This window comes from Roseivirga sp., assembly GCF_034669765.1.
Taxonomy (GTDB): Bacteria; Bacteroidota; Bacteroidia; order Cytophagales; family Cyclobacteriaceae; genus Roseivirga.
In genome coordinates, this window is sequence record NZ_JAXMOQ010000003.1 from 1 (window position 1) to 57,671 (window position 57,671).

At 38.9% G+C, this 57,671-nt stretch carries 45 protein-coding genes and 2 tRNA genes (1 of these 47 running past the window's edge); 15 read left to right on the top strand and 32 right to left on the bottom strand.

Annotated elements, in window-relative coordinates:
• Window positions 1-540: 540 nt before the first annotated feature.
• Window positions 541-1,413, top strand: coding sequence for an SH3 domain-containing protein (locus VOI17_RS06065; RefSeq protein WP_323756351.1), 873 nt, complete (start codon window positions 541-543; stop codon window positions 1,411-1,413).
• Between the two features lie 228 nt (window positions 1,414-1,641).
• On the opposite strand, the gene VOI17_RS06070 is transcribed toward VOI17_RS06065, so the two are convergent.
• Together VOI17_RS06070 and VOI17_RS06075 are read right to left on the bottom strand one after the other, a co-directional pair.
• Window positions 1,642-2,673 carry a hypothetical protein gene (locus tag VOI17_RS06070; protein WP_323756352.1) on the bottom strand — a complete coding sequence of 344 codons (1,032 nt, stop codon included), beginning with the start codon at window positions 2,671-2,673 and terminating at the stop codon, window positions 1,642-1,644.
• 5 nt (window positions 2,674-2,678) lie between these two features.
• A complete protein-coding gene (locus VOI17_RS06075) occupies window positions 2,679-4,532 on the bottom strand; it encodes a hypothetical protein (protein ID WP_323756353.1) in 1,854 nt (617 codons plus the stop codon).
• Window positions 4,533-5,249: 717 nt separating this feature from the next.
• Here VOI17_RS06075 and VOI17_RS06080 point away from each other — a divergent pair.
• Both VOI17_RS06080 and VOI17_RS06085 read left to right on the top strand, forming a co-directional pair.
• Entirely contained in the window at window positions 5,250-6,941 is a 1,692-nt protein-coding gene (locus VOI17_RS06080; RefSeq protein ID WP_323756354.1) for a DUF262 domain-containing protein, read from the top strand.
• Window positions 6,934-8,952: a DUF262 domain-containing protein gene (locus VOI17_RS06085; RefSeq protein ID WP_323756355.1), complete on the top strand. Its 2,019-nt coding sequence runs from the start codon at window positions 6,934-6,936 to the stop codon at window positions 8,950-8,952. The genes VOI17_RS06080 and VOI17_RS06085 overlap by 8 nt, the downstream gene beginning before the upstream one ends.
• Before the next feature lie 74 nt (window positions 8,953-9,026).
• On the opposite strand, the gene VOI17_RS06090 is transcribed toward VOI17_RS06085, so the two are convergent.
• The 3 genes from VOI17_RS06090 to VOI17_RS06100 form a co-directional block, all read right to left on the bottom strand.
• The gene (locus VOI17_RS06090; RefSeq protein ID WP_323756356.1) at window positions 9,027-11,894 is read right to left on the bottom strand and encodes a CHAT domain-containing protein; all 2,868 of its coding nucleotides are present in this window, start codon (window positions 11,892-11,894) and stop codon (window positions 9,027-9,029) included.
• Window positions 11,895-11,932: 38 nt separating this feature from the next.
• Window positions 11,933-12,661, bottom strand: a complete 729-nt coding sequence (locus tag VOI17_RS06095; RefSeq protein ID WP_323756357.1) for a hypothetical protein — start codon at window positions 12,659-12,661, stop codon at window positions 11,933-11,935.
• A 223-nt stretch (window positions 12,662-12,884) separates the two neighbouring features.
• Window positions 12,885-13,034 carry a hypothetical protein gene (locus tag VOI17_RS06100; protein ID WP_323756358.1) on the bottom strand — a complete coding sequence of 50 codons (150 nt, stop codon included), beginning with the start codon at window positions 13,032-13,034 and terminating at the stop codon, window positions 12,885-12,887.
• Between the two features lie 221 nt (window positions 13,035-13,255).
• On the opposite strand from VOI17_RS06100, the gene VOI17_RS06105 reads away from it, so the two are divergent.
• Both VOI17_RS06105 and VOI17_RS06110 read left to right on the top strand, forming a co-directional pair.
• On the top strand, window positions 13,256-13,816 hold the full coding sequence (locus VOI17_RS06105; protein WP_323756359.1) for a helix-turn-helix domain-containing protein: 561 nt from the start codon (window positions 13,256-13,258) through the stop codon (window positions 13,814-13,816).
• A gap of 176 nt (window positions 13,817-13,992) precedes the next feature.
• Window positions 13,993-14,157, top strand: a complete 165-nt coding sequence (locus VOI17_RS06110; protein WP_323756360.1) for a hypothetical protein — start codon at window positions 13,993-13,995, stop codon at window positions 14,155-14,157.
• Between the two features lie 14 nt (window positions 14,158-14,171).
• On the opposite strand, the gene VOI17_RS06115 is transcribed toward VOI17_RS06110, so the two are convergent.
• The 4 genes from VOI17_RS06115 to VOI17_RS06130 form a co-directional block, all read right to left on the bottom strand.
• A complete protein-coding gene (locus VOI17_RS06115; RefSeq protein ID WP_323756361.1) occupies window positions 14,172-15,266 on the bottom strand; it encodes a hypothetical protein in 1,095 nt (364 codons plus the stop codon).
• A gap of 241 nt (window positions 15,267-15,507) precedes the next feature.
• Window positions 15,508-15,580: transfer RNA gene (locus tag VOI17_RS06120), tRNA-Thr, on the bottom strand.
• Window positions 15,581-15,682: 102 nt separating this feature from the next.
• On the bottom strand, window positions 15,683-17,800 hold the full coding sequence (locus VOI17_RS06125; RefSeq protein WP_323756362.1) for a DUF349 domain-containing protein: 2,118 nt from the start codon (window positions 17,798-17,800) through the stop codon (window positions 15,683-15,685).
• 54 nt (window positions 17,801-17,854) lie between these two features.
• On the bottom strand, window positions 17,855-18,442 hold the full coding sequence (locus tag VOI17_RS06130; protein WP_323756363.1) for a YqgE/AlgH family protein: 588 nt from the start codon (window positions 18,440-18,442) through the stop codon (window positions 17,855-17,857).
• Window positions 18,443-18,546: 104 nt separating this feature from the next.
• Between VOI17_RS06130 and pdxH the strand changes: the two genes are divergently transcribed.
• Window positions 18,547-19,188 carry a pyridoxamine 5'-phosphate oxidase gene (gene pdxH, locus VOI17_RS06135; protein WP_323756364.1) on the top strand — a complete coding sequence of 214 codons (642 nt, stop codon included), beginning with the start codon at window positions 18,547-18,549 and terminating at the stop codon, window positions 19,186-19,188.
• Between the two features lie 41 nt (window positions 19,189-19,229).
• Here pdxH and bshB1 read toward each other — a convergent pair whose 3' ends face one another.
• From bshB1 to VOI17_RS06170, 7 genes are all read right to left on the bottom strand, one after another.
• Complete coding sequence (gene bshB1, locus VOI17_RS06140) at window positions 19,230-19,946, bottom strand: bacillithiol biosynthesis deacetylase BshB1 (protein WP_323756365.1); 717 nt, start codon at window positions 19,944-19,946, stop codon at window positions 19,230-19,232.
• Between the two features lie 62 nt (window positions 19,947-20,008).
• Window positions 20,009-20,971, bottom strand: a complete 963-nt coding sequence (gene trxB, locus VOI17_RS06145; protein WP_323756366.1) for a thioredoxin-disulfide reductase — start codon at window positions 20,969-20,971, stop codon at window positions 20,009-20,011.
• Between the two features lie 120 nt (window positions 20,972-21,091).
• On the bottom strand, window positions 21,092-21,955 hold the full coding sequence (locus VOI17_RS06150; protein WP_053224442.1) for a sigma-70 family RNA polymerase sigma factor: 864 nt from the start codon (window positions 21,953-21,955) through the stop codon (window positions 21,092-21,094).
• 98 nt (window positions 21,956-22,053) lie between these two features.
• Entirely contained in the window at window positions 22,054-24,180 is a 2,127-nt protein-coding gene (pnp, locus tag VOI17_RS06155; protein ID WP_323756367.1) for a polyribonucleotide nucleotidyltransferase, read from the bottom strand.
• Between the two features lie 109 nt (window positions 24,181-24,289).
• Entirely contained in the window at window positions 24,290-24,565 is a 276-nt protein-coding gene (gene rpsO, locus VOI17_RS06160; RefSeq protein ID WP_323756368.1) for a 30S ribosomal protein S15, read from the bottom strand.
• A 72-nt stretch (window positions 24,566-24,637) separates the two neighbouring features.
• Complete coding sequence (locus VOI17_RS06165; protein WP_323756369.1) at window positions 24,638-26,305, bottom strand: LptF/LptG family permease; 1,668 nt, start codon at window positions 26,303-26,305, stop codon at window positions 24,638-24,640.
• A gap of 78 nt (window positions 26,306-26,383) precedes the next feature.
• Window positions 26,384-26,779: an START-like domain-containing protein gene (locus tag VOI17_RS06170; RefSeq protein ID WP_323756370.1), complete on the bottom strand. Its 396-nt coding sequence runs from the start codon at window positions 26,777-26,779 to the stop codon at window positions 26,384-26,386.
• A gap of 225 nt (window positions 26,780-27,004) precedes the next feature.
• On the opposite strand from VOI17_RS06170, the gene VOI17_RS06175 reads away from it, so the two are divergent.
• Window positions 27,005-27,078, top strand: a tRNA-Met gene (locus VOI17_RS06175).
• A gap of 151 nt (window positions 27,079-27,229) precedes the next feature.
• On the opposite strand, the gene rplT is transcribed toward VOI17_RS06175, so the two are convergent.
• The 6 genes from rplT to VOI17_RS06205 form a co-directional block, all read right to left on the bottom strand.
• Window positions 27,230-27,574 carry a 50S ribosomal protein L20 gene (gene rplT, locus VOI17_RS06180; RefSeq protein ID WP_068413375.1) on the bottom strand — a complete coding sequence of 115 codons (345 nt, stop codon included), beginning with the start codon at window positions 27,572-27,574 and terminating at the stop codon, window positions 27,230-27,232.
• An 87-nt stretch (window positions 27,575-27,661) separates the two neighbouring features.
• The gene (gene rpmI, locus VOI17_RS06185; protein WP_323756371.1) at window positions 27,662-27,856 is read right to left on the bottom strand and encodes a 50S ribosomal protein L35; all 195 of its coding nucleotides are present in this window, start codon (window positions 27,854-27,856) and stop codon (window positions 27,662-27,664) included.
• A 27-nt stretch (window positions 27,857-27,883) separates the two neighbouring features.
• Window positions 27,884-28,429, bottom strand: a complete 546-nt coding sequence (gene infC / locus VOI17_RS06190) for a translation initiation factor IF-3 (protein ID WP_323756372.1) — start codon at window positions 28,427-28,429, stop codon at window positions 27,884-27,886.
• Window positions 28,430-28,522: 93 nt separating this feature from the next.
• On the bottom strand, window positions 28,523-30,478 hold the full coding sequence (thrS, locus tag VOI17_RS06195; protein WP_323756373.1) for a threonine--tRNA ligase: 1,956 nt from the start codon (window positions 30,476-30,478) through the stop codon (window positions 28,523-28,525).
• A gap of 146 nt (window positions 30,479-30,624) precedes the next feature.
• Window positions 30,625-33,114 carry a DUF5686 and carboxypeptidase-like regulatory domain-containing protein gene (locus VOI17_RS06200; RefSeq protein ID WP_323756374.1) on the bottom strand — a complete coding sequence of 830 codons (2,490 nt, stop codon included), beginning with the start codon at window positions 33,112-33,114 and terminating at the stop codon, window positions 30,625-30,627.
• An 84-nt stretch (window positions 33,115-33,198) separates the two neighbouring features.
• Window positions 33,199-33,882 carry an RNA methyltransferase gene (locus VOI17_RS06205; RefSeq protein WP_323756375.1) on the bottom strand — a complete coding sequence of 228 codons (684 nt, stop codon included), beginning with the start codon at window positions 33,880-33,882 and terminating at the stop codon, window positions 33,199-33,201.
• Window positions 33,883-34,182: 300 nt separating this feature from the next.
• On the opposite strand from VOI17_RS06205, the gene VOI17_RS06210 reads away from it, so the two are divergent.
• A complete protein-coding gene (locus VOI17_RS06210; RefSeq protein WP_323756376.1) occupies window positions 34,183-34,971 on the top strand; it encodes a J domain-containing protein in 789 nt (262 codons plus the stop codon).
• A 48-nt stretch (window positions 34,972-35,019) separates the two neighbouring features.
• Here the strand turns inward: VOI17_RS06210 and VOI17_RS06215 are convergent, their stop codons facing one another.
• The 4 genes from VOI17_RS06215 to VOI17_RS06230 form a co-directional block, all read right to left on the bottom strand.
• Window positions 35,020-37,728, bottom strand: a complete 2,709-nt coding sequence (locus VOI17_RS06215) for a DNA gyrase/topoisomerase IV subunit A (RefSeq protein ID WP_323756377.1) — start codon at window positions 37,726-37,728, stop codon at window positions 35,020-35,022.
• 63 nt (window positions 37,729-37,791) lie between these two features.
• Complete coding sequence (locus VOI17_RS06220; protein WP_323756378.1) at window positions 37,792-38,175, bottom strand: GxxExxY protein; 384 nt, start codon at window positions 38,173-38,175, stop codon at window positions 37,792-37,794.
• Window positions 38,176-38,215: 40 nt separating this feature from the next.
• Complete coding sequence (locus tag VOI17_RS06225; protein WP_323756379.1) at window positions 38,216-40,084, bottom strand: DNA topoisomerase IV subunit B; 1,869 nt, start codon at window positions 40,082-40,084, stop codon at window positions 38,216-38,218.
• Between the two features lie 176 nt (window positions 40,085-40,260).
• Entirely contained in the window at window positions 40,261-40,728 is a 468-nt protein-coding gene (locus VOI17_RS06230) for a hypothetical protein (protein ID WP_323756380.1), read from the bottom strand.
• A gap of 153 nt (window positions 40,729-40,881) precedes the next feature.
• On the opposite strand from VOI17_RS06230, the gene VOI17_RS06235 reads away from it, so the two are divergent.
• Entirely contained in the window at window positions 40,882-41,895 is a 1,014-nt protein-coding gene (locus tag VOI17_RS06235; RefSeq protein WP_323756381.1) for a pirin family protein, read from the top strand.
• A gap of 236 nt (window positions 41,896-42,131) precedes the next feature.
• Window positions 42,132-43,058 carry a bile acid:sodium symporter family protein gene (locus VOI17_RS06240; protein WP_323756382.1) on the top strand — a complete coding sequence of 309 codons (927 nt, stop codon included), beginning with the start codon at window positions 42,132-42,134 and terminating at the stop codon, window positions 43,056-43,058.
• A 29-nt stretch (window positions 43,059-43,087) separates the two neighbouring features.
• On the opposite strand, the gene VOI17_RS06245 is transcribed toward VOI17_RS06240, so the two are convergent.
• The gene (locus tag VOI17_RS06245; RefSeq protein WP_323756383.1) at window positions 43,088-43,681 is read right to left on the bottom strand and encodes a DUF922 domain-containing protein; all 594 of its coding nucleotides are present in this window, start codon (window positions 43,679-43,681) and stop codon (window positions 43,088-43,090) included.
• Window positions 43,682-43,809: 128 nt separating this feature from the next.
• Between VOI17_RS06245 and VOI17_RS06250 the strand changes: the two genes are divergently transcribed.
• From VOI17_RS06250 to VOI17_RS06270, 5 genes are all read left to right on the top strand, one after another.
• Entirely contained in the window at window positions 43,810-44,316 is a 507-nt protein-coding gene (locus tag VOI17_RS06250; protein ID WP_323756384.1) for a GNAT family N-acetyltransferase, read from the top strand.
• A gap of 930 nt (window positions 44,317-45,246) precedes the next feature.
• Complete coding sequence (locus VOI17_RS06255) at window positions 45,247-46,368, top strand: DUF4221 family protein (protein ID WP_323756385.1); 1,122 nt, start codon at window positions 45,247-45,249, stop codon at window positions 46,366-46,368.
• A complete protein-coding gene (locus VOI17_RS06260) occupies window positions 46,355-46,819 on the top strand; it encodes a GNAT family N-acetyltransferase (protein ID WP_323756386.1) in 465 nt (154 codons plus the stop codon). The genes VOI17_RS06255 and VOI17_RS06260 overlap by 14 nt, the downstream gene beginning before the upstream one ends.
• A 44-nt stretch (window positions 46,820-46,863) precedes the next feature.
• The gene (locus VOI17_RS06265) at window positions 46,864-47,445 is read left to right on the top strand and encodes a YdeI family protein (protein WP_323756387.1); all 582 of its coding nucleotides are present in this window, start codon (window positions 46,864-46,866) and stop codon (window positions 47,443-47,445) included.
• 27 nt (window positions 47,446-47,472) lie between these two features.
• Entirely contained in the window at window positions 47,473-48,096 is a 624-nt protein-coding gene (locus VOI17_RS06270; RefSeq protein ID WP_323756388.1) for a YdeI/OmpD-associated family protein, read from the top strand.
• 46 nt (window positions 48,097-48,142) lie between these two features.
• Here the strand turns inward: VOI17_RS06270 and lpxB are convergent, their stop codons facing one another.
• The 5 genes from lpxB to VOI17_RS06295 all read right to left on the bottom strand — a co-directional run.
• A complete protein-coding gene (gene lpxB / locus VOI17_RS06275; protein WP_323756389.1) occupies window positions 48,143-49,270 on the bottom strand; it encodes a lipid-A-disaccharide synthase in 1,128 nt (375 codons plus the stop codon).
• Window positions 49,271-49,810: 540 nt separating this feature from the next.
• A complete protein-coding gene (gene tnpA / locus VOI17_RS06280; RefSeq protein ID WP_323756390.1) occupies window positions 49,811-50,269 on the bottom strand; it encodes an IS200/IS605 family transposase in 459 nt (152 codons plus the stop codon).
• Between the two features lie 675 nt (window positions 50,270-50,944).
• Window positions 50,945-53,794: a pitrilysin family protein gene (locus VOI17_RS06285; RefSeq protein ID WP_323756391.1), complete on the bottom strand. Its 2,850-nt coding sequence runs from the start codon at window positions 53,792-53,794 to the stop codon at window positions 50,945-50,947.
• A 321-nt stretch (window positions 53,795-54,115) separates the two neighbouring features.
• Window positions 54,116-57,271: a WD40/YVTN/BNR-like repeat-containing protein gene (locus VOI17_RS06290; RefSeq protein ID WP_323756392.1), complete on the bottom strand. Its 3,156-nt coding sequence runs from the start codon at window positions 57,269-57,271 to the stop codon at window positions 54,116-54,118.
• Window positions 57,272-57,443: 172 nt separating this feature from the next.
• A protein-coding gene (locus VOI17_RS06295) for a hypothetical protein (protein ID WP_323756393.1) crosses the window boundary here: on the bottom strand, window positions 57,444-57,671 show its 3' portion. It continues 111 nt past the right edge of the window; only the last 228 of its 339 coding nucleotides appear in the window; its start codon lies off the right edge, out of view; its stop codon occupies window positions 57,444-57,446.

Consider the following 57,671-nt stretch of genomic DNA (forward strand, 5'->3'; position numbering starts at 1 on the left):
CCATAGAAGTATTGAGATGTTAACACCTAATGAAGCCCATAAAAAACAAGGCTACTTAGAGAGAAAATGGAAAAACTATAAATCATTTAAATCACTAAATTGAGTCAACCTATTTCAGGACGATACACATGGTTTATAGCCTCAGCTACCGCAAAAACAACCGCACCGTGTCATGCTGAATTTATTTCAGCATCTCTCACGGCCTTACACTTGACTAGGAAAATCGGTGATTGGTCTATTAGTTATTGGTTAATCGGATTTGGAGCTGAAATTCAGGCCTGTGTTAGTAACAATTTGTCGATCGACTAATTGCTACCTACAAACCAACCTTCTCTTGTAATTATTCTTTTAAATTCTTTTCTTCCGAGAAGAAAAACACACATGTATTTTTTAAAACCCTGTGCTTTTCTGAAAATTAAAAAAGTGCACATTATACAGTACCCGTTGGTTGGCTATCGTGCACTTTTCGTAAATTATTGGAAATATATCGTGCATAAAAGTGCACGATAGCTAACGTTAGTGATAATAAACAGCACTCGAATGAAATCTTCAGGTCTATTGATTATTGTTCTTCTCATAATACCAATTTGCGTGATCGGCCAAGAACCAGGCTTTATAAAAGACAAAGATGGTTATACAAACATCAGAAAGGAACAGAGCTCAAAATCTGCAATACTAGGAAGAATTTTAGAGGGCCAAAGGTTTCTTTATTATCCTAATTCAGATAATAGCTGGTGGAAAGTCGAATTTTCAAATAATGAGACTACCGTGATAGGGTACTTAAATAAATTGAGGATCAAACCAGAATATGAAAACGGTGAAAACTCAGGTCTTTCAAATAAAAAACTATACCATGAATTTGAACGGACTGCATCTAGTTTCAGAACATCTAAGCGGAATATTTCACCATCTGAATTGCCTGTACATTATTTCGTTGAGACAATAGACAACAAAGGTCGAGTAATAGACATCAGGTTCATGTATAAAGGAAAAATCATTGATAATCATTTATGTTATTTGGCACCATGGGTGAAGTACGAATATCCAGACCCTTACACAGTAATTTCTTATAACTTAAACTCCGATGGATCGAAATTGAGTGATATAGAGTGCGATTTATGGTACAAAAGCACATACACTCTAAATGCTGAACAAACGAAAATATTGAATACTCATATTGAATACTCAATAGATACAGCTCAACTAATCAAATATGGATGGGAAAAGGAAGAGCTATTTGAAGCACTGAATGACTTAAGAAACAGGGATCAACCAAAACCAATAATGATTAATGACTTTGATAAATCAAGCTCGAAGCTGAATGGAAAATTCCCAATTTCAGATGATTTTAACATCGAAATTTTTAAATACTCTGGACTGGTTTATGAGGAGCTTAAAAGTATTATAAAATAAAATAAACTATCACTAACACAACCTATACGCAATGCTTCTGAAGGTGGTGCCGAGGCTTCTCTGCTTCCACCCCGCCAAAGCTGCGCTTTGCTTTTGAAAATGTATAACTTAAAAACAAATTACAGCTTTGGCTGCCAACCGTGCTCGATTGAAAACTATCGCTTTTCAATCACGCACTGCGCATAGCCAGACCGTTGGGTGCAAGCCGTTCGGACTTAACCATACCCTCTACCTTAAATAAAACTCCTCTTTATCTAGAGTTATCAAACTCAAGTGGTGTTTACCCTGCTTTGGGGCAAAGAGAATGATTTTATCGTCAACAGAAAGCTTATCGTAAAGAATGGTATTTACATTAATAGTGCCTTTGGTGGTCACTAGCCTGTTTACATTGCCCGAACGGTTGGAAGTGAATGTTAACTTATCTTCCACCAAGGCCGTGTGCCCTATTTTGTAGCCGTAGAGTTTGCCATTATTGTACCTCATATAACTCCTTATGATCTTATAAAACTGATAAAGCGGTACAAGCAGGAGCGGAAAAATCACCACAACAAAAGTCCAAATACCATTAGCAATCAATAGCAAATCAAAAATCAGGACTGGTGCCATAAACTGAAAGCGTTTATTCTTCTCAGCAGTATAAATGCTCTTTATGGCCTCCAGGTCACGATCGCTAAGGCGCACCTCTTGGATTCTGCTTTCTAAAAACTTTTTGTTCTCCGTTTCCTGCTCTTCGGCTGCTTTTCGGTCAAAATCTGCAGGCTCTACTTCGGTAAGCTTTAATGTGAGTTTAGATCTTGGCGCCCTGTCTAGCACCACATAAGAGTCAACTTTGGTTCGGCTATAATCTTTATACTCCACGGAACACTCCTCGCCATCAATGTAGAGGAAGTAACTTTTTGTTGTTTTCGTACTAGTCCCTGTAGAGCCTCTTGAACCACCACTGCCTGTAGTGGTTGAGGTATGCACATTCAAACGCTTGTCTGTAACTTTTCCTGTAATTCTATATTTAAAACCTCTTTTAAGGTCAACCGTAGCCGACCAAAGCATATAGCCGATGACACCAAAAAACAAGGCACCAAAAACCACTATCATGATCTTGCCAAAGGTATCACCAGCAAAACTATCGACAAAGTCTTCAAAAATAAAGGAGACGAAAAGGCCAAACATAGCCACCACCATGAATGGAAATATCATCATGGGAATGAGGTGCTTTCTTAGCCTCTTAATGTCTTCAGGCGCTAAAGGAAGTTGTTCTTTCATAGCCATTAGCGTAGACTGCTCGATATATAAATACCTTCCAGGGTGTTGAATACCAATTCATCGTTAGAGCTTAGCGTTGTAGTACGATCATCGAACTGATACATGCTCTGTGTATTAAAACTTGCTTCAATTTCTATTTCTGTACAATCGCCCGTAGAGGTTGTGCATGAATTCAAAAACATCTGTCCGCTGAATTCAAAACGCACTGACAAGAACTTGCCATTACTCATTTCAAATTCACTAGTTTGAAAACCTAAGGGAACAGCCTGACCAGTGGCAGTATTTTCACCATTGACAAACCTCACCCAACTTTCTCCAAAGTCTTCGCTAAAATGAGCAATTGGTATTTTACCCACATTATTGTCTTTAAAGTAAACTGTGCCATCAGAGCTCATAAATCGAGGCCCTGATCCTGAAAGGTTTGTGGCCGATCCGGTTACAAAATCCCAACCGATACCATTGATAGACTCGTAAGCGCGGATATCGACCGAATAGGTTTGCGCTTGAGTGCTTGGCGATATATACACTTGCTGGACTAATGTCAGCGCATGGTATTTTCCATCGGTGCCTTTGGTTACCAAGTTAGGTCTTATAAGATCGGTAGATTCTTCTGTCCAATTTCTATTATTTGAACTGCTGTAAATGCCCTTTGATGTATAAGCCAGCGTTTTTCCTGTGTCATGATAAACGCTTAGAATTTCACCGATAGGCGAAGTGGCATAGGTCTTTGCTGTGATATCATATACTTTATCGCTCACATAGGCATAATTACCCATCACATAAGTTTTTCCAAACATTTGATTGGACTGGAATTCAAATTCGTATTCCAGAGGCAGATAAGATTTGACACCATTGGCCTCTCTAATAATTCCACTTTTAAAACGGCTGTTATTTTCTAAAAAACCTTGGCTATACACCTTATCGCCTACTCGGCAAACCGCAAAGTCATGATCTACCGGTGCTACAGTCGTACCTGAAGCCACATATACTTTTTTCACTCCCCACCTGTCGAAAATATTGACATAAGAATGGTCGCCAAAAAGCTTCATGCCGCCTTCGGTATTTTGCCAAATCTGATAATCCGCTGGATAGTTATAGTACCTTATTTCTTTACTTGGTGTAATAATGATGACTCCGCCCTCTTTAGCATAAGCAAAGTGACCGTAGCTATAGGCAGTTTTCACCTTATTTCTACTGAGGCCATTACCGTAAACTTGAGAATAATCCAGATTGGTTAAAGTAGTTTGGGTGAAGGTTTTTGTAGTTACATCAAACTCGCCAATCACTCTATTATAAGCATCAAAGAAGCCCATTTTCTCACCAGAAGTACCCAAATATAAACTCTCTTCCATGGTTAACCGCACCCCAGTAGTTTCATAGGTGCCGTTATTATCGATAAAGAAGGTTTTACCATTGGCGCCATCATTCTGAATGTAAACCAGTTTTCCGGAATCTGTAACTCCCTTTGCATAATGAATGGCGGCAGAACCCGACCGAATATTGTTCAAGTCATAAACCCCTCCATCGGAGGTTACAAATAAGCCGCTGTTGCTAATATTGGTTTGAATCGGCTTGTCCTTGTCATTTCCATAGATAAACAGCTCCTGAGCGGTTTCTCCTCCATCTTTGGAATAATAATTTTTTACCGAGGTGTTCTCTTGGTACGACAATATCAGGTACTTCTCATTGGGGCTAACGCTGATGTTTTGGGCAGCCGCAAAAGGAGAAAGCTCCATAATTTTCTTAAAAGTGACGTTTTGTGCGGCCTTAACAGTTGGATCAACATCTTCCTTGGGATCACAAGCAAAAATTGAAAATATGGCGATTAAGACAACAAAAACTTTCTTTTCGAAATGCATGAGTGATGGGTTTATGTGCACAACAAAAATACCCTCTTGCCCTAGGCCGTTCAATACGGCAATTGACGTAATCTTCTTTACTGAAGCAGAGATCAGGAAATCAGTTAAACAGGGATCGGGGAATCAGGGATAAGGCATAGGGTTACATGTAATGCTTGGTGCAACAGAGTTCCTAGAGGTATTGAAACGATTCAAAATGGTTAAAACCATTCCTTCAACAGGCTTATACAAATAGCCCGCGGTTTAATTACCAAAGCCCATTCGGAGCGTCATTGCGAACGCTTACGCCTTAGCTTTCACTGCTGGCCGTAGCCTATAGCGAAGGACTCAGCGTTGGCGCAGGAATAAGCGTTGCGATAGCAAAAGCTTATGACGAAGCAATCTTAAGTATTGCTTAACGGGACAGTGAGATTGCTTCACGTATGCACCATCACTCCGAAGAGTTGTAGCAGGTTCGCAATAGCTTTAGCGGCTCCGAAGCAAAGGCGCAATGACGGGTAACGCAGGCCTTCTTAGTTTTTAAGCACTAAGTAGCACCAAGAATATTACTGTTTTATAAGATAATTTCACTAAACTTATAGCAAGTTTAAAAGCTGCGTATAGCACACCATATTTAGGGGCTAACGCTCATTTTTTAAACTATTGGAAATATATCGCTCACATTTGTGAGCGATAGCCAACATTTCAAGTAATACAAAAGGAAGAAAAACGCAAATAATGGAAAATAGACTTGAGCTAAAAACAATCAGTGAATTGAACCAATTTTCGTTCTTCGTTCCTTCTTACCAGAGAGGATACAAATGGACAAAAAAGGAAGTAAATGATTTACTGAATGACATAAACGAATTTAAGCCGAGAGTTATAGACAACTCAGATGAGAAAACCTGGTATTGTCTTCAACCAATTGTTGTAAAGAAACGCAATACGAATCAAAGCTCATTTGAAGTAATCGATGGTCAACAGAGGTTAACAACAATATTTTTAATTCTCCACTATCTCAATCAAGATTTCGTAGAGAGTCGTAGAGAAAAACTATTCCACCTTGATTATCAGACAAGAATGGAAACATCAAAATTTTTAGGGGAATTAGATGAAGATAAACTAAATGATGATAATTCAGACTTCTTTCACATATCTCAAGCCTATCAAACTATTTCAAAATGGTTTGAGGAACGTAGAGTAAACTTTGACAAGCAAGAATTTGGCTCAAAATTCAAATATAATTCAAAGGTAATCTGGTATGAATCAAAAACGGAGAACCCAATTTCAATTTTCACCCGAATCAACATAGGGAAAATTCCATTAACTAATAGTGAGTTGATTAAAGCTCTTTTCTTGAATAGTTCAAACTTTATTCGTTCGAATAAGGAACAATTAAGGTTAAAACAATTAGAGATTGCCACTGAATGGGACAATATTGAGCATGGCTTACAAGACGATAGGTTGTGGTACTTCCTAACAGGAAATAAGTCTCAGACAAACCGAATAGAATTCATCTTCAATCTAATGAATGAAGAGAAAGACGAAAATGATCCATATGCAACGTTTCGGTTTTTCTCTAAGCTATTTAAAAACAGTAGTCAAGAAACTATAGAAGTAAACTGGAAGACCATTAAAGGATATTATCAAAGGTTTAGTGAGTGGTTTGCGAAACGGCAATGGTATCATAAAATAGGATTTTTAGTGACCGTAGACGCAATAACTATTGACAAGCTCTATGAAGAATCAAATAGCTTGTCAAAGATAGAATTTGGTGATTTTCTAGATGACCTGATTTCAGAGTGTATGAAAGGAATAGTACTTGAAAACTTAGGATACCCTGATAAAAAAGAAGTAAGAAAAACACTTCTCCTCTACAACATCCTAACTATGCTAAACAGCCCTAAGGACAATTCATATTTTCCTTTCAATTTATTCAAAACCGAAAGCTGGGATATTGAACACATTACATCAATAAAAGACACCATACCTGATAAGAATCGCAACCATTGGATAGATGATGCAAAAGTATTCATTGATATTTCTCAAAAGGAGGGTAAGCAACTTTACGCTAGATCTGAAAAATGTAATATTAATAATGAGGACGAATTCAAAGAGTTATTTCAAGATATAGTTTCTCATTTTAATTCAGAGCTTGGTGATGATGCAATTAATGATATATCTAACCTTACTCTATTAGACTCTGAAACTAATCGAGGTTATAAAAACGCAGTATTTCCTCTAAAAAGAAAGACAATTATCAATAGGGATAAGTCCGGGGTGTTTATTCCTATTTGCACGAAAAATGTGTTTTTAAAATACTTTAGTGAATACCCACCGAAAATCTCATTCTGGACCGAGGAAGACCGTGAGAATTATGAAGCGGATTTGTTTTCTGTACTCGATAAATACTTGATGTCAAATGATTAACGAAGAAAATTATACTGGACGTATTTTGAACTTTAAAGAATTAATGGATGAATACGAAGTCCAAATACCAATCATTCAAAGAGATTACGCTCAAGGCAGGAAGAGTCAAAAAGAAGTAAGAGACAACTTCTTGGGTGCACTTCATAACTGTCTAAAAGAATCAAGCCCGATAAAACTTGACTTTATATACGGTAGCATAATTGATGAAAAATTTCAACCACTTGATGGGCAACAAAGGCTTACAACCCTGTTCCTACTCCATTGGTATGCTGCAACCAAGGAAGGAAAAATGTCAAATTCAGACGTAAAAACTATACTCAACAGATTCACATATGAAACAAGAATCTCTTCGCGTGAGTTTTGTCAAGCATTAGTTCATGAATCAATTTCTGAAATAAGTCCTGAACATAAGCTAAGTGAATCAATAATCGATAAAAATTGGTTTTTCTTATCGTGGACTAAAGACCCAACTATAGACGCGATGCTCAGAACCATAAATGCTATTCATGAAAAATTTTACGAAATAGATAATCTCTGGGACAAACTTTCTTCCAATCTTATACAGTTTTACTTCGTTGAACTCGAGAATATGGGTTTAACAGATGACTTGTACATAAAGATGAATGCAAGGGGTAAACTATTAACACCTTTTGAAAACTTTAAGGCTGGTTTTCAAAAACGAATTGATGAAGAAACATGGGAAGAAGGAATAGATGTTAAGGAACACTTTGGTGTTAAAATAGATAACGATTGGACAGACTTTTTTTGGGATCACTTCAGAAAAGGCGATACTATCGATGATGCTCAAACTAGACTGACTAGTACTATTGCGATGATCATGCAATCTGTTGAAAGGATTAATTCAACAGAATCAAGGGTTGACTTGATAAATCAATTGCAAGAAGAACCAAGCCAAGTAAGACCCATACATTTTACCAAGAGAGGCTTTGACTATCTCTTATCTACCTTTAATACATACAATGAAAAGGTAGTACTATCCAACTATATAAATGATAGACTCCTATTCCCAATGTGGAGACATACTCCAAAGAGTTCTTTTCTTTCAATGATAGTTTATGAAGACAATTCTACTTCGACTATTCAACGAGATAGTGCCACATACACTCAGAAAGTTTTGTTTTTTGCTGAATCTGTGTTTTACAAAAAAAATGATCAAGCGAACCGAGAAACGTATGAAGATTGGATGCGAGTGGTTCGAAATATTATTTCAAGAGCTGATATTGACAAGGATGGCTCAAGACCAGATATAGTAAGAAGTCCTCAATCATTTGACGGGATAATCAATCTAATCAACGAACTATCGGATGGTTGCCAGAGCATTTATCAGTTCCTTGCAAAGGAACCTAATTTGAAATCACAATACGCAAAGGATCAAATAAATGAAGAAATAGTAAAAGCAAAGTTGATTAACCACAACTCTTCTTTTAAAGAGGTTATTTTTAAGGCTGAAGACAACGAATTACTTCGTGGTAAAATAAGTTTTTTGTTTCACTGCATAGATTATGACTTTGAGCCTACTAATTTCAATATTGCATTATTTGAAGCTGTTTCAGGTGTCATTAATAAATACTTTGATAATGAAAAAAGCCTTAACAATGAGATCAGGCGAGCAATGCTCACTATTGAAGTAGAAGGTATCTACGAATTTTATTCATACTGGTGGTCATATTGGCATATTGGCCAATCGACTAAAAGAAGATTGTTTGATAGGTTTAGAGAGATAGAGTATTGTATCAACCACGATCATTACAGAGAATACTTTAAACATTTCACCCTTAAACTTTTGGATAAAAGTCCATCTCAAATCGCATGTGAATTTGTCGCACCAGAGCCATTCCCAAACTGGAAACTGAGGCTAATTAAAGAGAATAACCTTTTAGATCAATTTAATAAGACTAACCACATAGCAATAGCAGAAGATAACACCCATTGCTATATTTTGAAGAGTAAGAGGCCAAGGGAAATTGAGGGAAACGTAAAAATAATGTAATACCCGCAATCACATAAAGAGCCGTGAGCCATAAGCCCACGGCAAATCCTTAAACGTTAAACCCTAAACCAACTTCAATACCCCGTATAAATAAATGGAGCCCAGAAGTAGGGATGCGTTTGATCTCCGTATGCACCTGCAATAAAATTACGTTTTACTTGGGCCAAAGCGGTTGTGGTGGCCATTTTTTCCTTGAACATTCTGCCGTATAGTTCTACGCTTAAATACATAGTGCCGGTGTCACTCACACTCCATAAAGAAGTAAGACTGCTGTTGACGCCCGCATTAAATAAAGCCTGGTTCAAGCCTTTGATTCCATCCCCTGGCGACTCTACTCCTAGCGCAGTTTGGCAGGCGCTGAGCATTACAAAATCAACTGGAAGGTTTAGCTTTTCCAACTCACCCACCACGAGCATTCCATCTTCTCCATTTACTGGTGCTGATTTTACCGTCATGGCAATGCCACTCAAGTCAAAAACATAAGGATGTACGCTGGCGTGGCTTGACAAATGCACTGCTTTGTATTTCCCTAATTCATTGGCCGTGCTCATGCGTTTGAGTTCATTCTCGGTCATCATCTCGTCTAGGCGGGTTTCGCTGTTGGGAATAATATCTTTAACTATCACCACTTCTTGTCTTCCGCCTTCCAAAAAAACCATAGGTTCTTCTCCCTGAAAAGTAGCGAAGGCATAATCAAGCGGTTGGTTCTTTTGCAAATCTTCGCGCACACGATAACGCAGTTTTTCCAGATCGCCCAATGAGTTCAATGGTGCTTTAGCAACGGAATAATTCTCATAAGTAGCTCCACCAAAGCCCAATATATTCTTCTCATAGGTCTTTTTAGGCTGACTTCTTAGAGTATAAAGCATTGCAGCATTTGGAATGTAGCCAATTTCGAAGCGTTCTGCCAAATAGCGTCCGTTAATGTCGATTAGCGCATCGAAAGGAATGGTACCGATTAAGCCTTCTGGGCTTATCGTCAGCTTGGTAATGCCTTGCAGTTTCTCTTCCAAACCATCGATAAACGTGATATGGAAGCGCTTTAATAAATCAGGCATTTTCTCTTTCTGGAAGAAGACATATTGGTTATCTACCACTTTGGCTTCCATGTGTTTTCTTAGGTATTGGGTCATCAATTTGAATTCCCCGCGCCCGAACATATTGAGCTTTCGGGTTTTCTCACCTGTCAGGTAATCGAGATTTGGGCTTCTAAACTCTTGTTGTGCGAGTTCTTTCTCTAAAACAACAAGTTCAGGATCATTCTCTAATAGGTCTACAAAAGCCCCAGCCGACCTGTTATATCTGGTGAATACCTCATTTTTGGTAACCAAACACATTAAATAGGTGCCTTCGTAGGTTGAGCCTTTAGATACATCGATAAAAGACAGGTAGGCTTCATTTGCTCCAAGCGTGGCTTGTAGGTCCTTTAATGGCAACTGTTTTTGCTTACTCCTTTTATCATTGAGTAATGAATAAGCGCGATTCGATTCAATCACATCATAGATTTTCTCGAACTGCTTGGTTTCGTAATAGGTTGCCGCTAGAAATCCATTGATGCGCTGGAATTTATCCAGGTAACCACGCTGAGCCAAAGGATCTAGCTTTTCCAATGCAGCAATTTCCTCTTCTCGGGCTTTTTCAAATTGCACAACTGCTTCTGCATATTGTTTACCGTCCATCAATCGAATGCCATCATTATAAGGACTTCCAGTGAGTTCCGCGCCTCCTTCTCCTCCAAGAATATTGGCGGTGGTAGAAAGTCCGTTCTTCGCAAAGTTGAAGTATTCGTATTTATCGACTCCTGGAATTTTAAGGAAGTTTTCGGCACGCTGAACTATGGCCTTCCCTTTTTCTACTTCCTTATTGAATGCGTAAGCCCTCAAGATCACATAATAGGCCTCAGCCAAATATTCGGGCGATTTTAGCTTTGGTAAGATATTTACATAGGCATCCGCCATTGCGGAGGCATCTGCCAGCTTTCGCTGCTCGGTAAGCGCCATGGTATGATAAAAGTAGATTTTGGCGAGTACTGCGTTAGAAGGAATATTTCCTTTTAAGTCGGCCAACATAAGGTTACTTGCAGATTCCACCTTATCCCATCGCTTTAAAGATGCTTGAAGGCTCGCCAGTTTCACATAAGCACGGTAGCGCGAAGCAATATTATAATCTACCTGATCAAAAACGATTTTTTCTAAATGTGGCTCTAGCTTCTGACCAAAAGGAAAATTCACCTTTTCGGCCATGCCAGCAATGCTCACAAGGGCATCGTTATATAATGCTCGGGAAATCAAACCTTGTTTTACTACAGCTTCTGCAGCTATCCAATCAGCCAAGGTTTTATCCGCAGTTTCATTATTGGCTATTCCCTCATAAGTAGCGCCAAGCGTTGATGCAAGATTTTCGAAAGTAGCTTTCGCCCTTGCCACACTTTCTTGGCTGAAATTAGTCAGGTAGCCATTGGCCTTCTGCACAGTAGAGGCCAATTGAGGATAAGCTGAAAGCGAGTTTACGTAGGAACTCAGGCTTTCATAATTCCTTTGCATCGTTGTAGCGTCTGCCCCCATCGCTTGCATATTCCTTAAAAAATCATGGGCCATATCTGGCATATTAGCAAAAACAGCATAGATAAAGCCGTAATAGCCATTGGCTGTTTCATAGCTATTATAGGCCACCGACCATTTGGCTAAATCGACTGCATTGGTAGGTTTATTACTGTCATAGAGTGCTGTAGAAGCCAAAATAAATGCTTGAGAGTTTTCTGGATAAACCTCCATCAAGTCAATGGCCGCATTAAGCATGGCGCTCGCGTTATTCGCTTGTTTGGCCTGTTGGTAGGCTGCATAGCTTGGGTGCGACTGTAATTTTGCTGGCGGAACGCTAACCTGAGCAAAAGTGAATTGGCAAAGGCAAATCAAGGTGAAGAATGTGAAATATCTTTTCATAGTGATTGAATTTTAAGCTTTATAAATGACGCAAGGTCTTAAAATGACTTTAATTGAGCTCCGTCCGTGTAGGTTGCCGCCTCATGCTTGTTGTCCGTATTTCTTTTCAAGAAATTTCCGTGCTTCAGACCGTACTTCATCTGAACTATTTCTGCCGAATTGTCGAAATACTTGGTCATTTGAACTCCATTCGCAACCCCTTCGCTGTATTCCGCAAAAATGATTTTGCTTTCAGACATTAAGAATTGCATGGTCATCCCATCCATTTTCCCGTTTTTCCAAGTGCTGTAAACTGCGTCATCTCCGTTAATCGAAACTCCTTTCCCGTTGTCGCAATTCCCCATAACACAGGGTGCGGTGCCAGTTGCTGGCAAAGGGCTGTTACTTACATGGACATCGTTTTTATAGTCCTTGAAATCGTAGCCAGCATTGGTTCGGACGACATGTAAGCCTTCTTTTTTACCTTCAACAAATTGACCAAAGGCATACAAGTTTCCTTCACTTTCATAGCTAAAGAATCCATGCATTTTGTCGTCTTTAAAAGTACCCCAAAACTTACCGAAGTTGCCTGTTTGATTGCCAATACCGTTGAGCTGACCGTTTTCATAAAAGCCTACCTGATAGCCATAATCTTTGCCATCGGCTCCAAGTAGCTTGGCAAAAGAATAACCGTTTTGACAGTTGCCTTTGACGCACTCGGTACTGTTTTGAGCAAAAACGTTAAGATAGAGAAAGAGGATAATAAGCGTGAATTGAAGCCTTTTCATATTGAGCCGAGATTAATTTATCGTACTCAACAAAGCTATGCAGCTAAACAGCATTGCTCAATAGGGCAATTGACGTAAAATTCCAGAAGATTTTGTGAATGAATTCACTGGGAAATAGGGATCCAGTTTGAGAGCACAAAAAATATACGCTCAAAGTCTTTAGAAGCGGAGGTGATTATAAGAAAAGGTATCGAATTAGGTACTTGAAGTTTCTGTACCCAGCTTAATAGGTCTGCAGTTCAGCAAAAAGTAATTCAAGTTCTGACCTCGTTTTTTTGAGTTTCACTGAAAGCTTATCCATCATGCTTTCCTTTTGTCCATCCTCAAATTCGAAATCCGCATCGTTCAGCACAGAAAATCTATTTTTAAGCATGACTCTTTGCTCTCTCCAACTTCTTGTTATTTGCATTTGATATATTATCAGTAAATATTTAAAGCTACCTTAATTGTGAACTTAGAACACTATGTAGCGGCTATTAGTTTATGAATCCCTCTTTCATTTAAAGTTAAGTCATTGAGAAAAAACTTTTAAGCGAAAGCAGGGTTCTATATTTTACTTATAGTGCTACTTTACTCCAATACCTCAATCTCCACATGAAGCTTTATATCAAGTATATGGTCAGCCTCCGTTGCAAACTACTTGTAAAGGCAGAATTGGAAAACCTAGGCCAGAAAAAAGCGCTTGTAGAATTAGGCATGGTTGAACTTTTTGACGAAATCAGTAGGCAGGACCTGGAATTACTCAAGGCCAATTTATTAAGATCTGGGCTAGAGCTTTTAGATGATAAGCGAAGCATCTTAGTAGAAAAGATTAAGAGTATTATTATAGCCTTGATTCACCATACCGATGAGCTTCCAAAGGTCAATTATTCAGACTACATCAGCGAGAAGCTAGGTTATGACTATACCTACTTGGCCAATACCTTTTCTGAAGTAAAGGGCATTACGATTCAACACTTCATTATTATGCACAAAATTGAAAGGGTGAAGGAGTTGATTCTTTACGATGAATTGTCCCTCTCCGAAATTGCCTATAAAATGCACTACAGCAGCTCGGCTCATTTGTCGAATCAATTTAAAAAAGTAACGGGTCTTACACCCTCCTTCTTTAAGCATCTTAAGGAAAAAAGAAATCTGAATCTAGAGAATTTATAGCCTGATGAAACCAATTCATTTTAGAGCGATATTCCTCACAATCTGTTATTGAAAGACCTGTCAGGTCTGGATATCGTGCACATCTATAATAAGAGTTCCGGTTAAGTGCACACTCTCATTACCCCATCGCAGAAGCTTTAACGAATGAGAAGCGATGGAACTAGATTAATTGTACTTTGAAGCAGACAAGTTTGAGTCAATTTGTTTCAGAAGCATACACCTCAAAGGAAACTAAATCAAATCCAGGGAGTCCAGAAGCTTTAAGGAAACTCTCTGAGCAGTGGAACCACAACAGAACTACTTGGTCTAAAATGGAATTAGAAGAAACTAATCAAGCTTAGAAAACAATTGAATCCTAAAAAGAAGAAACAGGGTAACATCTAGGACACCTACTTTTATTGCCCGTTATCATAAGATTACCAATCTCCTTTCCAGAATACCCACAATTCCCACACCTAAATTCGCCATAAGCACTAATTAATCTTGATGCACCTCCAATAACATCATTCAAAGAATTAGAAGCACCCATAACACCTCCTAGAACAGTTGAATTATAACGTTGCCCATTAGAGCTTACAATAGGATCGAAAGCCTTTGTTTCTGAATTCATTCTTAAATCTGCTATCTTTTCTTCGAGTTTATCTTTCTCCCCTTTAGAAATCTTTAGCTTATCAATCATTTCATTCAACTCATTAGTTAGTTCAGAAATTTTACCTTCTTTATTAGCAAGCTCCAATTCTCTCTTTTGTAAATTATTAGTGAGCAAACGAATAAATGAGCCCATTTCATCTGCACTGCCAGCAATTCGGTTAAACATCATTAAATACTCTTGTAAAATTTCGTTATCCATATTATTAGGATATCGTAAATCATGATCAACTTCGCTCCAACCCTCTTCAAAAATTGTTCTCAATTGTATCTCAGCAAAAAAAGTTTTCTTAGTAGGCGTAGTCCTGATTACATAATGAACTGACCTGTAACCGCTAGCATGTTCATGTATTTGTGGATTGTCCAAATGATTATTCCAGAACTCGTTATTATCCCCCTTCCTGATATTCACAGTTGGCTTTTCTACAAAGTCATAGCTGCCTTTAATTTGCTCGTTAATTTCATGAAAATCATGCTTGTAAAGATGCAGTAGCCTAACACCAATTAGGTCTTTGATTTCATCACGATAATTCCCCCTATTTATAACACGATTCTTATCAACAATACGCTTACGAATTATTTTTTCAATCAAATGTTCAGAATCTTTAACTCTAAATCTCACGGAATGAACCTTATTAAACCCTGACACTACTTCAACTATATTCTTCATAGCTGCTTCATATTCTGATTTCAGTTCATCATAATCCTCTTTTATGGCTAGCAATTCTTTCCATACGAACTTACATTTATCGTAGTCTCTCTCATTAATACGATACTTCTCTAAAAAATCTTTCTTTTTCATTACCTAACCTTAAAAAGACGCACTACCCCAAAATTTCAATTTGATAATGAATCAAAGAATTAATTAACTCAAGTAGAAAAAAAAAAGACCTAATTGAAAGTATTGAGATGAAAAAAGTGTCACTAAGCTTTAGAAAAAGATTGCAAAAAAGTGAGATATCGGCTCCGAAGCCACGGAGGAACCAATGACCTTTCCAAAGCAATGGGCATAAAAAAAGAGTCACATTTCTGTGACTCTTTTGAGCCTCCTATCGGGATCGAACCAATGACCTACTGATTACAAGTCAGTTGCTCTACCAGCTGAGCTAAGGAGGCTTCGGGTTGCTTTTCTTTCAAAGCGAGTGCAAATATAGGCCTCTGTTTTTAGAATGCAAAAGCGATACTGAAATTTTTAAAAATTAATTTCAGAGGGCAAAATTACATGCTTCGCACCATTCTCAATTGCTTCTTCAAATGGTCCATTTCTTCTTTTGCCTTCTCTATTTTCTCGTCAAATTCTGCTTTCAGCTTGTCGGCAGTTTTAGAGTTAGCAAAGAATGAAAGGTTGTTATTCCAAAGCGAGATATTGTTTTCAATTTCTTGAATTTGTCTACGCAGTTCTCCCTCTTTCTTATTCAGTTTACGGTCGGCATTAGGGCCGTTTTGCAAACCTCCGAGCTCTACCTTGATCATCAGCTGCTCTTCTTCCTGTCCTTCTACGTCAAGCCCCTTCACATACTTTGCTAGCGCTTCTGAGTACTTGTGTTCAATAGACTTCATCGCACCTCTTGGCACAAAGCCTACGGCTTGCCATTGGGCTAGGAATTCGTCCATCTCTTTTTCAGAGCCTGTGCCTTTGGCCGCAGCATCTGAAATCGATTGAATAATCGCTTCCTTCTTCTTAAGGTTATCGGCATATTCAGACTCAGCTTTGCTCAGGTTCGCCCTTCTGTTATTAAAGAAGACATCACAAGCGGCTTTGAATTTCTCGTAAATTGAATTTCTTACTTTCTCAGGCACTGGACCAACGTCTCTCCATTGTTGCTGAAGTGTCTTTAGCTTGTTGGCTGTTGAATCCCAATCAGTACTTTCTTGTAGCTCAATCGCCTTTTGAATCAAAGCTTCTTTCTTTTCTAAGTTTTCTTGGCGCATGCCTTCCAACTTCTTAAAGAAATCATTTTTGTTACTGAAGAATTTCTTGAAATCACCCCAGAAGATTTTATTCACTTCTTTGGCGTGCTCTCTTGGTAAACCACCAATGGCATCCCATTTTTTCTGCAAGGCCAGAATTTCTTTGGTCTTGGCATTCCACTTATTAATACGGTCTGAATCGAATTCTGTAAATTCTTTTAATTCAGCTGCAAGTACTTTTTTCTTCTCAAGGTTTTCATTCAATTCACCTTTTAAGCTGTCCAAATACTCTTTGCGCTTATGGTAAACCTTATCTGATGCCGATTTGAAACGCTGCCAAAGTTCTTCTTGCACCTCTTTTGGCACAGGGCCAATGTTTTTGTATTCCTCATGGAATTCGTTCAACTGAATGATCGCTTCCTTCAGGTTATCCATTTGATCAAGCGCTTCTGCTTTTATGCAAAGCTCAGTCTTGGCCTCTTGGTTTTTCTTTCTATCTAATTCTTTAAGCTCAAAAAGAATATGACGGTTATTGTAGAACCTATCAATTAGGGCGTTGTAATTGGCCCAAAGTGTTCGGTTGTGCTGATTTGGCACTTGCCCCACTTTTTTCCATTCGTCTTGAATTTCCTTTATTGGGTTTAAACTGGTAGTCGCTTCTTCGTCTACCAATTCTCTCAATTTGTCCAGAAGCTCATTTTTCTTCTGTAAGTTCTTCTCTTTATTGGCTTCACGCTCTTTATAATAAGTGTGCTTTTTGTCCTTAATCAGACGCAAAGAAGCATCGAAGCGATTATACAATTTATCGTGACGGTACTCAAAATCAGCCGCTTCACCACCATCGGCAATGAATTTATCTAAAGCCTCCTGACGAGCAGCGTCTTCTGTTTCTTGAAATAATGGCTCAATTTGAGCAAGAATAGCATCTATCTTTTTGAAGTTGGTTTCGGAAGTCAATTCCTCAATTACTTCAGCCAGTTGTTCTCTGGTATGGTTGGAATAGTCAATTACCTGATGATCCTCTTCATCATCGTGGTCATGATCCTCTTCTGTGTCAGTGTCTTCCGATTCATCCGAAGCCGCAACTTCAGCCTCAGCTTCAACCATTGGCGCGGAATCTTCCTCTACTTTTTCGGTGGGAGCCTCATCCTTAGCTTCAACTACTGCTGGTTCTTCAACATCAGCAGACGTCTCTTCTGTAGTGGCTTCAGCTACTAGGGGTGCTTCATCCATAGCCTCTTGTGGAACATCAACCTCAGATTTAGTTTCTTTAACTGGCGCATCTACTACTTCCTCTACAGTTTCTTTTTCAACTGTTTCGGGTACTGCTTCCGTTTGAGGCGTTTCTAAATTTTCGGTACTCTTATCAGTATTCGAATTTTCGATATTCTGATCACCAGACTGCATACTCTTTTCTTCACTCATAAATTCTAATCGACCTCGGGGTCGCTCCGTAACAAACCAAAGTTAACAAAACTATTAATTCAAACGCGGGTCTGCGGGGTAATTTGAGAACACTTTATACTTTCCGCCCATTTCTTTCAGAATAGACTTCCAAAGTTCGTCTTCATTCAGGTCGAAAATTTGGCGGGCAGTAGCCTTAGGCTTTACAAACCAAGATTGGCTGTCCAGCTCTTTTCTCAGTTGCCCTTCAGACCAACCCGAATAGCCCAGAAAAAACTTAATTTCGTTTTCAGCTACCTGACCATTGGTAATCATCGTTTTAATCTGTTCGTAATTACCCGACCAATACAAACCCTCTCCTATTTCTATGGCGCCTTCCACAGGTGTTTGAATCCTGTGAATGTAGTGCAGTGTATTTTGTTCTACTGGCCCACCAAGATTCAAACGGCCATTAAAGCCATTTAAATCAAAACTTTCGTTCATTACTTCATCTAAAAGTAAGTCCGTCATTTTATTAACTACTAGACCAAAAGTGCCTTCTTCTCCATTTTCACAAACCAAAATAACCGTACGATCAAAGTTAGGGTCATGCAGAAAAGGTTCGGAGATGAGGAGGTCTCCATTTTGTGGGTCTGGAATATTTTTGTCGTATTCTAATCTCATTGCTGTGAGTTTTGAATTTATAGAACGTATTTTGGAATGCCTAATTTAGAAAACAAAGATTCGCCTTTAGGCTGTTATATTTGTACTGAAAAGAAGCTTTCTCTATGACTAACATTGCTGATTTAAGACAAGACTATACCAAAGCCAGTTTGGATTTAGACACCGTTGCGCCCTCACCGTTTACTCAATTCAGGAAGTGGTTTGACGAGGCGATTAAAAGCGAGGTTTTAGAGCCTAATGCTTTTGTATTGAGCACTGTAGCGGAAGGCGGAAAACCATTTCAGCGGACAGTCTTAATGAAGGCCTTGGACGATAAGGGGGTAGTTTTTTACACCAATTATAAAAGTAGAAAAGCGCAGCAAATTGAGGCCAACCCACATGTTTCCATTCTTTTCCCATGGTATGCCCTGGAAAGACAAGTTGCAATTACAGGAAGAGTTGAAAAAGTAACCAAAATGGAATCATTGGCTTATTTCACTTCACGCCCACATGGCAGCCAATTAGGAGCTTGGGTATCTCACCAAAGCCAAGTCATCTCTTCGAGAAGTATTTTGGAAATGAAGCTTCAGGAAATGAAGGCCAAGTTTTTGGAAGGAAAAGTGCCCTTACCAGATTTCTGGGGTGGTTATCGTATTGTTCCAGAAACTTTTGAGTTTTGGCAAGGACGCCAGAGCAGACTGCACGACAGAATTATGTACCAGAAATTAGAAAACGAAGACTGGTCTACTTTTAGAATGGCGCCTTGATGGGTTGTGACTTTACCTGATTTTTTCTTCATGGAAAAAGATCAGATCAAATCAAAAACATCCCCAGCTCCAACCATGCGCTCTACATTAAAGCCTTCACCATATTGCACTCCAATTTCATGACCATAATGAATGGCCCTGGCCTCTACCATTTTCATGAATTCTGGGGAAGAAATGTATGTATTTGCTTCAGCACTATTCGGATCGAAAAACTGTGAAGCAAAAGCTCTAATTGATGCTATTTTTTGATCCCAAACTTCGGACACATCCACAACAAAGTTCGGTTGTGTTGGAATACTCTGAATGTAGTGATAAACCACTTTTGGTCGCCAAGCGGCTTGTTCAACGCCATCAATTTCTGTTTTAACATTCTTCAAACCAGAAAGAAAACAGGCCTCTTTAGATAATTGGGATGCTCTACCATGATCTGAATGACGATCGTCATAAGCATTGGCCAAAACAATTTCTGGCTGATACTTTCTGATCATTTTAATTACTTCCAGCTGATGCGCTTCATCATTTTTAAAGAAGCCATCTCGAAAGCCTAAATTTTCTCTTGCACTTAAGCCTAATATCTCTGCCGACTTAGTCGCTTCTTGCAATCTGATTTCTGGAGTACCACGTGTTCCCAATTCGCCTCGGGTAAAGTCTACAATACCCGCTTTTTTACCACTAAGAATCGCTTTGAGTAATGTACCAGAGCACGAAAGTTCTACATCATCGGGGTGGGCAGCAAGTGCAAGAATATCTAATTTCATAGTCTTAAAAATAATAAGAGGGCTTCTATTGATTTAAAAGCCCTCTTTATCAATTCATTTTTTTAGCCTTTTGCCTCTTCCAATTCTTCTTCTTTGGCGGTCAAGAAGCGTTCAGCATCTAGCGCCCCCATACAACCTGTTCCAGCAGCGGTAACCGCCTGACGATACACTCTGTCTGCTGCATCTCCCGTAGCAAATACACCTTCAATGTTGGTTTTAGAAGTGCCAGGAATTACTTTCAGGTAACCCGTTTCATCCATATCAAGGAAGCCCTTAAAAATATCGGTATTTGGTTTATGACCAATGGCCACAAAGAAACCTTTGATATCAATCTCTTTCTTCTCTCCTGTTTTATTGTTCACTATTCTTACACCTGTAACACCAGTGGCATCACCTGTAACCTCTTCGGTTTCAGTATTCCAATGCACTTCAATATTCTTAGTATTCAGTACACGCTTCTGCATGATTTTAGACGCTCTCATTTCGTCTCTTCTTACAAAAAGGTGCACTTTTGGGCATATATTCGCCAAGTAAGTCGCTTCTTCAGCAGCAGTATCGCCTGCTCCAACAACAGCTACGTCCATTCCTTTGTAGAAAAAGCCATCACATACTGCACAAGCCGACACTCCTCTGTTAGCAAATGTTTTTTCAGACTCTAAACCTAAGTATTTAGCGGTAGCGCCAGTAGCGATGATTACAGCATCGGCAGTAATCAAATGCTTTCCATCGTCAATCCATACTTTATGTGGGTAACCAGAAAAATCAACTTTAGTGGCCATTCCATAACGAACATCTGTATTGAATCTCTCTGCTTGTTTTTGAAAATCAACCATCATTTGGGGGCCGTTCACTCCTTCTGGGTAGCCAGGGTAGTTTTCCACATCGTTTGTAGTGGTAAGTTGGCCGCCCGGTTCACCACCAGTATATAAAACTGGGTTTAAACCTGCTCTAGAAGCATAAATGGCTGCGGTATAACCCGCAGGACCAGAACCAATGATCAATACTTTTACTTTTTCTTCAGTCATTTTTTTGTTGCTTGATTTCCAAAACTAAACGATTAACAGCACTTGAGCAATCCTTGTTCCCTTAGCGCAAATAAAAAAGGTCTCCTTCTCAAGAGACCTTTAAAATAATGTATGTTTTACTTAACCTAAATAAGGTTTCAAAGCTTTGCTTCGTGATGTATGTCTCAATCTTCTGATTGCTTTTTCCTTGATCTGACGAACTCTTTCTCTGGTCAAGTTGAATTTCTCACCAATTTCCTCAAGGGTCATTGAGTGCTCACCATTCAAACCGAAGTATAAAGAAATCACATCAGCTTCTCTTTGAGTAAGTGTTGAAAGTGCTCTTTGAACCTCTCTTCTCAATGAATCATTCATCAAACCAGTATCTGGCTTTTCATCCATGTCATTTTCGAGAACGTCCAAAAGGCTGTTTTCTTCACCTTGAACAAATGGAGCATCCATTGATACGTGACGACCAGAAATCTTCATGGTGTCAACGATTTCGTTGGTAGTTACTTCCAATACTTCCGCAAGTTCATCCGGAGAAGGCTCACGTTCGAATTTTTGTTCTAACTCAGAAAAAGTTTTTGAGATTTTGTTCAATGAACCTACTCTGTTCAATGGCAACCTTACAATTCTAGATTGTTCGGCAAGTGCCTGAAGAATAGATTGACGAATCCACCAAACGGCATAAGAAATAAACTTAAAACCTCTAGTTTCATCAAATCTCTGTGCTGCTTTAATCAAACCAAGGTTACCCTCGTTAATTAAATCGCCCAAAGAAAGTCCTTGGTTCTGATATTGTTTAGCTACCGAAACCACAAACCTCAAGTTTGCTTTAGTAAGCTTCTCCAACGCCAATTGATCCCCTTCACGTATTCTTTGAGCAAGCGTTACTTCCTCATCGGGAGTCAAAAGATCTACCTTACCGATTTCCTGTAAGTATTTATCTAGAGATTGAGACTCTCTATTCGTTATCTGCTTACTAATCTTAAGCTGTCTCATTCAATTAATTGTGATTTAAAACTGTGACAAGGAACTAAACATCACGGAATCTATGAAAAGTTCCTTTATTAATAACGCCTTTATGCCGCTTTAGTTAATTAATCTTTTGCAGGTTTTGGAAGAAGTGCCTTTCTAGACAATCTATATTTCCCTGTTTTCTTATCAACCTCAACAAGTTTAACGGTAATTTCTTCTCCTACTTCCATTAAACCATCCATCTTCTCAACGCGTTCCCATTTAATTTCAGAAATATGAAGTAAACCATCTTTTCCAGGCATAAACTCAACAAACGCACCAAAAGGCATGATTGATTTCACTTTACCTTCGTAAGTTTCACCTACTTCAGGAATAGCAACAATCGCTCTAATTCTAGCCAAAGCAGCGTTCATAATTTCTTTGCTTTCGGCAAATACTGTTACAACTCCGTTGTTAGCTTCTTCTTCAATAATAACAGTCGCTCCAGTTTCTTTCTGAATTTCTTGAACCACTTTTCCTCCAGGCCCGATGATCGCACCGATTTGGTCTTTACCAATGATTACTTTCTCACTTCTAGGAACATGAGGTTTGTAATCTGCTCTTGGTTCAGTCATGGTTTTCTTCATTTCGTTAAGAATATGAAGTCTACCTTCTCTCGCTTGGTTCAAAGCTTTTTCAAGTACTTCGTAAGAAAGACCATCTACTTTAATGTCCATTTGACAAGCAGTGATTCCTTTTTCAGTACCCGTTACCTTAAAGTCCATATCTCCCAAGTGATCTTCATCACCCAAGATATCTGAAAGTATAGCATATTTTCCTGTTTCAGCATCTGAGATCATACCCATTGCAATACCTGAAACTGGACCAGAAATCTTAATACCTGTATCCATTAATGATAATGAACCAGCACAAACCGTAGCCATTGAAGACGAACCGTTTGATTCAAGGATGTCAGACACTAAACGAATAGTGTATGGATTCTTGTCAGAAGAAGGCAATACTTTTTTCAATGCACGCATTGCTAAGTTACCATGTCCTACTTCTCTTCTACCCGGACCTCTATTTGGTCTTACTTCACCAGTTGAGAAACCAGGGAAATTATAATGTAGAATAAATTTATTTGTACCGTGCATTGTAGCACCGTCAATCATTTGCTCATCAAGCTTAGTACCTAATGTACAAGAAGTCAAAGACTGAGTTTCACCTCTAGTGAACACCGCAGAACCGTGAGCAGAAGGTAAGTAATCAACTTCAGACCAAATCTGTCTGATTTCGCTGAATTCTCTGCCGTCAAGTCTTTTGCTTGAATCTAAAACAAAGTTTCTAGCAGCAGCCTTATGTATTTTTTTGAAGTATTGACCAATCAAGAATGAATCGTATTCATGATCCTCAGGAAGTGCGTCTACCCATTCTGTTTTGATGGCTTTCACATCACTACTCCTAATTGATTTATCAGCAGTTTGTTTTGAAACCGAAGCGTATAGTTTATCATACATTTCAGACTTCATTTTCTCATAAAGTGCCTCATCTTTATTCTCATGAGAATACTCACGCTTTTCAGTCTTACCAGCTTCAACAGCTAATTCGATTTGTGCTTGGCACTGAACTTTGATGGCATCATGGGCAATTTTCATTGCCTCAAGCATATCGGCTTCAGAGACTTCGCTCATTTCGCCTTCTACCATCATAATATTATTGATATCAGCCGCTACTATAATCTCAAGTTCAGATGCTTCAGCAACTTCCTTACTTGGATTTAATTTGAACTGACCTTCATGTTTTACTACTCTGATTTCTGAAATAGGTCCGTTGAAAGGAATGTCAGAAACAGATAGTGCAGCAGAAGCAGCAAGTGCAGCAAGCGAATCTGGTTGTACGTTCTTATCGTAAGAGATCATTGAGATCATTACCTGCGTATCGGCATGGTAATCATCTGGGAAAAGAGGACGAAGTGCTCTATCTACCAAACGGCAAATGAGTATTTCATGATCAGAAAGTCTACCTTCTCTTTTCAAAAATCCTCCAGGAATTTTTCCTGCAGAAGCAAATTTTTCTTGATAATCGACAGAGAGAGGAAGAAAGTCGACATTATCTTTAGCGTCTTGAGAAGACACTACTGTGGCGAGTAACATGGTGTCACCCATTCTTACTACAGCCGAACCATCGGCTTGTTTCGCTAGCTTACCCGTTTCAATCGTTATGATTTGACCATCAGGCATTTTGATGGTTTTCGTTATTACATTCAGCATAAAATATTTTTTGTGTAGTACAGCGCGGGGAGATCAAAAACAACCAGCAGTATGCGAAATAAGTAAAGAAGGGAATCCATATTGAACTCCCTTCTCTAAATTAGTTGTATTACTTACGTAAGTTCAATTCAGCAATAATTGCTCTATATCTCTCAATGTCAACTTTGACAAGATAATCCAACAAACTTCTTCTTTTACCTACTAATTTAAGTAGTCCAGTTCTTGAAGAGTGATCTTTTTTGTTACTCTTTAAGTGGTCTGTAAGATGTCCGATACGGTAGGTGAAAAGCGCGATTTGAGACTCAGGAGACCCTGTGTCTTTTTTTGCCTTTAACCGACCATGATTCTCAAACAACTCAACTTTCTTTTCGCTTGATAAATACATGCTTAGCTAAAATTTGATAATTAAAATTTAAAAACAGCCGCAAAGATAATTTATACCCGACTAGTAAACAAGCTAGGCTGTTTTTAATTGTTTCTTCTTTGTAAAGTACTTCTTTATTTTCTCTAACCACACCGCATAAAAATCGGCTTCGAACAAACGTGCATCTTTACTGGCTTGTCGTAAAAAGAAAAGACCGAATGGCAATAATAACAAATTAGCCATCCACATGGCAAATAGCGGATCAACGACTCCTTGTTTACCCCATTTATCACCCAAGGTATTTAGCGTGTAGTAGATTAAAAAGAAGATCACTGATATTATAACAGGCAATCCCAGCCCTCCTTTTTTGATAATAGCCCCAATTGGCGCCCCTATTAAAAACATCACCAAACAAGCAAAAGATCTAGAAATCTGCTGAGCTCTAGTTACTCTAAACTTATTCTGGTCTCTTTGAACAGTATCCAAGGTGCTAATATTGGCTTTAATGGTTGCGTTACTGGCTCTAGCGCTATTAAGAGCAGTTGCATACACATTCATGTTTTTTGCTCGAGTATTATAAAATGCATCAACTTCCTTAATCAATTCATCATCGGTCATCACCCTCCCTTTGGTTTCAGATTTATTCAATGCAGTTGGCGGAAGCGAAGGGGCTTTCATAAAAGCAACCTCTGGGAGTTCGTCCACTGGAATATCTCTTGAGGCTAAATTCTCTTCTTCCAAAACTTGATCTGTAAGATCTGTTTGCTCAATTTTTGATTTTTTCCTTGAAGTTCGTAGCGAGTCATAAAAGCTAAGCTCCTGTTCAATTTCGTCTGGAATCTCAACATCTCTCAGCATATGGAAAGTGAATTTTGCTCCAATTTGCCTAAAGAGTGTTTTCTTACTTCTTAAAATATCTAAACTCATTGAATCTACTCCAACCTGTAAATCTCCTCTTGTCTGCACTAGTCGGCTTCTACTAAATGCGTTCTGATCCGTTTCCCCCATATCAAAAGATGAAAGATCGAACCTTATGACACTTTTACTGAACCTGTTTCTTACAAACTGCCCACCATCAAGTTTCTGATCATATTTATCATTACTTCCTTCATCATACTTTATCCCATTATAAAGTTCCAAAGCCAAATAACGTTGATTCATAAAGGTATACATACGACCAGAATCGGCCAGAATCACCTCTTTATTACCTCTTTTACTACGATTAGTATGATCGTATATTATGATGTCGAGAAGTCGTTCATCATCAATTTTCTTATTCACTTTAATGCTATAACCAGGGATTCCTGTATAAAAAACACCTTCTCTTATATCCAGCGCTGGTTTTTTTGACCTCATATCCCAAAGCAAGCTGTAAGTCTTGAGGTTGGTTTTAGGTACCAACTCAGTATTGAAGTAATATGTAAAGCCCGTGAGAAAAAGTACAAAAACAAAAATTGGGGTTAAAGATCGAACTAATGAAATGCCAGCACTTTTGACCGCGGTGAGCTCTGAGTGTTCTCCCAAATTACCAAAAGTCATAATTGCGCTGAGAAGAACAGCTAAAGGAAAAGCATCAGGTGAAGCGGATATTGAAAAATAGGTAATCAGTTCGGCAAAGACAGAGAACTCTAACCCCTTGCCCATAATTTTATCAAAATACTTGAGCAAAGTAACTAAAAGCAGTATAAAATCTACAACGATTAGGGTAAGTAAAAATGGCCCAATGAATGAGCCAAACACCAATTTATCAATCTTCTTCATTCCACACAATCTCAGGCCTTGTTCACAAAGATCATGCCTTGCAGCACTAAAAACAAATATAGAAACAATCCTAGTGGATTAACCACCGATAATCTCTTTCAAGTTGTGGACGGTGTTCTCCCAAAGGTCTTGTTGCTCTTCTGGATCGTCAAGATCGGAATAGTCGGTTATTTGTATAAATACGGACTGGGTCAACTCCCCTATCATTAATCTTATTTCGATATAGGAAGGATCTTCTTTGTCTTCTTCTGTTTCTGGAACAAATTCGAATTTCACAAAATGGTTCGTTTTTTGAGAAGCCTTGGTAGCTTTGTGTTCCTCACCATCCCATAGAAAGCTGTAGACTTTATCTTCATTGATGTTTACATCTTCAGCAAACCATTGCGCCAACCCACTTGCAGTACTCAAATACGGGAAAAGTATTTTTTGAGATGCATTCACTTCGAACTCTGTAACAAACTTATTCTTTGACATATTGAAAAACTTATTTCGATAATATAGAACTAATATGGGAATACCACAAACTAAAAAGTCTACAAAGGAAATTAAGCTGGTTGAGTATTAATTGAGCTTACTTTTAGGTCGATAAAATACTTGTTTTCAAGGGCTCAAAAACCTTTGAATAAAGTTGTGCAAAATTCTTCAATTCCTATTGCATTTTCTTTACTCTAATTCGTATGTTTGCACTCCAATTTTGAAGGCGAGGTAGCTCAGTTGGTTAGAGCGCAGGATTCATAACCCTGAGGTCACGGGTTCAACTCCCGTCCTCGCTACAAAAAAGCCCAGTTCATTAATGAGCTGGGCTTTATTTTTGCCTACGCTTCACAAAAGTCATGAGATCAAATTCTTACGAAAAAATGGGCAATAAAAAACCCTAGCCTAGGCTAGGGTCTTCCACTCTATATATATTCTTATGGAGTTTTCTTACTTCACTTTATCCACAACCGCCTTAAACGCTTCTGGGTGATTCATAGCCAAATCGGCTAAAACCTTACGGTTAAGTTCAATGCCTGACTTACCCATAGCTCCCATAAACTGAGAGTATGACATCCCGTGCAATCTTGCACCCGCATTGATCCTTTGAATCCAAAGTTTTCTGAACTCTCTTTTCTTTGCTTTTCTATCTCTGTAGGCGAACTGAAGACCTTTTTCAATTTGGTTCTTCGCTACTGTCCATACATTCTTTTTTCTACCAAAATAGCCCTTGGCCATTTTGAGTATTCTCTTCCTTTTTGCTCTTGACGCTACCGCGTTTACTGATCTTGGCATAGTTTTAATTTTTTTGATCTTTGGCGCCTCATTTTACTGAGTTCTTAAAACCAAATATCTGGTGAAACAATAACCTTTAATGGGTCCTTAAATGTTGAGCATTGCTTTAACGTTATTCTCATCCGACTTGTGAACAAGTCCCGTACCGGTAAGATTACGTTTCTGCTTCGTTTCTTTCTTGGTTAGGATATGGCTTTTGAAAGCATGCTTTCTTTTGATCTTGCCTGTTCCTGTCAATTTGAAACGCTTTTTAGCTCCTGATTTAGTTTTTGCTTTAGGCATTTTAAATTTATTTAATAAATATTGGTTCTACTTTTTGATTGCCTTTGGAGTAAGGTAAAGAAACATTCTTTTCCCTTCCAACTTGGGCATTTGCTCCACCTTTGCATATTCTTCTAAGGCTTGGGCAAATCTCAATAATAAAATTTCTCCTCTTTCCTTATATACAATAGTTCTTCCTCTAAAGTGAACATAGGCTTTCACCTTTGAACCGTCTTTTAGAAACCCTATAGCATGGTTGAGCTTAAAGTTAAAATCATGATCATCCGTATTCGGACCGAATCTAATTTCTTTAATCACAGTTTTCGAAGCTTTGGCCTTTATTTCCTTTTGCTTCTTCTTCTGATCATACTTAAACTTAGAGTAGTCAACAATCTTACAAACAGGCGGATCTGCCTTGGGAGAAATCTCTACCAGATCAAGTCCTTGATCCCTAGCCAATTGAAGCGCTTTATCTATATCATAGACGTCTACTTCAACGTTCTCGCCAACGACCCGCACCTTAGATGCAAGAATCTTAAGATTGACTTTGTATGGCTCTTCTACCCTGCCTCTCGGGGGGTATTTTCTCCTCATTTTTGCGATGTTAACCTCCTTCTTTTGTTAAAATGACTGCAAATATCGGTATAATTTTCTAATTATCAATACTCCGATATCAAGCAGATAAAATTATTGAATATTTAGGGACTTGGCTTTCTCTTTAGCAAAATAATCAACAAATGATTCTATGCTCATAGTGCCTACATCTCCTTGGCCGTGTCTTCTTACAGCCACTTCATTATTATCTCTTTCCTTTTCGCCAACAATAAGCATCAAAGGTATCTTTTTCACTTCAGCATCACGGATTTTTCTTCCAATCTTTTCATCTCGGTGATCTACAAAACCAGTGATGTCTTCTGACTGAAGCATTTTATAAAGTTCTTGTGCGTAATCAGCGTATTTTTCAGAGATTGGGAGAATTGCTACCTGATCTGGCGTTAACCAAAGCGGGAACTCTCCTGCACAATGCTCAATCAATACCGCTACAAACCTTTCTAAAGAACCAAAAGGCGCTCTGTGAATCATCACTGGCCTATGTTTTTGGTTGTCAGAGCCTGTATACTCTAGCTCGAAACGCTCAGGAAGGTTATAATCTACTTGAATTGTTCCCAACTGCCACTTTCTACCCAAAGCATCTTTCACCATGAAATCAAGCTTAGGGCCATAAAATGCAGCTTCACCTAATTCAGTTACAGTAACTAAGTTTTTCTCTGCTGCCGCTTCAATAATGGCCGACTCTGCTTTGTGCCAAGCTTCATCAGTTCCAATATATTTCTCTTTTTTCTCAGGGTCTCTTAATGAAATTTGAGCCGTAAAGTTCTCAAAACCGAGTGATTCGAAAACATAAAGCACCAAATCAATTACCTTAATAAACTCTTCTTTTACCTGATCTTCGGTACAGAAAATATGAGCATCGTCTTGCGTAAATCCTCTTACACGGGTCAAACCATGCAGCTCGCCACTTTGTTCATAACGATAGACTGTTCCGAATTCGGCCAAGCGTACTGGAAGATCTTTGTATGAGCGTGGTTTTGATTTATATATCTCACAATGATGAGGGCAGTTCATTGGTTTTAACAAGAACTCCTCTCCTTCATTAGGCGTTTTTATGGCTTGGAATGAATCCGCTCCATATTTCTCATAGTGACCAGAAGTCACATATAGATTTTTATGACCAATATGTGGTGTAATCACAGGATCGTAGCCTGCTTTTACTTGTGCCTTACGCATAAAGGTTTCTAACCTTTCGCGAAGCTTAGCGCCTTTTGGCAACCAAAGTGGCAGCCCCATCCCTACTTTTTGTGAAAAAGTAAATAGCTCCAATTCCTGACCAAGCTTTCTGTGATCACGTTTTTTTGCCTCCTCCAACATATGAAGGTATTCCGTTAATTCCTTTTGCTTTGGAAAGGTAATTCCATAAAGACGAGTAAGTTGTTTATTCTTCTCATCACCTCTCCAATAAGCTCCGGCAATGCTCAATACTTTGGCTGCCTTGATAAAACCGGTGTTTGGGATATGTGGCCCACGACATAAATCAGTAAAATTTCCTTGCTGATAAAATGTAATAGAACCGTCTTCTAAACCTTCTAAAAGGTCTAGTTTATATTCATCATCCTTCTCTTTAAAGTAAGCAATGGCATCTGCCTTACTCACTTCAGATCTTTTATATTCGTTCTTTTGACGGGCCAATTCTAACATTTTGGCCTCAATTTTTTCTAAATGAGAGTGATCGAACTCCTGGCCTTCACCAAAATCTACATCATAATAAAAACCATGTTCAATTGATGGCCCTATTCCGAACTTAGTACCTGGATAGAGTGTCTCAAGCGCCTCTGCCATTAAGTGGGCTGATGAGTGCCAGAAAGTGGCCTTTCCTTCATCATTCGTCCATGTCAATAGCTTTAGATCTGCATCCGCTTCTATAGGTCTATTAGCGTCTCTTACTTCGCCATTTACTTCGGCCGCCAATACATTTCTGGCTAGGCCTTCACTAATGCTAAGTGCAACGTCCATTGCTGAACTTCCTTTTGCAAATTCTTTTACTGTTCCGTCTGGAAGGGTGATTTTTATACTTTCTGCACTCATAATTTATTTCACCAAATGCTACAAACCATTTGGATTTGATTCATGATTCTTTCGAATCGCAAATATGCAATATTATTTAGGTTAATCCTTTGCGGAAAGCGGCAAATCTTAATGAATTCTCAGTGTAACAGCATGAAAGCTGTGGTTTAAAGCGAAAGGTTAAAACTCACCTTTACTTGCCTTTTCTTTATATCAGGGTTATTTAGGTAAGTAAGTCGTTGAAAAAAGTCAACTCTAAAGAATTTAAAGATATTCTCTACTCCAACCCCTACCTCTGAATATGGTTTATTGGGGTCTAGGCTCAAGAAATCCACCGTAGGTTGTGCTGCTAAAGTACTTTCACTGATGTCTCCATAAAGTACATTACCACTGGCTACTAGTCTCCATTTCAGTTTTTTCAAGAGCGGGATTCTATTCAGAATAAAACCTTCAAAAAAGTGTTGATAGCGCACCGATACATATTGCTGACTCACAAACTCATAAAAATTCATGGTGTTGAAAGCAAAGCTGGCATAAACAGGCTGTTCGTTGCCAATATGAGCTGTTAACAAAGGGTAAGGTACATCGTCAAAAACACGGCTGGCCGTAATCTGATAATGTGAAATCCCCCAAAAACCCATTTTCAATCGTTGAGATATTCCAACATCAAGTTTGTTATAATCGAAATCCCCCCCTAAAGGGCCTTTAAAACCATGGGTATATCCCAAAATGAAGGTTGGCCAACGTAAGGTTCCCAGACTGATTCTGCTGTTATCGTTAATAATAAAGGTTTCGTCTTTCGCATACTTCAACTTCAATGTAGCTTCGGTTGTTGTGAATTCGGTACCCGTTGGGGAGTTGATATCACTAGGTTCGGTGTAATAACTAAAACCGTCATATAATGGCGTGAAGTCTTGATTCTTTAACCTTAAGCTAAAAGAGAAAGGTTTTGACAATTGACTGGTCAGATCCACCTGAAAGGTTTCGTAGGCAAAAGGGCGGATAAGGTTCCCCAATTGACTCAGGGCCACAAAGGCATTTGCATTGTCAAAGTCAGTAATCCCATCAGATTGCAAACCCAATTGATCAATATCATTTCTATAGTTGGCCGAAATTGTTGTCCATTTCTTTCTTGAAATAAAATGGGTAGCTCCTAAGCCATATTTGAAGTTTCTGTCTTTAAAACCATAGGCCAAATAGCCATTAAATTGCCATTTTAGACTAAAGTGCTCATTGGTTCTCCCCCCAATTCGGGTTCTGAATCCTTCAACATCGTTTGCAGAAATCAGTACTGGCCAAGGCCCTAAATCCAACTGACCAACTTCTACATAGCCTCTAGCAAATGTTTTGAGTAATTCTGTCCATGTTTTGACTATTGGAATTTCCTTCAAAGAGTCAATCATTGCTATTACATTAATCTCCGTTGTTGTGAGTGAGTCGTGCCGATTTTCAACCCAAAATTGATCATCGTAGATCTGAGCATCCTCTTCCAGTTCAATCGTTCGTTCAAAGAACTTATTGGGTTTAGGTTCTGTCAGTGCAAGGTTTTGATTCGAAGAGTAGAACTTGGCTAAAAAGCCAGCAGATTTCTTTGTGATTTCTGAGACATCAATCAAAATTCTTGATTTTACAGGAAGCCATGCACCACCTTCCATGCGCTCAAGTTCTTGCTGTATCTTGATTTTTTCTATAAAGTTGAGGTTCGCTGTAGGTTGCATTGTTGCATCCATTCGTTTCACACCAAAATCTTCCTTGGCAATCCACATGGTTCCAATAAATGCCAATTCTTGATTGTTTTTTGGCTTGAAATCAAGCACATAGCAAAACTCTCCATCTATACTCACACTATCGGTAAGGTCATAGTCGTAGATCAAACGCCAGCCATCTCCTATGGGTGAGGCAAACTCTTTTTCTACAATGTTCATCCTGTTTTGGTAGAAATTGTACTCTTGAAACGAAGAACCAATTACTTGAGAAATAAGAGACCCATCTTCAATTCCAATTCCGGTGATTTTGGTTTTAATGATTTGCTCTTTCTGAAGCCTAGGGTTAGACCTGAAATAAAATTTTGAAAGCGACTCTGAAATAAAAAGTGGAAGAATAGGCTTACCGTCTTCTCCTGCTATTATATCAATACTGTCCAGTACTGATGTCACTTTTTGCATGTACTTCTTCTTTCGGAACTCTTCGGTAATATTATCTATATCAATCTCTATCTTATTATAAGAATCGTATTCATAAGCATCAAGCCTTCGTTTGTCGTTCTTATTTTTGTTATCAATCACACTTCGCATAATTGCAAAAGCTGGGTTTTCTGCCCTGTCGGATAACACCACGAAATCAGCCAAACTAGTAGCCTTAGGCTGCAACTGAACATTGATTACTTGCGTAATTCCCTTCTCGTAGAATTTCCTTCGGGTTTCGTACCCCACATAGGAAAAAAGCACCGTATCTGATTCCGCTTGTCCTTTGAGCTCATAATTACCATCAAAGTCGGTAGCTATCCCCACCTGACTTCCTTGAATTACCACAGTAGCAAATGGTACTGGATCGCCAGATTCGGCATCGGTTACTTTACCTCTAATGATGGTTTGTTGCGCAAACACCAGGCTTGTTGTAAACCAGAGTAGCAGTGTAAAAATGTGTTTTGATTTCAAACTCTTGTTTTCTGAGGTTATGAGGTTATGAGTGCTAAACGTTGGTTATCTTAAAAAGTATACTGACTTATTCATATTCCGTTGTCAACCATTATTATTGATAGAATGTTCCTTCAAATAACTTTTAATATGAAGGTCAGATCTTTTCACTATTCGCTGATACCATTCAAATTTTAGATCGTCTTTTTCCTGTTCTGTCAATTGCCATTCAACATCACTTTGACGAAGTCTTCTCACTAAATCTTGTAAAACCATAGCCGCGCTTACCGACATGTTAAATGACTCTGTAAAGCCGTACATAGGGATATGAACCAATTCGTCCACTTCATTTTTAGTGTTGTCAGAAATTCCTTCTAATTCAGTCCCAAAAACGATGGCCGTTTTTTCAGTAATGTCTAACTCATGTATAGATGTAGAATTCTGGTCTGGGGTTGTACCGACTAATCGATATTTTTTTTCTCTTAAATCATTCAGGCAGTTCGAGCTACTTTGTTCTCCCCTATCGTATTTGTGTAATGTAACCCAATTGGATGCTCCACGAACAATATTTGGATTAATGTGGTAGTCGTGAAGTTTCTGGCTGATGTGTAAATCTTGCACACCAAAGCAATCGCAGGTTCTAAGCACTGCACTGGCATTATGAGAATGATATACATCTTCTAACACCACTGTTAAATGCCTCGTTCGTTCCGAAAGCACCTTATTGATAAGGTTAACCTTATTGTCGGTAACAAACTCTTCAAGAATTTTTATAAGTTCTGCCTGCAAAGCGCTTATTGAATTAGGACGCAAAAGTAATGAAAAACAAAAGCTACCAGCGTTTTACTGATAGCTTTTAATTCGAACAAACAATATCCTTCAACCTTTGGCCTTATTTAATATGGCCTCATGTAAGAAACAGTTATTCAATACATTACCCTTATTCTTTAGAATAAATCTATGGTTTCTCCAACATTAAAAGTAAGTTTAACTTACTTTTAAAAGCTTTCACAATTTTCTTCTTCAAAATATGAGTCCAATGGAGCATTGGTTTTTAATTAAAACAGGGCAGCACAAGAAGTAAATATTATGCTTAAAAATTACTATCAAATTTTAGGTCTGAATTTTTCTGCTAGTGAAAAAGAAATAAAACAAGCCTATCGGGCTTATGCATTAAAGTTTCATCCTGACAAGCAAAATGGAGATAAATTCTTTGAGGAAAGATTCAAGGAAATTAAAGAAGCTTATGATGTTCTTGGTAATATCAGAACAAGAAGTAGCTATGATATACAACTGAAGAATAGTAACTCCTTTTCTCATACATCCTCGAACTCTTTAAAAGAGCAAGAACTAAGAGAAAGGGAAGAGAGAATTAGTAAAAAAGAAGCTGACCTAAACATTGAGGTTGTTGAAAAACAAAAGACTGAAAGGCTAAAGAACGAACAGTCACTTTCAAAAACAATCTATTTTAAAAATGAATACTTGCAGGTAAACGGTCTTTACATTCTTGTAAATGATGAATCAAGAATAAATCTAGTCGATTATGATTTAGTACAATGCTTTAAGAAGCCAGAAATAAAGAAAATCAGACATAAAGTATTCCACTTTATATCCTGGTCAATCCCATCTTTAATAACTGTATTATTATTGCTCTCTGGCCAAGTATTACTAGCTATTCTTTCGCTCTTAGGTCTCCACTTTATATTCAAAACTATAGCCCAGTTAATGAATAAAATATCAATGAAAGGAGAATACATAATTAAGATTTCAGGCACAAACGCTATTCATGATCTACACATTAACGGAAACATCTTTACAGCAAGGAAAATCGTAAAATCTATAAAATCAGCTATGGAAGACTTCGTACGTAACCTTTGAACTAGAACTAATTTCTTAATCCCATTAAAAAGAATTTACAATCACCTTCTAAAATAAATCTATGGTTTCTCCAACATTAAAACCGCCACCTTCTTTTCCTTTAGGTTTATCCTCCTTGGCCTCTTCGGGTTTTGGAGGTGTTGGTTTTGGCGTTTCAGCTTTTACCTCTTTTTGTTCTTCTGACTTTGATACGGTGGTGCCTTCATCGGAACTCTCTATTGGCGCTTTAACTTCTGACTTATCGGGTTTCGACTTATCCTTACTATTGAGCAAATTCACCTTTTTCACAGAATGCTGAGAAATTTTATTTCCCATGGCCTTCCAGCCTTTCACATCGATGACCATGTCCAGATCGACCGTCATGGTTTGACGCTCCTTAGATCCTTTGGTTGTGTAGGTCACCTCTACCTGCGGTTGAGGCACAGTGGTCACCAACATGAGTTTCGCTCCTTTGTCTTCACTAATAAAACCAAACTTCTTGTCCATGGTGCTGGTCTCAATCTGAAACCTTTTTACCAATGAGTACTGTGCATCTGGATCATAATGTATGGCGGAAATGATGCCTTTTGGATCAAACTTCTCAATCAGCATTATTTTACCCGCTTCGTAACGATTGGTCAACTCAAAAGAGCTCAATTCATATTCACCAGAATCGTAAATCACCAAGATTTTATCCTCGCTTTGGAAGTTACCTAAGTATTCCCCGCGCTCATCACGGTTAATCCTTCCAATTGAATCATCATACCAAATATCTACACCACCCAAAGTGGATTTACCTTCCATTTTGAGCTGAATTTTGCGCACAGGATATCGAGTAGCAATATTTCCTCCAGCGCCCCTTCCTTTGATCTCTACTTCCGCAAAATCGAAGTCGAATACTTTTACCCTGGCTTTGCAGCCTGATGTTAAATAAATGGTTACCAGTTCAGCTTCCCCATTTGGATTGGCGGTGAAGTACATCATTTTAGACCCCCGCTCACCTTTGGTTAGGTCATATTCCTTGTCGCGGGTTACACCCAAAACCTGAAAACGCTTGACCATACTGCGACCCGTTTTTCCATCCAAGTAAATCATATTGTACACCATGCGCTCGTCATTCTTATTGAAGACGCCCACATGGAGAATATCTTTACCTACGAAAATCTTATCTGAGATCCGAACCACTTGGAATTTCCCATCCTTGCGGAACACGATTACATCATCAATGTCTGAACAATCGCATACGAACTCATCCTTTTTCATACCGTAACCAATAAATCCTTCGTCACGGTTTACATAGAGTTTGGCATTGTTAGCGGCTACAACAGTGGCCGCAATACTCTCAAAAGACTTAATTTCTGTTTTACGTTCTCTTCCTTTTCCAAATCTTTCAAGTAATTTTTCGTGATAAGAAATGGCATATTCTACTAGGTTGGCCAAATTATGCTCTACCTCAGCCAGTTCATCTTGAAGACGTTTCATCAATTCATCAGCCTTGAAAGCATCGAATCGAGAAATCCTCTTGATCTTAATTTCAGTTAATCTTACAATGTCTTCTTCGGTAATCTCACGATAAAATTGTGGCTTGAATGGATCTAAACCTCTATCAATTGTAGCAATTACATCCTCCCAAGTTTCGCATTCTTCTATATCTCGATAAATTCTATTTTCGATAAAAATCTTTTCTAAAGAAGAGAAAAGAAGCTTTTCGAGCAATTCACTCTTCCTAATTTCAAGTTCCCGCTTCAGTAAGTCGACTGTTTGATTCGTACAGGTTTGAAGTACTTGGGTGACCCCAATAAAATGAGGCTTGTCTTGAATAATTACACAGCAATTGGGCGAAATACTGACTTCGCAATCCGTAAATGCATAAAGTGCGTCAATCGTAATATTTGGCGACTGACCCGGTGCCAATTCGATGTAAATCTCTACATCTTCAGCAGTGTTATCCACCACCTTTTTGATCTTGATTTTCCCTTTATCGTTGGCCTTGATAATGGAATCAATCACACTGGTCGTGGTGGTTCCAAAAGGAATATCCTTAATGATCAGGCTCTTCTTATCTTCTTCGTGAATTTTGGCCCTGACCTTAATTCTTCCACCCCTTAAGCCGTCATTGTACTCTGAAAAATCGGCCATCCCACCGGTAGGGAAATCTGGGTACAGCTTTACACTTTTACCTTGCAATACCTTAATAGTGGCTTGAATCAGCTCGATAAAGTTGTGCGGAAGGATTTTTGTTGAAAGGCCTACTGCGATTCCTTCTACCCCTTGGGCAAGTAGCATTGGGAATTTAACTGGCAATGTAACCGGCTCCTTTTTACGGCCATCATAGGATAGTTGCCAGTTGGTGGTTTGCGGGTTGAAGACTACCTCTAAAGCAAATTTCGAAAGCCTAGCTTCGATATACCTGGCCGCGGCTGCACTATCGCCTGTACGGATATCGCCCCAGTTTCCTTGGGTTTCAATGAGTAAATCTTTTTGACCAATGTTTACAATGGCATCACCAATGGAAGCATCGCCATGCGGGTGATATTGCATGGTTTGTCCGATTACATTGGCCACTTTATTGAAACGGCCATCGTCCATTTCCTTCATCGCATGGAGAATCCTGCGTTGCACAGGCTTATAACCATCCTCGATAGCCGGAACAGCTCTTTCTAAAATTACATACGAAGCATAATCGAGAAACCAGTCTTCGTACATGCCAGAAACTGGCCTTACTTCTTGTAGCCCTCTATCCTCTCCGTTGTTCAATTCTTCAGTATCCTCAGTCATATTCATCTTTGATCAGAATTATACAGAATCTGAGAACTCTCAAGATTCATAGCTACCCAAAAGCTATTTCTGATCTTGGTATTTTGGGTTAAACAATAATTTGTATTCAAGGCTCTTACCGCCAAAGTTTATCAGTAGGCCTTTCGGGAAATCATAGGCCACAGTGTAATTCTTGGCTTGCGCCAAATGAGCATCTTCTAGTCGAACCAAGGCCTTCAATTCAACCACCACGCTATCTTCAACAATAAAGTCTGCTCTTCGAAGCCCCACTTCAATTCCATCGTAAAAAACCACCTGCTCCTGCTCTCTTTTATAGCCAATACCTGCCCTTTCCAATTCAATGGCCAAACATCGTTGATAAATGACTTCTTGAAAGCCAGGACCTAAAGTATTATGAACCTTCATAGCGCAACCGATAACTGCATATGTAAGCTCATCCTTCTCCATTCGGCCATTTTATAATTCTGTCAATCCTGATCTAGACATATTATCCTGTTGTTTCGGCTACCAAGTCTTTTTCTACTTTTAGTCGGTCGATGATGAAGTTTTGGCGGTCGGGTGTATTCTTGCCCATGTAGAATTTCAGTAATTCTTCAATGCTGGTGTCTTTTCTCAGAATAATAGGCTCCAAACGCATTTGAGCATTGATGAAGCCTTTGAATTCTTCTGGCGAAATTTCACCCAAACCTTTGAATCGTGTAATCTCAGGTTTGTTGCCAAGCTTGGCCACTGCTGCTTGCTTTTCTTCTTCGCTATAGCAATAGATCGTTTCCTTTTTATTTCGAACCCTAAACAATGGTGTTTCTAGTATATAGACATGGCCTCTTCTTACAAGGTCAGGGAAAAACTGAAGGAAATACGTCAAGAGTAGCAAACGAATATGCATTCCATCCACATCAGCATCGGTAGCAATTACGATTTTGTCGTAGCGCAGGCCTTCTAATCCGTCTTCAATATTTAGTGCATGTTGAAGTAGGTTAAACTCTTCGTTTTCATACACCACCTTTTTAGAATAACCATAGCAGTTCAAAGGCTTCCCTCTCAAACTAAAAACAGCCTGGGTTTGAACGTTTCTTGATTTGGTTATCGAACCACTGGCAGAATCTCCTTCGGTAATAAAAAGCGTTGAAGCATTTCTCAAATCATCATCGCCTTTTTTGTCGTCTAAATGAATACGACAATCTCTTAATTTCTTATTGTGAAGATTGGCTTTCTTCGCTCTCTCGTTGGCTAATTTCTTAATACCTGCTATCTCTTTTCTTTCGCGTTCCGACTGAAGAATTCGCTTCAAAAGTAAATTGGCAGTTTCTGAATCTTTATGTAAGTAATCGTCTAGTGCCTTTTTAACAAAGTCGTTTACGAAGGTTCGCATGGTTGGCCCGTCAGGCGCTACATTTTGTGAACCTAACTTGGTCTTGGTTTGCGACTCGAAAACAGGTTCTTGCACCCTTACGGCAATGGCTCCAACAATAGACGCACGAACATCAGCAGCTTCAAAATTCTTGTTATAGAACTCCCTAATGGTTTTTACAATTGCTTCTCTAAAAGCAGCTTGATGCGTTCCGCCTTGAGTGGTGTACTGTCCGTTCACAAACGAATAGTAATCTTCGCCATATTGATTACTGTGCGACATGGCTATTTCAATATCATCCCCTTTTAAATGAATGACAGGATACCTTAAACTATCTGCAGTAGTTTTTCTAAGCAAAAGGTCATACAGCCCTTTTTCAGAATGATATTTTGTGCCATTAAAATTAATGGTGAGACCTGCATTTAGGAAACTGTAGTTCCACATCAAGTCGTCAAGGTACTCTGGAATAAAATGGTAATTCTTGAAAATGGTATCATCGGGTCTGAAATTGATAAGTGTTCCGTTACGGCCACTGCTGGTTGTTTCCGCTTCATCATTTCTGATTTCACCTCTTTCAAATTCAGCTATTTTGGTTCGGCCTTCACGGTAAGACTGCACCTTAAAGAAACTCGAAAGTGCGTTTACAGCCTTCGTACCCACTCCATTTAGTCCAACAGACTTTTGAAAAGCACCGCTATCGTATTTACCTCCTGTGTTAATCTTAGAAACGCAATCGACCACTTTACCCAAAGGGATACCACGACCGTAATCGCGGACTTCCACCTTAAGTTCAGATACTTTTACATCGATGGTTTTACCAAAGCCCATCATATGTTCGTCAATACTATTGTCCATTACTTCCTTTACAAGGACGTAAATACCATCGTCTTGGGCGGTACCGTCACCCAATTTACCGATGTACATTCCTGGTCTAAGTCTGATGTGTTCTTTCCAATCGAGGGACCGAATACTATCCTCGGTGTAGTTTGCTACTTCATTCGCCATTCAAAAACTCCAATAAGATTCAAGTAGAAATTTCGTGCTGTTCCGCACAAATTAAGGCGGAAGTTAAAATATAAAAACTAAAAAGTCACTATTGACTTTTCCCTATAAAAACCTTAAAAAGGCCTAACAAATTGAAAGTCAATGAAAGAAGGAAATGCGACTAGTATATTTTTGTTTTAGGCCCTGCGTACCGAAAGGATTTTCACTAGATAGAAAAACCAAAAAATCAATAAAATTGGCCCGATATAAATATAAACACTTAAGACATCCAGCTTCAATTCATTCATATTCATATAGCCAATGAAGAATACGATTGTGGTAAACATGATATTGAGAATTCCTGCAAAACCCTTTACCCAAGTAATCACATCTGATTTTAATCCCTTATTTCGAATCCCAACCCCCTCTTCAGAAGACTTGATTTTTTTTAGTACTTTAAGAAAAGAAACACAAATGATGTTGGCGACTAAAAAGATAATTACACTAGCAAAAAAGAAAGTATTCTTATCTACGATTTCCACAGCAGTACCGTCACCATCGAACTTATAAGATACTTGACCTGCCAAAGACGCATAAGCCCAGATAAGGGCGGCCAAAAAGATGAGGTAACTTAACGTTCTTATAAACCCAACTAACTTGTCCATTCGATTCTAATTTGGCGCGAAGATAACAATAGTAATCATTTAAGACATGGATATCCTCGTATATTGACTCGATTCACATTGAATTTAATTTCGGAAAACAAAAAAGGAAACCTTCTGAATTATTTATATGTTGGTACATTCAAATAGGAAATTATGAACAATTCAATTTTATCAATACAGCCCCTTTCTTTTCCATGGCAAACCAGCGATCCATTTCTTTTCTGTGCCTTTCACCACGACAATTACCCTAAAGGGAATGGTCAAATGGGCCCTAGGGCACCACTTTCGGGTAGAAACTTAGGTTCTGATTTTGCGGGGAAAGACGGTTGGAGTATGTATCACGGACAAACTGTACCAGGCTTCCCCGCTCACCCCCACCGTGGTTTCGAAACCGTTACCATTGCAGAAAAAGGATTGGTAGATCATTCTGATTCTTTAGGTGCTGCAGGCAGGTTTGGAAATGGTGATGTACAATGGATGACGGCAGGCAAAGGTGTTCAGCATGCTGAAATGTTCCCATTACTCAATGAAACTGAGGAGAACCCTTTGGTGCTCTTTCAAATATGGTTGAACCTGCCCAAAGCCAATAAAATGGTCGAGCCACATTTCGCTATGCTGTGGCATGAGGATATTCCTGTCTTCACACATACGGATGAGCAAGGAAACGCAACCAAGGTGAATGTAATCAATGGCAAAGTTGGGAACTCTACGTCACCCTCTCCTGCTCCAGACTCTTGGGCGGCTAACTCCGAAAATGAAGTAGCCATTTGGACAATGGTGCTGTCACCGAATGCGGAATGGCAATTGCCAACAGCTTCTGCTGGAGTAAATAGAAGTCTGTATTTCTATGCTGGTGAAGACATGGAAATAGATGGAAGCACTGTAAAAAAAGGAAATGTGATTAAGGTGGATGCCACGAAAGCAACAGCGCTTAAAAATGGCAATGGAGAATCGAGATTATTAATGTTGCAAGGAAAACCGATTGGTGAACCTGTGGCACAATACGGCCCTTTCGTAATGAATGATAATGCGGAAATTCAGCAGGCCATGAATGAATACCAAAAAACCCAGTTTGGTGGCTGGCCTTGGTCTAAACACGACCATACACATGATAAAGCTAAAGGCCGCTTTGCACTACACGCAGATGGTAGAAAAGAAGTGAAGTAAAAGGGCTGGGTTTAAACCTCCCAATCTTTTTTATGGTTACTTACTTTCTTGTTTGGCAAAATGCTTGGCGCAATAATAGCCAGCACAAAAAGGAACAATACAAAACCGTAGATCAACATGTTATTTAAATTTGATGCGAAATTGGCGAATTCTTCTTTATAAGTAAAGTAGAAACGAAGATTATTAAACACAAAAGTCAAATTTGTTATGATCGGGTTCTTCTTTAGATTTGACGAATGTCTACTCTCGAACAAGTCAGGATCAATTTCACCAATGATAGCGTTGTTTTACTTAATTTCTGCTTGGGCTTCATCATGTTTGGCGTTGCCCTTAACCTTAAAAAGGACAACTTCGTTAGCCTGATCAACAACAAGAAAGCCGTATTAACTGGCCTCACCAGCCAGTTTCTTCTGCTCCCGGCCTTTACCTTTTTATTGATTTTGATCATAAAGCCACACCCTGGCTTGGCCCTGGGAATGATCTTGGTAGCTGCCTGCCCTGGTGGTAATGTCTCTAATTTCTATTCGATGGTGGGCAAAGGAAATGTGGCACTTTCGGTTACACTCACAGCAATCGCTACGGTAGTTGCTGCTTTTGCCACTCCTTTCAACTTTAGTTTTTGGGGTAGCTTATCACCAGAAATGTCTGAAATAATTCAGAGTATTGGCCTGAGTTTTACCGACATGTTTAAAACGGTTTTTCTGATTTTGGTCTTTCCCCTATTCTTAGGGTTGATAGTGAGTAGCAAAGCACCAAAAATCGCCAGCCTCATAGAAAAGCCTGTCAAGGTGGTTTCGTTCCTTATTCTAATCGCTTTTATCGTAGTCGCTACGGTAGATAATCTGGATGTATTCAAGAACTACATCCATTATGTAGTCGCTTTGGTATTGCTACACAATCTAATGGCTTTGGCAATTGGTTACTTTACAGGTAAGCTCTTCAAAAATAACGAACAGGATTGCCGAACCATTTCAATTGAAACGGGAGTACAAAATGGAGGATTGGCGCTTGTGCTTATCTTTAATTTCTTTGATGGAAATGGCCCGATGGCACTTCTTGCAGCCTGGTGGGGTGTTTGGGATATTTTCTCTGGCTATATCATCGCCTCGATTTTCGCCTATCGTTCAAAACGGTCTGTGGCTAAATTGAGCAAAAATATTTAAACATTAACATAATATCATATATTAATGTTTTAATTAAGATAGATTTCTTTCAAACCAAGCGAAACCTTTTCCTTCCACCTGGCTTGCTCGGGCTTACTCTTTCCATGATCACTTTCCCGATCATATCGTCTTGAATAAACATTGAATTCTGTCAAAATGCGCTTAATCTCCGCTTTATACACGTTTGCGTTTTTCTCTTTTTTCTGCTGAAGCTTGATGATTTCTTGCTCTATTTTTCTTCTGTACAATTCAGCAATGTCGAAGTGTAGCTGTTCATGCCCTAGCAATTCCAAATTGGTGGTATCGGAAGTCCATGAATTAGGTTTTCTAAAAAGAACTTTGATCTCAAACTCCGGCAATCCGTTTCTTAAATAGCCTTTCACGGAATGCTTAACCATAGTTAAGGCCATGCTTCCTTTTAGCCTGATGCGCCTATAGGTATAATCTTTCCACTCCAATGGCCGTGACTCGCTCCATTCAATCATGGTCTCGGCTTCAACTGAATCCTCCATCTGCCCAAAGGTGGGTGTCGCAAATGCAATCAAGCAAATCATCCAACACAACTTCGACAGGTTCTTATTCATATCGAAAACTACTTTATCCATTTCATATCTCCAATTCATAAACGGACGGTCAATGCTATTTTAAATTTTAACAGGCTTGTAAAGAGACCAAAGAATAACTGATGAGGTATTTCAACAACCATTTTTAGAAATATATCCGTTATCTTAAAAACGACATTATTTTGACCATGATTGTTTTAGAAACCACACGTTTACGCTTAGAAGAAGGCACTCTCGATGACCAAGTGTTTGTTTTCACTTTGTTGAACAGCCCCAATTGGATTGAGTTTATTGGCGACCGAGGAATCGAGTCTCTTGCCGATGCCGAAAACTACATTAAGAATACCTTGATCAAAAGTTACGACACAAACGGTTTTGGTCTTTATAAAGTTATCCTGAAACATGACAACTCTCCTATTGGTCTTTGTGGCTTCTTGCAGCGTGATTACTTGGATCATCCTGATATTGGTTACGCCATTCTGCCTAAATATGAAGGCAAGGGTTATACTTCCGAAGCGGCCAAAGCCATGCTTCATTACGGAAGAACTCAACTTGGATTCAAGACCATTTTGGCCATTACAAGTTCAAAGAATAGTGCTTCCGAACATTTATTACAGAAAATCGGACTGGAAAGACAGTACAACGAAAAGTATACTGAAGAAAGTGATGAACTGTTATTTAGTATTGATTACTGATGAGTCTCGCTAAAACTCTTAAAGCCCAATTGTATTTCTTTCGCAGATAAACAATTTTAAAAAAGAAAGTACTAACTCCCTCAAAGCATGCGACAGAAAACCCCGATTTCTCACTAGATAAACTCAAAATATTCTAGACTCATTGAGGATAGAAATAAAAATACTATCTAACTCAACGAGTCTCAATATTCCGATTGCCGCTAATATTAACACTTATGATCTTCGTATGTTAAAAGCATATATAAAACATACTATTCATTTTTAAATACAATTTTATTGGATATTTATATTTTATTTTTATAATTTTAATCAAGAAGCCTCCTCAACATCCTAGGCAATGAGTTGACTTTGAGTTTAATGTCTAATGAAAATTAAATATCATGAAACCAATTAAGAGAAAAATTAGAGTAGCTTGTTTTTCACTAGCTATCGCATTAGCATCCTTATCCTTAATATCACCATTCGCCAATGCCCAAGTAAGATTTGAGTATGCGGGTGATATGAAAGCTAAATATGAAGGGAAGGAATTTTACATCTACATTTACTGTAACAAGTACGAGGGAGATACTTGCACATCTGCTGATGGAGCAATTCGGTTATATATCCCTAATCCATCTAGCTGGTTAAAAATGCTTATTCGAGAATAACAACCAGAGTCAGCTGGTCACGGATCTAAAAAACCTTAGGTTGAACTAACCTAAAGGAGGAAAATAGTGGTGATTTCTCAGTTGCCCTTCTTATGAGCAACGAGAACACCACTATTTAGAATTTTTAAGGGTAATAATCAATGCATTATGATTATTTAGAAGTTAAAAAAAGTACAGCGAGGCCCATAATTTCAACCTGTCTTACAATTAATAAAAACCCCAACTGCACCTTCTTATGATGAGCTATCAAAAACTACCCCTATTATCTCTTTTACTAATAACTTTGAGTTGTCAGGACTCTAACAAGATCGAAAATATTAATTTCGTAAAAATATCAGGCGTAGATACCCTCTTTGTTTCTAAGAGTCAGGGTTTCTCTTACTCTCCAATGCCCAGATGGCAAACAAGAACATTAAATGACACTTCTTATTTAATTATATCAGCAACAAATGGGGAGGGTTTACAGCTCCTTATTATTGACAACTCCACTTTCGAGTATAGGAAAGTGGTGACCATCCCCCAGTATGGCCCAAACGGATTTAAAACGAATTCACCGAGCTTCTACTGGTTTAATTCAGATTCCATTTTTGTATTTCCAACATCGTTGAATAAAGTCTTTCTCTATAACCGGAACTCAGAACTAAAACAGGTTTATGAATATGATTCAGAGGCAATAATGAGCTTTGATGCAAATGAGCAACAACAAGGAGGAGTATTACTCGACTCTAAACTATACATAAATACGGTACCTCATTCTAATCCAAACAGCCTCCAATTCACTAGCAATACATATGTTGCTCATACACTTAACCTAAAAAACAATGAATTTCATGTGTGGTCTAGTTACCCAAAAAAGTATATAAACAGAATTCTACCTACATCATTTTTAGGCGGTCAAATCATTCAAGCTTTTGATAGCTTACTTTTAATTAATAACTACCACTCTGATTCAATTGAGTTCTTCAATATCAATTCAAGAAAATTCGGAAAACTAAGTGCAGGAATGACTGGGTTTAATCATTTAGAAGGGCTCAAGAAACCCATTGATAATAGAGGCGTGAATAGCCTTACTATGCAGTTAAAATACCCCAATTATTACAAAATCTTATTTGACTCTTATAGTAATTCCATATACAGGTTTTCCAGACATCTAAATCCAAGCTATCAAAATTACTCCGATGGAGAAATCTTGAATGAGCTGGAAAACAATAATCCAAAATTATTGCAAAATTCCCTCATCATACTCAGTCCCAATGGGGACAAAAAATATTATCACTTACCATTTAGCATTGAGTATGCTTTTCCAAGTAAAGACGGTTTGATCGTTCAAATTTCATCTCTTGAGCTAGAGGACAAGGATATTTTCTTGAAACTACATCTTAATCAAGAGTATGAGTCTCGCTAAAACCCTTCAAGCCCAAATCGAAGATATTGACGAGCTCAATCTTATTTCTTTTACGTCTAAACAGCATTGGGGCTATCCAGAAGAATGGATGGAGTTATGGAAAGAGGATCTGCTGCTCACTGAAACCGACTTTGAAATACAGCAAATTTATAAACTGGTATTGGAAGGAAAAATCATTGGTTTCTGTGCCATTCAGGAATTAACTGAGGCTTATGATGTCACAAACCTTTGGATCGAACCAGCACATATCGGATTAGGATTTGGCAAAATGCTCCTCTCCTTCTGCATTGAAAAAGCAGTAAAGAATGACAAACCGATCATCGTAGAGGCTGATCCGAATACTGAAGCATTTTATGCCAACCAAGGTTTTGTTACTTATGGTCAAAAGGAAAGCTTGCCGAAAGGACGCTTCTTGCCATTGATGAAAAGACGTTATCGCATAATTGAGTGACCATTTGAAAGAACTATATTTCTTAAAATCACTATTTTTAAAAAATGAACCCTAAAGTGGATTGGTTTTTCGAGAAAGACACCAAGTGGCAGGCTGAGTATAATCATTTGAGAGCCATTGCACTCGATTGCGGGCTAACGGAAGAGTTGAAATGGGGATGTCCTTGTTATACCTTTAAGGGAACGAACATTGTTCTGATCCATGGATTTAAAGAGTATTGCGCCTATTTATTTCACAAAGGCGTCCTATTAAAGGATTCTGATAATATTCTTATCCAACAAACAGAAAATGTGCAGTCAGCTCGTCAGATTCGTTTTACAGGTCTTGAAGCGATCATGGAAGTGGAAACTGTTTTGAAAGCCTATATTTATGAGGCTATTGAAGTGGAGAAAGCTGGACTCACAGTGGCACTAAAAAAGACAGCTGAGTTTAATATGCCCGAAGAGTTTGAAAAGGCATTGAACGAAAACTCTGACTTGAAAACTGCCTTTGAAGCCTTAACTCCTGGCCGACAAAGAGGCTACCTGCTACATTTTTCTCAGCCCAAGCAATCAAAAACCCGAGAGGCAAGAATAGAGAAATGTACGCCAATGATATTCGAAGGGAAAGGCTTGAATGATCGGTAAATCCCATTTATACAACATATGAACAGCATGAATACTAATGTTGACTTATATTTTACCGAAGGTTGCGGACGCTGCCCACTCGGAGGCACTCCCGACTGTAAAGTCAATCGTTGGCCACAAGAGTTAAAGCAATTGAGAAGGATTGTTCTCGACTGTGGCCTAACGGAAGAATCTAAATGGGGTGTTCCGTGCTATACCTTTCAGGGCAATAATATTGGGATAGTCAGTGCATTTAAAGAATACGCTTCACTTAGTTTTTTCAAAGGAGCCTTACTGCAAGACACCAATCACATTTTAGAAAAACCCGGAGAAAACACACAGGCTGCTCGTCTGTTAAAATTCACTGATGTCAAGCAAGTCATGGAAATGGAGTCCATCTTAAAGACCTATATCTATGAGGCAATCGAAGTAGAAAAAGCTGGATTGAAAGTTCCATTAAAAGAGACTTCAGAATTTAATATGCCAGCAGAGTTTAAAAAGGCGTTGTACGAAAATCCCGATCTAAAAACTGCCTTTGAGGCATTGACACCTGGGCGACAAAGAGGCTACCTACTTCATTTTTCTCAGCCCAAGCAATCCAAAACCCGCGAGGCAAGAATAGAGAAATGTACACCAATGATATTCGAAAGAAAAGGGTTGAATGATCGGTAAGTAAATTCTGTTATTCTCTGGATAGATTAATTGCAGAAAGCCCTAATCAATTGGCTTCTGAAATATCTTCCCACATCAATTCAGCAGTACGAGCAGAAGCGCCTGGACCACCCATTTTGATTTCCAATTCATCATAGTCATTTAACATTTGAGTGCGCTTCTCTCCTTCTAAAATTGAACTTAGTTCTTTGACCAAGCGCTTTTCGTTGAGATCATCTTCAATTAATTCTTGCACGGCCATTCGATCTAAAATCAAGTTGACCATACAGATGAATTTGATCTTGACAATTCGCTTGAGCAAGTGATAAGTAACATAACCAGGCTTGTAGCACACTACTTGCGGCACTCTAAATAGAGCTGTTTCCAAAGTTGCAGTACCAGAAGTCACCAAAGCGCCAGTAGCGTTATTTAAGATGTCATAGGTGCGATCAAAAATGGTTTTTACGTCAGTATCCATATACTTTTTGTAAAAACTCAAATCGATCGTTTCAGAACCTGCAATTACGAACTGGTAATCCGGAAAATGATTGACCACCTTAAGCATGGCAGGAAGCTTTGTTTTTATCTCTTGTTTTCTACTGCCGGGCAAAAGTGCTATGATGGATTTTTCAGAAAGATTAAATTCCTTTCTCAGTGCTTCCGAACCTAGCAAACTTGGCTTTCTCTGCTCTAAAGCATCTAAAATGGGGTGGCCAACATAGTCTACATCGTAACCATATGATTTATAAAAGTCCTTTTCGAAAGGAAGAATAGCAAAAACCCTGTGGCACCATTGGTGGATGGTGTGCACCCTTTTCTGTTTCCACGCCCAAGCCTGTGGCAGAATGTAATAGTAAATTCTAGTTGGGAGTTTTGACAATCGCACGTATTTGGCAATACGCAGGTTAAAACCCGAATTATCAATCAAAATCAATACATCGGGCTTAAAAGCCATGATATCATTTTCGCAGAGGGTGAAGTTTTTCTTGATGCTTCTGATGTTCCAAAGCACATTGAAAATTCCCATAAAGGAAGAGTCTTTAAAATGCCGCACCATTTCATTGGTTTCCGCTTGCATTTTATCTCCGCCCCAAACCCTGAAATAAGCCTCTGCATCACGCATTTTTAGCTGCTTCATTAAGTTGGCAGCATGCATGTCGCCCGAGGCTTCCCCTGCTATGATGTAGTATTTCATATTTCGGTTCGAAGTTCTATGTTCTTAAGCAATTATCAAATGTTATTTGTGAGAAGGTAAAGATTGCTAGTTGTAGGTTAAAACAGGGAGATGAATTGATGGATTGAAATTCAAAAATAGATTTTCGCACCAAACAATTAACAGGTCGCTCCTACGGAGCTTAATGATGTCGAGGCATTCGTTATTATCGCTACAAGCTGGTCGCCCCGATAGGGCTAGGAATGAGGTCAGGTGCAATTGAAATGGCCTAAAAACCCATTTTTTTTTTAACCCTAAAAATTAACTGGTTGCTCCTACTGAGCTTTATGATGTTGTTTGGCATTGATGTTACAAACGGTTCGTATTTGAGCAGATTGCCATTGACTTAATCTCAACCCTCCATTAACCACACCAGCTATGTAACAAATTGGGCACCTTGGTGCCAGAATCTGTGCAATAAGCCCCAGAGGGGTGGCCAGCTTGTAGCCTATCAAACATCAGATTTCAGACAACAAGCCCCAGAGGGGCGGCCTGTTTGTTACCCAAAGCGAGCAACATAACCTAAACCCAATCAAACAGATATTTCTCTTCAAATTCAACATTGAATTTGTTTAAAAGATCAATGTATTCTTCTTTAAAAGTCCGTCTTTTGTGATGCTCTTCTTGATTGTTAATGTACTTTATTACATTATCGATCTGTGACCTTGAATATGAAAACGCACCATAACCAACCTGCCAATTAAATTTACCTATCAGCCAATTACTTTCGTTAATGAATTTTGACGAGCCAGCTTTCACATCACGGACTAAATCTGAGATTGATATGTTTGGATCAAGCCCAATAAATAAGTGTATATGATCTGGCATGGAGTGAACTGCTAACAGTTTCTGACCTCTGTTTTTCACTATACCAGTAATGAATTTATGTAAAGCCTCCTTATTCTTGGGTTGAATCAAATTCTCACGTCCTTTTACAGCAAATACAATTTGGATATATATCTGGGTGTAGGTGTTTGCCATGATTTAAATTTCTGCTGAAAGAACTCATGTTTAATTTAGATGATATAATATAAAAAATAAACGAACAATATGTTTATGAATTCAAACATGATTTGATCTTTTCACTTTGGGGACGCTCCTACGGAGCTATTGAATCGTGATTGTCGTGGTTCTACAATCGGGTCGCTCCTACGGAGCTTAATGCTGGGATATTGGCTATATCACTACAAGCTGGTCGCCCCGATGGGGCTAGGAATGAGGTCAGGTGCAACTGAAATCGCCTAAAAACCCATTATTTTTTAACCCTAAAAATTAACCGGTTGCTCTTACTGAACTTTATCATGTTATTTGGTATTGGTGCTACAAACGGTTCGCCCTTGTGGCGCTGGTTATTCGGTTCGTATTTGAACAGGTTGCCATTGACTTAATCTCAACCCTCCATTAACCACACCAGCTATGTAACAAATTGGGCACCTTGGTGCCAGAATCTGTGCAATAAGCCCCAGAGGGGTGGCCAGCTTGTAGCTTATTCGATATCAAGTTTTGCACAACAAGCCCCAGCGGGGCGGCCTGTTTGTTACAGGAACTGGACGACCTAAGTATCAATTCATAGGTTATCGAAACCAACAAAAAAGGCTTCTAGATTAATCTAGAAGCCTTTTCAATGTATTGAAATACCGTTCTTAAAGAGGAAGCTTACTTCTTCTTAAGTTCTAATTTTTCATCTTCAGGGTTTACTACAATTGGCTTACCTAAACCTGTATTATTCAACAAGTTCAACTGCGTTTTACCATCACCAACGATTACATAGAATAACTTATCTGGGTCCATATATTCTCCAATGATCTTTCGAGCATCTTCAGAAGTCATCGATTTCAATCGATCCTCATCCTTTTTAATGTAGTCCATTGGAAGGTTATAAGTCGAGATCTCCTGAAGAATACCTACCAAACCTCCAAGGGTTTCATACGATTGCGTGTTGCTTCTCAAAATTGAAGTTCTGGTGTTTGCCATATCTTCTGGAGAGAAATCCTTTCCGTAGTTATCTAAAATTTGTTTGAAAAGGTCAACTGATTCTCTTGTTACATTACTTCTAACGCTTGAAGAAGCTGTAAACGGAGCGCCATTCATATTTCGATTAAAGCCAGAATAAGCTCCATAAGTATACCCTTTCTCAAGTCTCAGTTGCTTGAATAGCATAGAGCCTGAACCAGAACCTAAACGATAATTGGCTACTTCAGCTGCTGCGAAGTCTTCGTTATCACCATTCATGCTGATTGAACCAATGTTCACTACTGACTGCTTAGCGTCTGGATAATCCACAAAGTAGATTCTAGAACCTTCGTCTGCAGATTTGATTTCATACTCAGGAAAAACAACATCTTTGGCTTCCCATTGATCAAATCGACTTAAGGAACTCGTTACCGTTGCTTTGTCTAAAGCCCCTACGAAGTGGAAAGAAGCTAATGATGGAGAGAAGTTCTTATTATAATAGTCCTTCAAGTCATCTAAAGTAATGTTGTTCACCGTTTCTGCTGTTCCAGAAGTTGGGTAAGCGAAGATATGGTCTTTACCATAAAGTACTTTATTGAAGACGTTCGAAGCAATGGCATTTGGATTTGCGGCACTCTGCTGAATTGAGTTCAAAGCTGACTTTTTCACTCTATCAAACTCTGCTTCATCCCATCTTGGTTCGAAAAGAATTTCCTCAACCAAGTCTAATACCTTATCGTAATTTTTGGCCAATGAACTACCACTAATGGTGATATACTCCTTTGACGCAAAAACACTAATTCTAGCCCCTAACTGACCAATTGCTTCCTGCAATTCTTGTGGCGTTTTATTGGCAGTTCCTTCCATCATCATGTTATCCAATAATGCAGCAGTTCCTATTTTACTAGGGTCATCTAAGAACATACCGCCTTTGATTCTGATACTAAATTGTACAAGAGGCAATTCATCTTGGAAAATGTGGTATACCTTCATTCCATTCTCACGTTTGCTATTATTAATAGCGGGAGGATCGAAACTAAGTGTACCTTTTAATGAAGGTGCTGCACTACGGTCAATTTTAGAAACGGTTTTCTCGAAAGTAACTCCTTTTTCATAAGGGTTTTTCTCTGCACCTTGAACAATGGCTTCTTCAACCACCGATGCTTTCTCAGAACCTTCCAAAACCAATTCTTTCTGTCCTACAGGCACGAAACTGGTAGCTAAATAATTTTTGTCTTTGATGTACTTGTTGTACACTCGCATGATATCCTCACGAGTAACATCTTGAGATTTCTTTAAATCTTCAACGATAAAACCGGGGTCACCAGCAAAAGTATTGTATCGAGCTAAAGAAGACGCCTTACCCATTACACTTGACATACCATTATAGAAGCCTGTTTCTTGCCCAATCTTAATCCTCGCTAAGTCTTCATCAGAAAACCCTTCTGTCTCAAACCTTTGAAGACCTTCAAAAACAGCAGCTCTCAAATCATTTAAATTCACACCATCATAAGCCCTCGATATTAGAGAGAATGTTCCAGCGATTTCAGCTGATGAATTATATCCAAAAACACTAGGCGCCAATTTCTTTTCTTCTACAATCACTTTGTATAAAGCTGATTTCTTTCCGTCAGACAATACACTACCTAACAAATCCAGCGCCCAAGAATCAGGATGAAACTGCTCAACTGTTGGCCAAGTCATTTCCAAATCTGGTAGGTTCGCAAATTTATCTTCATGATAAAGCAGTTTAGTCTGATCAAGAACCGCAGGTCGTGGCTCAATCGTTTCTATTTCCTCTCTCGATGCTATTTCACCAAAATACTTCTCCACCAAAGTTTTAACCTCAGCTTCATCAACATCACCTGCAATTACTAAAGTAGCGTTGTTTGGCCCATACCATTTGTTATAAAACTCCTTTACATCAGCAACCGTGGCATTCTGCAAATCTTCCAAACTTCCAATTACACTCCAGCTGTATGGGTGCCCTTCTGGGTAAAGGTTGGTTAACTTCACATAAGATTTATGTCCATATGGTCTGTTGTCAACACCTTGTCTTTTTTCATTCTTAACTACTTGCTTTTCATTTTCCAGTCCCCATTCTGAAACTGTATTAATAAAAAAGCCCATTCTGTCAGATTCCATCCATAGCACTTTTTCAAGCGCATCACTTGGTACGGTCTCATAATAGATTGTATTGTCGGTACTAGTACCACCGTTAAAAGTCCCTCCTAAATCGTTAATGCCGGAAATGAAGTTTCCTTCTCCTACATTTTCAGAGTTTTGGAAAAGCATGTGTTCAAAAAAGTGGGCAAAACCAGTTTTCCCAGGTTTCTCGCGGTTAGAGCCCACATGATATAATACTGCTACAGCCACCTTTGGGTCAGAAACATCTTTATGAACAACCACATCTAAACCATTGTCTAGCGTGTATTTGTCATAATCCAATTTAAACTCAGCGCTCTCTTTTTCTTCTCCACCACCTGTGCAGGAGGAAAGAACGAATGCAAGCGACAAGATTCCTACAAGTCGATTTTTCAATAGTGTTTTCATAGAATACGTTAATTTCAGAGAATAAAGCTACTAATTTAAACCACTCGAAATCAAGCAGTTTAGCTTTGATTCATAATTTTTACTAAATATATATCTAAACCAGAGAAAAAAGAACAATCTCAAACTTCAACTTTAGATAGTATAAATATCAACACTGATTATTATTAAGGCAAAACGATTCGGGAACAGTACCGAAACTAGTTTTTAATAGAAATCATTTTTGGAGTAAAATATCCATTTCAAAAAATAAAAAGCCCGTTAATTATTAACGGGCTTTTTAAAACCTGACAATCAAGTCAGAAGGAGGTATACTTTTTCTCCTTACTTCTTTTTAATTACAATGGCATCAACAGACTTCTGTTTCACCAACTCATTGAAGGCAGGAAGATCATTTTGCATAATCGTTCTCAGCTTTGCCAACTCCGCATCAATTTGTTTGGTCAATTCAATACGTACAGTTTCAGCCTGCGCAGTTGGGGCATATTGACCGCTCCCTACTACCCCATTCAGGGCTGCGAGTTTATTGTTCAATCGGATTGGGAAGTTCAATGGATCTTGTCCTGACTCGTTCTTAGTTTGATACAATGCTTCTTCAACCTTAGTCATTTTCTCCATCAAAACCTTACTCGCATCAACTACCTCTTTGAAACGGTCTTCACCTTTGATTTTCGACAATAAGTCGTTCACTTGAGATCTTGCTTCTCTGATGTCTTTGATAGCTTGGTGTGTCTCAGTCAGTTTGTCTCTTACTGTAATTAGAAAGTCGAACTGACGTACTAATTCAGCATCGGTTGAGCCATAGCGAGGATCGGCCAATAGTTTGAAGGTTTGTTCTTGAGTATCATCACCCACGATCAATTTTGCTGTGTACTCACCTGGAGGCGCCATTGGACCACGTAATGATCCTGACCACATGATATTTCCTTCAAAGGTCTCAGCATTATCAAACATCATATTCCAATTGTAGGAATTTAACCCAACCTCTGGTCTAAGAGCAGCAGTCTCAATTTTTTCACCGTTACGGTAAATTTCCATAGTCACTTTTGTGCCTTTGGCTGGTGCTTCTTTCACGTTGTAATAAATTACAGCTCCACCTGGTTTATTTTCACCAGAAAGCAAACTGTTATCACCGCCTGCTGCTCCGCCTCTTCTACGGAAACTTGCAGCAATTCTGTAAGCGTCCATTGGCTTAAACATATGAACTGATTTTGAAGCTACTTCATCAGAAAGTTGATGAATGATAGTCAAATCATCGATCATCCAAAACGCTCTACCTTGAGTAGCTGCAATTAGGTTGTCATCTTTAATGGTTAAGTCCGTAATCGGAACAATCGGTAAATTCATTTGAAAAGGCTTCCAAGAAGCTCCATCGTCAAATGAAATGAACATTCCACGCTCTGTTCCAGCATAAAGTAAGCCCGCACGCTTAGGATCGGCTCTAACTACTCTAGTGAAGTAATCATTTGGAATACCAGTAGTGATCTTTGTCCAAGTTTTACCGTAATCTTTTGTTCTGTACAAATAAGGCTCATAATCGCCCAATTTATATTGCGTTCCAGCCACATAGGCACCACCCTTTACAAACGGATCGGCATCGATACTATTGATCATTAAGTACTTTGGCATATCTGGGGAAGTTACATTCTCCCAATTTTTTCCACCATCTCGTGTTACATGAATCAATCCGTCATCGGAACCCGTCCAAATCAAATCGTTTTCATAAGGTGATTCTGTTACCGCAAATATGGTTGCATAATACTCTACGGAAGTGTCATCATAAGTTATTGGCCCACCTGATTTACCCAGTTTATCTGGCTCAGCTCTAGTCAAATCTGGACTTATCAACTCCCAACTTTGTCCTTCATTGGTAGTAGCATGCAAGTGGTTAGATGCAGTATAAAGCTTGTTTGGGTTATTTGGAGAGAATACAATCGGAAAGTTCCACTGAAAACGATATTTGTAATCTTCGGCCCCATGCCCCATTGGATTATCTGGCCAAGCGTTAATGTTTCTGCTAATTCCGTTTGCGTGGTCTTGACGAATCAATAACCCACCATAACTGCCTCCATAAACAATTTCAGAGTTTTTTGGGTCTGGTGCCAAATGTGCACTTTCCCCTCCTGCTGTACCTTCCCAATCATTTTCGGTAATTGTACCACCAAAAGATCTGTGGTTGATTCTTACCGTTGAGTTGTCTTGCTGAGCACCATAAATTCTGTAAGGAAAATGGTTATCGGTTACTACTCTGTAAAATTGAGCAGTGGGCTGGTTGTTATCAGTTGACCAATCTTCTCCGCCATTGAAGGAAACTTGCGCTCCACCGTCATCGGCTATCGCCAGTCTTTGATTATCTTCAGGAGCAATCCATAAGTCATGATGATCACCATGCGGAGCATTTCTGCCTCTGAAAGTTCTTCCTCCATCTGTCGAAGTGTGATAAGCTACGTTTAAAACATACAGTTTATCGACATCCTTAGTATCGGCATAAATTCTAGTGTAATACCAAGCTCTCTGGCGTAAACCTCTATCTGAGTTTACTTTCCTCCAAGTCTCACCTGCATCATCTGAACGATAAACGCCACCATCATTGGCTTCAATCATTGCATAAACACGGCTAGGATCTACTGGAGAAATAGCCACACCGCTGATTCCAATTGGACCTTTAGGCATTCCTTGATTCTCAATAATATTTTCCCAAGTTTCACCACCATCGGTCGATTTAAAAATCGCTGAGCCTTCTCCTCCCGAAGTAAGGCTATAAGGAGTTCTTCTTACTCTCCAAGTACTGGCCATCATAAAATCGGGGTTATTTGGATCAAGACTAATATCTACAGCTCCAGCATCTTTGTTTGTGAACAAAACGCGTTTCCAGTTTTTGCCACCATCAGTGGTTTTGTAAACACCTCTAGTTTCAGAAGACTTGAATAGGTCTCCCATCACCGCCACCCAAACAATGTCAGAGTTCTCAGGGTGAATTTTAATTCGCCCTACATGCATTCCATCCTTCAATCCAATGTTCTGCCATGTTTTACCGGCATCTGTAGATTTCCACATGCCTTCAAATCCAGATGACACATTACCTCTCACGGTTTCTTCACCTTGGCCTACGTAAATCACATCATGGTCGGAATCACTTACTGCTACAGCCCCAATTGAGCCCCCGAAGTAACCATCGGAGATATTTGACCAAGTCTCGCCTCCGTTATCTGTTTTCCATACTCCACCCCCAGTAGCTCCCTGATAATAGAGATTCGGTTTTCCAGGCACACCTGTAACAGCTGAAGCCCGCCCTCCACGAAAAGGCCCGATGGAGCGCCATTGTATATCGTTAAAAATATTAGCCTGCAGATCTTGCTTAGGCGGTGGCGGTGGTGTGTTCTTTCGGTTTCTCTGCGCTTGGGTATCAAAGGCAAAAAACACCAAACCGATCAGAACCAACAAGCCAAAATGGTTGATAGTAGTTTTTAATCTGTTCATAGTTGTGGTTTTTGGTCTCCGTCATAAATTATTGACGGTTTGCTCATGAGCAAAAGATAAAAACAACAAATGAAAAACAGGGCTGTGGATTCATATTTTATATGAATGGGGGCTTTAAAACAGCCCAATCCCCCTCCGATATAACCCTACATAGAAAAAGTTTAACAAAGCCTTATTCGCTCAATTTATAGATAGCCAGATTATTGAATTTGGAGAGAAAATCAGCTTTTCGATAAAGCTTAAGAGTTTCATCACTCACGGGTTCACCCTCAATAAATTCGGCTATTAGGGCATCTTGAGCATCAAAAATTTTCACCTGCTCTACATTCTTCGTTATAGCATCAATCGAATCATCAGTTGAAAATTGAATAACGTTCTCAGATTTAAGATTTGTCTCCTC

Coding starts and splice junctions, on each gene's coding strand:
- VOI17_RS06265 (WP_323756387.1), top strand. CDS start 46,864: ATGAACCCTAAAGTGGATTGGTTTTTCGAGAAAGACACCAAGTGGCAG.
- VOI17_RS06215 (WP_323756377.1), bottom strand. CDS start 37,728: ATGACTGAGGATACTGAAGAATTGAACAACGGAGAGGATAGAGGGCTA.
- VOI17_RS06080 (WP_323756354.1), top strand. CDS start 5,250: ATGGAAAATAGACTTGAGCTAAAAACAATCAGTGAATTGAACCAATTT.
- VOI17_RS06250 (WP_323756384.1), top strand. CDS start 43,810: ATGATTGTTTTAGAAACCACACGTTTACGCTTAGAAGAAGGCACTCTC.
- VOI17_RS06220 (WP_323756378.1), bottom strand. CDS start 38,175: ATGGAGAAGGATGAGCTTACATATGCAGTTATCGGTTGCGCTATGAAG.
- VOI17_RS06065 (WP_323756351.1), top strand. CDS start 541: ATGAAATCTTCAGGTCTATTGATTATTGTTCTTCTCATAATACCAATT.
- VOI17_RS06130 (WP_323756363.1), bottom strand. CDS start 18,442: ATGAGATTAGAATACGACAAAAATATTCCAGACCCACAAAATGGAGAC.
- VOI17_RS06100 (WP_323756358.1), bottom strand. CDS start 13,034: ATGCTTAAAAATAGATTTTCTGTGCTGAACGATGCGGATTTCGAATTT.
- VOI17_RS06095 (WP_323756357.1), bottom strand. CDS start 12,661: ATGAAAAGGCTTCAATTCACGCTTATTATCCTCTTTCTCTATCTTAAC.
- lpxB (WP_323756389.1), bottom strand. CDS start 49,270: ATGAAATACTACATCATAGCAGGGGAAGCCTCGGGCGACATGCATGCT.
- VOI17_RS06210 (WP_323756376.1), top strand. CDS start 34,183: ATGCTTAAAAATTACTATCAAATTTTAGGTCTGAATTTTTCTGCTAGT.
- VOI17_RS06235 (WP_323756381.1), top strand. CDS start 40,882: ATGAACAATTCAATTTTATCAATACAGCCCCTTTCTTTTCCATGGCAA.
- VOI17_RS06170 (WP_323756370.1), bottom strand. CDS start 26,779: ATGTCAAAGAATAAGTTTGTTACAGAGTTCGAAGTGAATGCATCTCAA.
- VOI17_RS06290 (WP_323756392.1), bottom strand. CDS start 57,271: ATGAACAGATTAAAAACTACTATCAACCATTTTGGCTTGTTGGTTCTG.
- VOI17_RS06075 (WP_323756353.1), bottom strand. CDS start 4,532: ATGCATTTCGAAAAGAAAGTTTTTGTTGTCTTAATCGCCATATTTTCA.
- infC (WP_323756372.1), bottom strand. CDS start 28,429: ATGAGGAGAAAATACCCCCCGAGAGGCAGGGTAGAAGAGCCATACAAA.
- pdxH (WP_323756364.1), top strand. CDS start 18,547: ATGACTAACATTGCTGATTTAAGACAAGACTATACCAAAGCCAGTTTG.
- VOI17_RS06270 (WP_323756388.1), top strand. CDS start 47,473: ATGAATACTAATGTTGACTTATATTTTACCGAAGGTTGCGGACGCTGC.
- VOI17_RS06230 (WP_323756380.1), bottom strand. CDS start 40,728: ATGGACAAGTTAGTTGGGTTTATAAGAACGTTAAGTTACCTCATCTTT.
- rplT (WP_068413375.1), bottom strand. CDS start 27,574: ATGCCAAGATCAGTAAACGCGGTAGCGTCAAGAGCAAAAAGGAAGAGA.
- trxB (WP_323756366.1), bottom strand. CDS start 20,971: ATGACTGAAGAAAAAGTAAAAGTATTGATCATTGGTTCTGGTCCTGCG.
- thrS (WP_323756373.1), bottom strand. CDS start 30,478: ATGAGTGCAGAAAGTATAAAAATCACCCTTCCAGACGGAACAGTAAAA.
- VOI17_RS06070 (WP_323756352.1), bottom strand. CDS start 2,673: ATGAAAGAACAACTTCCTTTAGCGCCTGAAGACATTAAGAGGCTAAGA.
- VOI17_RS06085 (WP_323756355.1), top strand. CDS start 6,934: ATGATTAACGAAGAAAATTATACTGGACGTATTTTGAACTTTAAAGAA.
- tnpA (WP_323756390.1), bottom strand. CDS start 50,269: ATGGCAAACACCTACACCCAGATATATATCCAAATTGTATTTGCTGTA.
- VOI17_RS06260 (WP_323756386.1), top strand. CDS start 46,355: ATGAGTCTCGCTAAAACCCTTCAAGCCCAAATCGAAGATATTGACGAG.
- VOI17_RS06225 (WP_323756379.1), bottom strand. CDS start 40,084: ATGGCGAATGAAGTAGCAAACTACACCGAGGATAGTATTCGGTCCCTC.
- rpmI (WP_323756371.1), bottom strand. CDS start 27,856: ATGCCTAAAGCAAAAACTAAATCAGGAGCTAAAAAGCGTTTCAAATTG.
- bshB1 (WP_323756365.1), bottom strand. CDS start 19,946: ATGAAATTAGATATTCTTGCACTTGCTGCCCACCCCGATGATGTAGAA.
- pnp (WP_323756367.1), bottom strand. CDS start 24,180: ATGCTGAATGTAATAACGAAAACCATCAAAATGCCTGATGGTCAAATC.
- VOI17_RS06245 (WP_323756383.1), bottom strand. CDS start 43,681: ATGAATTGGAGATATGAAATGGATAAAGTAGTTTTCGATATGAATAAG.
- VOI17_RS06150 (WP_053224442.1), bottom strand. CDS start 21,955: ATGAGACAGCTTAAGATTAGTAAGCAGATAACGAATAGAGAGTCTCAA.
- VOI17_RS06115 (WP_323756361.1), bottom strand. CDS start 15,266: ATGAAAAAGAAAGATTTTTTAGAGAAGTATCGTATTAATGAGAGAGAC.
- rpsO (WP_323756368.1), bottom strand. CDS start 24,565: ATGTATTTATCAAGCGAAAAGAAAGTTGAGTTGTTTGAGAATCATGGT.
- VOI17_RS06285 (WP_323756391.1), bottom strand. CDS start 53,794: ATGAAAACACTATTGAAAAATCGACTTGTAGGAATCTTGTCGCTTGCA.
- VOI17_RS06125 (WP_323756362.1), bottom strand. CDS start 17,800: ATGAGTGAAGAAAAGAGTATGCAGTCTGGTGATCAGAATATCGAAAAT.
- VOI17_RS06105 (WP_323756359.1), top strand. CDS start 13,256: ATGAAGCTTTATATCAAGTATATGGTCAGCCTCCGTTGCAAACTACTT.
- VOI17_RS06090 (WP_323756356.1), bottom strand. CDS start 11,894: ATGAAAAGATATTTCACATTCTTCACCTTGATTTGCCTTTGCCAATTC.
- VOI17_RS06240 (WP_323756382.1), top strand. CDS start 42,132: ATGTCTACTCTCGAACAAGTCAGGATCAATTTCACCAATGATAGCGTT.
- VOI17_RS06165 (WP_323756369.1), bottom strand. CDS start 26,305: ATGAAGAAGATTGATAAATTGGTGTTTGGCTCATTCATTGGGCCATTT.